Annotated in this window: 49 protein-coding genes and 6 pseudogenes (2 of these 55 only partly in view); 18 read left to right on the forward strand and 37 right to left on the reverse strand. The window is 72.5% G+C overall.

The window, feature by feature from the left end:
* The 15 genes from ABZ624_RS03795 to ABZ624_RS03865 all read right to left on the reverse strand — a co-directional run.
* Positions 1–298, reverse strand: the beginning of a protein-coding gene (locus tag ABZ624_RS03795; RefSeq protein ID WP_360082272.1) for a sirohydrochlorin chelatase. 509 nt of this gene lie to the left of the window's left edge; the window shows 298 of its 807 coding nt (coding positions 1–298); it begins with the start codon at positions 296–298; its stop codon lies beyond the left edge, outside the window.
* 8 nt (positions 299–306) lie between these two features.
* Positions 307–1,197, reverse strand: a complete 891-nt coding sequence (locus ABZ624_RS03800; protein WP_360082274.1) for an ABC transporter permease — start codon at positions 1,195–1,197, stop codon at positions 307–309.
* Entirely contained in the window at positions 1,184–1,987 is an 804-nt protein-coding gene (locus ABZ624_RS03805; protein WP_360082276.1) for an ABC transporter ATP-binding protein, read from the reverse strand. The genes ABZ624_RS03800 and ABZ624_RS03805 overlap by 14 nt, the downstream gene beginning before the upstream one ends.
* A gap of 12 nt (positions 1,988–1,999) precedes the next feature.
* Positions 2,000–3,103: an aliphatic sulfonate ABC transporter substrate-binding protein gene (locus ABZ624_RS03810; RefSeq protein ID WP_360082278.1), complete on the reverse strand. Its 1,104-nt coding sequence runs from the start codon at positions 3,101–3,103 to the stop codon at positions 2,000–2,002.
* Positions 3,104–3,326: 223 nt separating this feature from the next.
* Positions 3,327–4,661 (reverse strand): GTP-binding protein, encoded by a 1,335-nt coding sequence (locus ABZ624_RS03815; RefSeq protein WP_360082280.1) that lies wholly within the window; start codon positions 4,659–4,661, stop codon positions 3,327–3,329.
* A gap of 2 nt (positions 4,662–4,663) precedes the next feature.
* Positions 4,664–5,608 carry a sulfate adenylyltransferase subunit CysD gene (gene cysD, locus ABZ624_RS03820; RefSeq protein ID WP_360082282.1) on the reverse strand — a complete coding sequence of 315 codons (945 nt, stop codon included), beginning with the start codon at positions 5,606–5,608 and terminating at the stop codon, positions 4,664–4,666.
* A complete protein-coding gene (gene cysC, locus ABZ624_RS03825; RefSeq protein WP_360082284.1) occupies positions 5,605–6,141 on the reverse strand; it encodes an adenylyl-sulfate kinase in 537 nt (178 codons plus the stop codon). Before cysC ends, cysD begins: the two co-directional genes overlap by 4 nt.
* 35 nt (positions 6,142–6,176) lie before the next feature.
* Complete coding sequence (locus ABZ624_RS03830; protein WP_360082286.1) at positions 6,177–6,899, reverse strand: phosphoadenylyl-sulfate reductase; 723 nt, start codon at positions 6,897–6,899, stop codon at positions 6,177–6,179.
* The gene (locus ABZ624_RS03835; RefSeq protein ID WP_360082289.1) at positions 6,896–7,087 is read right to left on the reverse strand and encodes a hypothetical protein; all 192 of its coding nucleotides are present in this window, start codon (positions 7,085–7,087) and stop codon (positions 6,896–6,898) included. Before ABZ624_RS03835 ends, ABZ624_RS03830 begins: the two co-directional genes overlap by 4 nt.
* Positions 7,084–8,784 (reverse strand): nitrite/sulfite reductase, encoded by a 1,701-nt coding sequence (locus tag ABZ624_RS03840; protein WP_360082291.1) that lies wholly within the window; start codon positions 8,782–8,784, stop codon positions 7,084–7,086. Before ABZ624_RS03840 ends, ABZ624_RS03835 begins: the two co-directional genes overlap by 4 nt.
* A gap of 125 nt (positions 8,785–8,909) precedes the next feature.
* Complete coding sequence (locus tag ABZ624_RS03845) at positions 8,910–8,993, reverse strand: putative leader peptide (RefSeq protein WP_310739661.1); 84 nt, start codon at positions 8,991–8,993, stop codon at positions 8,910–8,912.
* Between the two features lie 223 nt (positions 8,994–9,216).
* A complete protein-coding gene (locus ABZ624_RS03850) occupies positions 9,217–9,789 on the reverse strand; it encodes a GNAT family N-acetyltransferase (RefSeq protein ID WP_360082293.1) in 573 nt (190 codons plus the stop codon).
* A gap of 86 nt (positions 9,790–9,875) precedes the next feature.
* Entirely contained in the window at positions 9,876–11,207 is a 1,332-nt protein-coding gene (locus tag ABZ624_RS03855; protein WP_360082295.1) for a hypothetical protein, read from the reverse strand.
* A gap of 174 nt (positions 11,208–11,381) precedes the next feature.
* Positions 11,382–12,668 (reverse strand): GAF domain-containing protein, encoded by a 1,287-nt coding sequence (locus ABZ624_RS03860; protein WP_360083171.1) that lies wholly within the window; start codon positions 12,666–12,668, stop codon positions 11,382–11,384.
* Positions 12,669–13,057: 389 nt separating this feature from the next.
* Positions 13,058–14,695, reverse strand: a complete 1,638-nt coding sequence (locus ABZ624_RS03865) for an acyl-CoA dehydrogenase family protein (RefSeq protein WP_360082297.1) — start codon at positions 14,693–14,695, stop codon at positions 13,058–13,060.
* A 131-nt stretch (positions 14,696–14,826) separates the two neighbouring features.
* On the opposite strand from ABZ624_RS03865, the gene ABZ624_RS03870 reads away from it, so the two are divergent.
* Positions 14,827–16,029: a YihY/virulence factor BrkB family protein gene (locus tag ABZ624_RS03870; RefSeq protein WP_360082299.1), complete on the forward strand. Its 1,203-nt coding sequence runs from the start codon at positions 14,827–14,829 to the stop codon at positions 16,027–16,029.
* A 60-nt stretch (positions 16,030–16,089) separates the two neighbouring features.
* On the opposite strand, the gene ABZ624_RS03875 is transcribed toward ABZ624_RS03870, so the two are convergent.
* Positions 16,090–16,497 (reverse strand): hypothetical protein, encoded by a 408-nt coding sequence (locus ABZ624_RS03875; protein WP_360082301.1) that lies wholly within the window; start codon positions 16,495–16,497, stop codon positions 16,090–16,092.
* Between the two features lie 96 nt (positions 16,498–16,593).
* Here ABZ624_RS03875 and ABZ624_RS03880 point away from each other — a divergent pair, with 96 nt between their 5' ends.
* Both ABZ624_RS03880 and ABZ624_RS03885 read left to right on the forward strand, forming a co-directional pair.
* The gene (locus ABZ624_RS03880; RefSeq protein WP_360082303.1) at positions 16,594–17,547 is read left to right on the forward strand and encodes a VC0807 family protein; all 954 of its coding nucleotides are present in this window, start codon (positions 16,594–16,596) and stop codon (positions 17,545–17,547) included.
* Positions 17,520–18,206, forward strand: coding sequence for an AraC family transcriptional regulator (locus ABZ624_RS03885; protein ID WP_360082305.1), 687 nt, complete (start codon positions 17,520–17,522; stop codon positions 18,204–18,206). The genes ABZ624_RS03880 and ABZ624_RS03885 overlap by 28 nt, the downstream gene beginning before the upstream one ends.
* On the opposite strand, the gene ABZ624_RS03890 is transcribed toward ABZ624_RS03885, so the two are convergent.
* Together ABZ624_RS03890 and ABZ624_RS03895 are read right to left on the reverse strand one after the other, a co-directional pair.
* Positions 18,189–18,590 (reverse strand): VOC family protein, encoded by a 402-nt coding sequence (locus ABZ624_RS03890; RefSeq protein WP_360082307.1) that lies wholly within the window; start codon positions 18,588–18,590, stop codon positions 18,189–18,191. The two genes, ABZ624_RS03885 and ABZ624_RS03890, sit on opposite strands and share 18 nt — an antisense overlap.
* A 288-nt stretch (positions 18,591–18,878) precedes the next feature.
* A complete protein-coding gene (locus ABZ624_RS03895; protein WP_360082309.1) occupies positions 18,879–19,511 on the reverse strand; it encodes a VOC family protein in 633 nt (210 codons plus the stop codon).
* A 241-nt stretch (positions 19,512–19,752) separates the two neighbouring features.
* Between ABZ624_RS03895 and ABZ624_RS03900 the strand changes: the two genes are divergently transcribed.
* Positions 19,753–20,616 carry an isocitrate lyase/PEP mutase family protein gene (locus ABZ624_RS03900; protein ID WP_360082311.1) on the forward strand — a complete coding sequence of 288 codons (864 nt, stop codon included), beginning with the start codon at positions 19,753–19,755 and terminating at the stop codon, positions 20,614–20,616.
* Positions 20,613–20,876 (forward strand): hypothetical protein, encoded by a 264-nt coding sequence (locus ABZ624_RS03905; RefSeq protein WP_360082313.1) that lies wholly within the window; start codon positions 20,613–20,615, stop codon positions 20,874–20,876. Before ABZ624_RS03900 ends, ABZ624_RS03905 begins: the two co-directional genes overlap by 4 nt.
* 230 nt (positions 20,877–21,106) lie before the next feature.
* Here ABZ624_RS03905 and ABZ624_RS03910 read toward each other — a convergent pair.
* Positions 21,107–21,486, reverse strand: a pseudogene (locus tag ABZ624_RS03910) (LacI family DNA-binding transcriptional regulator); the annotation flags it as partial.
* Positions 21,487–21,628: 142 nt separating this feature from the next.
* Positions 21,629–22,642: a hydroxyacid dehydrogenase gene (locus ABZ624_RS03915; RefSeq protein WP_360082315.1), complete on the reverse strand. Its 1,014-nt coding sequence runs from the start codon at positions 22,640–22,642 to the stop codon at positions 21,629–21,631.
* Positions 22,643–23,114: 472 nt separating this feature from the next.
* Here ABZ624_RS03915 and ABZ624_RS03920 point away from each other — a divergent pair, with 472 nt between their 5' ends.
* Entirely contained in the window at positions 23,115–24,710 is a 1,596-nt protein-coding gene (locus ABZ624_RS03920) for a carboxylesterase family protein (RefSeq protein WP_360082317.1), read from the forward strand.
* A gap of 41 nt (positions 24,711–24,751) precedes the next feature.
* Here ABZ624_RS03920 and mmuM read toward each other — a convergent pair whose 3' ends face one another.
* From mmuM to ABZ624_RS03940, 4 genes and pseudogenes are all read right to left on the reverse strand, one after another.
* Positions 24,752–25,678: a homocysteine S-methyltransferase gene (gene mmuM / locus ABZ624_RS03925; RefSeq protein ID WP_360082319.1), complete on the reverse strand. Its 927-nt coding sequence runs from the start codon at positions 25,676–25,678 to the stop codon at positions 24,752–24,754.
* Positions 25,679–25,757: 79 nt separating this feature from the next.
* A pseudogene (locus ABZ624_RS03930) lies at positions 25,758–25,973 on the reverse strand (histidine phosphatase family protein); the annotation flags it as partial.
* 239 nt (positions 25,974–26,212) lie between these two features.
* Entirely contained in the window at positions 26,213–26,716 is a 504-nt protein-coding gene (locus ABZ624_RS03935) for a nucleoside deaminase (RefSeq protein WP_360082321.1), read from the reverse strand.
* A 136-nt stretch (positions 26,717–26,852) separates the two neighbouring features.
* Positions 26,853–27,068, reverse strand: a pseudogene (locus tag ABZ624_RS03940) (hypothetical protein); the annotation flags it as partial.
* Between the two features lie 634 nt (positions 27,069–27,702).
* Here ABZ624_RS03940 and ABZ624_RS03945 point away from each other — a divergent pair.
* Complete coding sequence (locus tag ABZ624_RS03945; protein WP_360083233.1) at positions 27,703–28,575, forward strand: hypothetical protein; 873 nt, start codon at positions 27,703–27,705, stop codon at positions 28,573–28,575.
* A gap of 157 nt (positions 28,576–28,732) precedes the next feature.
* Positions 28,733–30,478, forward strand: a complete 1,746-nt coding sequence (locus ABZ624_RS03950; protein ID WP_360083173.1) for a DUF2264 domain-containing protein — start codon at positions 28,733–28,735, stop codon at positions 30,476–30,478.
* Positions 30,479–30,914: 436 nt separating this feature from the next.
* Here ABZ624_RS03950 and ABZ624_RS03955 read toward each other — a convergent pair whose 3' ends face one another.
* From ABZ624_RS03955 to ABZ624_RS03995, 9 genes and pseudogenes are all read right to left on the reverse strand, one after another.
* Positions 30,915–31,742 (reverse strand): alpha/beta hydrolase, encoded by an 828-nt coding sequence (locus tag ABZ624_RS03955; RefSeq protein WP_360082323.1) that lies wholly within the window; start codon positions 31,740–31,742, stop codon positions 30,915–30,917.
* On the reverse strand, positions 31,739–32,332 hold the full coding sequence (locus tag ABZ624_RS03960) for a TetR-like C-terminal domain-containing protein (RefSeq protein ID WP_360082325.1): 594 nt from the start codon (positions 32,330–32,332) through the stop codon (positions 31,739–31,741). Before ABZ624_RS03960 ends, ABZ624_RS03955 begins: the two co-directional genes overlap by 4 nt.
* Positions 32,333–32,683: 351 nt before the next feature.
* A complete protein-coding gene (locus ABZ624_RS03965) occupies positions 32,684–33,046 on the reverse strand; it encodes a hypothetical protein (RefSeq protein ID WP_360082327.1) in 363 nt (120 codons plus the stop codon).
* Positions 33,043–35,919, reverse strand: coding sequence for a glycoside hydrolase family 2 TIM barrel-domain containing protein (locus tag ABZ624_RS03970; protein ID WP_360082329.1), 2,877 nt, complete (start codon positions 35,917–35,919; stop codon positions 33,043–33,045). The genes ABZ624_RS03965 and ABZ624_RS03970 overlap by 4 nt, the downstream gene beginning before the upstream one ends.
* Positions 35,920–35,931: 12 nt before the next feature.
* Positions 35,932–36,266, reverse strand: a pseudogene (locus ABZ624_RS03975) (ABC transporter permease subunit); the annotation flags it as partial.
* A gap of 2 nt (positions 36,267–36,268) precedes the next feature.
* Positions 36,269–36,676: pseudogene (locus ABZ624_RS03980) on the reverse strand (sugar ABC transporter substrate-binding protein); the annotation flags it as partial.
* A gap of 101 nt (positions 36,677–36,777) precedes the next feature.
* Positions 36,778–37,350 carry an RICIN domain-containing protein gene (locus ABZ624_RS03985; protein WP_360083175.1) on the reverse strand — a complete coding sequence of 191 codons (573 nt, stop codon included), beginning with the start codon at positions 37,348–37,350 and terminating at the stop codon, positions 36,778–36,780.
* Between the two features lie 66 nt (positions 37,351–37,416).
* Positions 37,417–38,691: an ROK family transcriptional regulator gene (locus tag ABZ624_RS03990; protein ID WP_360082331.1), complete on the reverse strand. Its 1,275-nt coding sequence runs from the start codon at positions 38,689–38,691 to the stop codon at positions 37,417–37,419.
* Positions 38,692–38,832: 141 nt separating this feature from the next.
* A complete protein-coding gene (locus ABZ624_RS03995; RefSeq protein ID WP_360082333.1) occupies positions 38,833–40,104 on the reverse strand; it encodes an FAD-binding protein in 1,272 nt (423 codons plus the stop codon).
* Between the two features lie 158 nt (positions 40,105–40,262).
* Between ABZ624_RS03995 and ABZ624_RS04000 the strand changes: the two genes are divergently transcribed.
* From ABZ624_RS04000 to ABZ624_RS04030, 7 genes are all read left to right on the forward strand, one after another.
* Positions 40,263–40,937, forward strand: a complete 675-nt coding sequence (locus ABZ624_RS04000; RefSeq protein ID WP_360082335.1) for a pyridoxamine 5'-phosphate oxidase family protein — start codon at positions 40,263–40,265, stop codon at positions 40,935–40,937.
* 58 nt (positions 40,938–40,995) lie between these two features.
* Positions 40,996–42,327 (forward strand): radical SAM protein, encoded by a 1,332-nt coding sequence (locus tag ABZ624_RS04005; protein ID WP_360082337.1) that lies wholly within the window; start codon positions 40,996–40,998, stop codon positions 42,325–42,327.
* Positions 42,328–42,588: 261 nt separating this feature from the next.
* Complete coding sequence (locus ABZ624_RS04010; protein ID WP_360082339.1) at positions 42,589–44,070, forward strand: cellulose-binding domain-containing protein; 1,482 nt, start codon at positions 42,589–42,591, stop codon at positions 44,068–44,070.
* A gap of 524 nt (positions 44,071–44,594) precedes the next feature.
* A complete protein-coding gene (gene rsgA, locus ABZ624_RS04015; protein ID WP_360082341.1) occupies positions 44,595–45,704 on the forward strand; it encodes a ribosome small subunit-dependent GTPase A in 1,110 nt (369 codons plus the stop codon).
* A gap of 111 nt (positions 45,705–45,815) precedes the next feature.
* Positions 45,816–47,228, forward strand: a complete 1,413-nt coding sequence (locus tag ABZ624_RS04020; RefSeq protein WP_360083177.1) for an AlkA N-terminal domain-containing protein — start codon at positions 45,816–45,818, stop codon at positions 47,226–47,228.
* Positions 47,225–47,725, forward strand: coding sequence for a methylated-DNA--[protein]-cysteine S-methyltransferase (locus ABZ624_RS04025; RefSeq protein ID WP_360082343.1), 501 nt, complete (start codon positions 47,225–47,227; stop codon positions 47,723–47,725). Before ABZ624_RS04020 ends, ABZ624_RS04025 begins: the two co-directional genes overlap by 4 nt.
* A 490-nt stretch (positions 47,726–48,215) precedes the next feature.
* On the forward strand, positions 48,216–49,403 hold the full coding sequence (locus ABZ624_RS04030; RefSeq protein ID WP_360082345.1) for an SGNH/GDSL hydrolase family protein: 1,188 nt from the start codon (positions 48,216–48,218) through the stop codon (positions 49,401–49,403).
* An 11-nt stretch (positions 49,404–49,414) separates the two neighbouring features.
* Here the strand turns inward: ABZ624_RS04030 and ABZ624_RS04035 are convergent.
* Positions 49,415–49,598 (reverse strand): annotated as a pseudogene (locus ABZ624_RS04035) (DUF456 domain-containing protein); the annotation flags it as partial.
* A 152-nt stretch (positions 49,599–49,750) separates the two neighbouring features.
* Here ABZ624_RS04035 and ABZ624_RS04040 point away from each other — a divergent pair.
* Both ABZ624_RS04040 and ABZ624_RS04045 read left to right on the forward strand, forming a co-directional pair.
* Positions 49,751–51,274 (forward strand): protein phosphatase 2C domain-containing protein, encoded by a 1,524-nt coding sequence (locus tag ABZ624_RS04040; protein WP_360082347.1) that lies wholly within the window; start codon positions 49,751–49,753, stop codon positions 51,272–51,274.
* Between the two features lie 364 nt (positions 51,275–51,638).
* Positions 51,639–52,112, forward strand: coding sequence for an ATP-binding protein (locus ABZ624_RS04045; RefSeq protein WP_360082349.1), 474 nt, complete (start codon positions 51,639–51,641; stop codon positions 52,110–52,112).
* 69 nt (positions 52,113–52,181) lie between these two features.
* Here the strand turns inward: ABZ624_RS04045 and ABZ624_RS04050 are convergent, their stop codons facing one another.
* Positions 52,182–53,225, reverse strand: a complete 1,044-nt coding sequence (locus ABZ624_RS04050) for a DUF2637 domain-containing protein (protein WP_360082351.1) — start codon at positions 53,223–53,225, stop codon at positions 52,182–52,184.
* Positions 53,226–53,603: 378 nt separating this feature from the next.
* On the opposite strand from ABZ624_RS04050, the gene ABZ624_RS04055 reads away from it, so the two are divergent.
* On the forward strand, positions 53,604–54,416 hold the full coding sequence (locus tag ABZ624_RS04055; RefSeq protein ID WP_360082353.1) for a GntR family transcriptional regulator: 813 nt from the start codon (positions 53,604–53,606) through the stop codon (positions 54,414–54,416).
* Between the two features lie 67 nt (positions 54,417–54,483).
* On the opposite strand, the gene ABZ624_RS04060 is transcribed toward ABZ624_RS04055, so the two are convergent.
* Positions 54,484–55,251, reverse strand: coding sequence for a hypothetical protein (locus tag ABZ624_RS04060; protein ID WP_360082355.1), 768 nt, complete (start codon positions 55,249–55,251; stop codon positions 54,484–54,486).
* 176 nt (positions 55,252–55,427) lie between these two features.
* On the reverse strand, positions 55,428–56,594 hold the 3' portion of the coding sequence (locus tag ABZ624_RS04065; RefSeq protein WP_360082357.1) for a PucR family transcriptional regulator ligand-binding domain-containing protein. The gene runs 507 nt beyond the window's last position; the window shows 1,167 of its 1,674 coding nt (coding positions 508–1,674); the start codon falls outside the window, past its right edge; the stop codon is at positions 55,428–55,430.

Below are 56,594 nucleotides of genomic sequence, written 5' to 3' on the forward strand. Positions count from 1 at the left end.
CCGCCTTGGCGTGGAAGGCGCGGGTCAGCAGGAGGGGGAGGGCCACGACGTCACGTACTCCCTCGCGTCGCCCGCCACCACCCCCGCGACGAGGCGCTTCGCGCCGCACCTCTTCTGCCAGGGACTCCAGCACCCCCTGCACGGACGGGACGTTGAAGTCCAGGAAGCCGGTCTCCACGCGCAGCCCCGGCCGCAGCGACCGTACCCGCTCCACGAGGGCGTGCACGGTCGCGGCGTGCCGTGGGTCACGGCTGCCGTGGGCGACGACCACGAGGACGGGGCGGAGCGGACGGTGCACGGTGTGCCTCAGCCCTTCACCAGCAGGCCGCGGCTGCGCAGCACCCACCGCTCCAGCGGGCTGAAGATCAGCAGGTCGATGGCGATGCCGACGAACAGGATCAGGAAGATCGCCTCGAACACCATGGACATGGAGCTGGCGTTGCGGCCGTTCTCCAGCAGCGCGCCCAGACCGATGCCCAGATCGGGCGAGGAGGCGATGATCTCCGCGGCCATCAGCGAACGCCAGGAGAAGGCCCAGCCCTGCTTGAGACCCGCCAGATAGCCGGGCAGCGCGGCCGGCAGGACGATGTGCCAGGCGCCCTTCAGCCCCGTCGCCCCCATGGTGCGGCCCGCCCGCAGGAACAGCGGCGGCACCTGGTCGATGCCGGACACCAGGCCGTTGGCGATGGAGGGGACGGCGCCGAGCAGGATCACCGCGTACATCATCGAGTTGTTCAGGCCCAGCCAGATCACGGCCGGCGGCACCCACGCCACCGAAGGCAGCGACTGCAGACCGGACAGCACCGGGCCGATCGCGGCGCGCACGAACTTCACCCGGGCCACCAGCAGCCCCAGCGGAGTGCCGATGGCCAGTGCGAACAGGAAGCCCAGCAGGCCCCGGGAGACGCTGGTCCAGATGTAGCCGAGCAGCTTGCCCTGCAGCCAGGCGTCCTTGAACTCGCCTCCCACGTCGGCAGGGGAGGGCAGCTTCGCCGGATCGGCGACGATCTTGAAGGAGATCAGCGCCTGCCACACCACCAGCACCACCAGGGCGGCGACGAGGGGAGGCAGGATCTTGTTGCCGAACGTCTGCCGGAACGGGGTCCGGCCGACGACACCGGCCTCCAGGGCGTCCAGGCCCGCCTCGACGCTCGCGGCGTCCTGCAGGGCGGCCTTGGTCGTGTCAGTGCTGGCCATGGCGGCGGATCTCCCCACGCAGGACTTCGGTGATCTCGAGGGACAGTTCGGCGACCGGCGCGTCCTCGATGCGCCGCGGCTGCGGAATGTCCACCTGCCACTCCCGTGCCACCCGGCCCGGACGGGAGGACAGCAGTACGACCCGCTGCGCGAGCCGCACCGCCTCGCGGACGTTGTGCGTCACGAACAGGACGGACAGGCCCGTCTCCTCCCAGATCCGGGTCAGTTCGTCGTGCAGCAGGTCACGGGTGATCGCGTCCAGCGCGGCGAACGGCTCGTCCATCAGCAGCAGCCGGCTGTCCTGGGCGAGCGCGCGGGCCATCGCGACCCGCTGGCGCATACCGCCGGACAGCTCGTGCACCCGCTTGCCGTACGCGCCCTGGAGCCGGACGAGTTCGAGCAGTTGCTCGGCCCGGCCGCGCCGCTCGTTCTTCGCGACGCCGCCGAGCTTCAGGGCGAGTTCGATGTTCTTGCCCGCGGTCAGCCACGGGAACAGGGCGTGCTCCTGGAACATCAGGGCCGGACGCCCGCCGGTCGTGATGCTGCCGGCGGAGGGCTGGTCCAGCCCGGCCACCAGGTTCAGCAGCGTCGACTTGCCGCAGCCCGAGGCCCCCAGGAGGGTGACGAACTCGCCCGGAGCGACATCGAGGCTGATGTCGTCCAGGACGAGCTGCTGCCCACCGGGTCCCGCGAAGGACTTCGAGACATGCTCGATGCGTGCCGCGTGCTCGACCGACTCGGCGGCCTTGGCGAAGGTCGTGGCCATGGTCGTCACCTCCTGGGAACTCATCGGCTACGGGGGTTACTTGACGCCGAGCCCGGCGTCGCCGACGGCGCTGTCACCCTCGGCCCTGAGGACCTTGTTCAGGAGGGTGAGGTCGTAGATCCCGTCCAGCTTCGGGTTCTCCAGCAGACCGGCCCTCACGGCGTGCTGCGCCTCGGTGTCGAGGGTGGCCGCCAGCGGGTCGTCGGTGAACCGGATGGACTTCCACGCCGGATCCAGGACCTTCGCCGGCAGCGCCTTGCCGGTGTCGGACTCCAGCTGCTTGTTGGCCGCCGCCTTCGCCTGGTCCGGGTTGGCGTTGATCCACTTGTTGGCCTCGACCGAGGCCTTCAGCACGGCCTCGACCGCCTTCGGGTGCTCCTTGAGGAAGGCCTGCCGCACGATGATGTTCGTGATCACGAACTTCTTGTCCGGCCACAGCGCCGACTCGTCCAGCAGCACCCTGCCGCCCTCGGCGACCAGCTTGGACGCGGTCGGCTCCGGCACCCAGGCGCCGTCGACGGAACCGGACCTGAAGGCGTCCGGGGTCACCTTGTTGTCCGTGCGGACGACCGACACGTCGCCCTTGCCGCTCTGCGCGTCGACCTTCCAGCCCTGCGAAGCCACCCAGTTGAGGAACGCCACGTCCTGCGTGTTGCCGAGCTGCGGGGTGGCGATCTTCTTCCCCTTGACGTCCTTCAGGGACTTGATCTTCTTCGGGTCGACGACCAGCTTCACCCCACCGGATGCCGAACCGCCGATGATGCGCAGGCTCTTGCCGTCCGACTTGGTGTAGCCGTTGATCGCCGGGGAGGGGCCGATCCAGCCGATGTCGATGGAGCCCGAGTTCAGGGCCTCGATCTCGGACGGCCCCGCGTTGAAGATCTGGTACTTGGCCTCGGTGGCGCCCAGCTCCTTCTGGAAGAAGCCCTTCTGGTTGCCGACCAGGGCGGTGGCGTGCGTCAGGTTCCCGAAGTAACCGATCTTGACGGTGTCGAGCCCGTCGATCTTCTTGGCCCCGGCGGCGATCTTGGCGGTGTCGCCGTTCTTGGCCTGGGAACCGTAACCGCAGGCGGCGAGCGTGAGCAGGGGGAGTGCGGCGGTCACCGCGAGTATGCGGCGCAGGGCTTTGCTGGCAGGCACGGGAGGGTTTCCTCTCGTTGGCCCGGCGGTCACGGCCTTTCAGGCCGTGGCCGGGAAGTCGGCAGGTCTTCGTCTACGGCGGTGGGGGGTGAGGGCGCGCGAGCGGTGCGCGTACGTCACCGCGCACATCGCGCCACTCCGCCCTGCCCGCTGCCGAGGAAGCCGCTGCCGATGCGGCCGCCCTCCTTGGCGAACGTCGAGTAGACGTCGGTCGTCTTCATGCTCAGAAGTCCCAGCCGCCGTCTTCGGACGCGTCCGTGACCGGTTCGGGGGCGGCGAACGACTCGCCGACCATGCCCGCGGTCAGCGTGGTGCCGTCCGACGGGTCGATCAGGATGAAGGAGCCGGTGCGACGCGAGTCGGCGTAGGAGTCGACCGGGAGCGGTTCGGCGGTGCGGATCTTCACGCGGCCGATGTCGTTGGCGACGAGCCGGCCCGGGTGCGGGTGCAGGGACAGGTCGTCCAGCGTCAGCCGGGACGGGATGTCCTTCACGATCGCCTTGACCGTGCGGGTGCCGTGCTTGAGCAGCACCCGGTGGCCGACGGTCAGCGGTTCGTCGGCCACATGGCAGACGGTGGCCTCCACGTCCTGCGTGGTGGCCGGCGCGTCCTTCGACGGCACGATCAGGTCGCCGCGCGAGATGTCGATGTCGTCTTCGAGCAGCAGCGTCACCGACTGCGTCGTCCACGCCACGTCCACCGGCTCGCCCAGCAGGTCGATGCCGGAGATCCGGGTGGTCCGCCCGGACGGCAGGACCGTGACCTCGTCGCCGACCCGGAAGGTACCGGCCGCGATCTGTCCCGCGTAGCCCCGGTAGTCGGGGTGTTCGGCGCTCTGCGGCCGGATCACGTACTGCACGGGCAGCCGGGCGTGGCAGTGCGCCAGGTCATGGCTGACGGGCACGGTTTCCAGGTGTTCCAGGACGGTCGGGCCGCCGTACCAGTCCATGTTCGCGGACGGCTCCACCACGTTGTCACCGGCCAGCGCCGAGATCGGGATCGCGGTGACCTCGGGCACGCCCAGCTCGGTCGCGTACGCCGTGAACTCCTCGGCGATCGCGGCGAACACGCTCTCCTCGTACCCGACGAGGTCCATCTTGTTGACCGCGAGCACGGCGTGCGGGACGCGCAGCAGGGCCGCGATCGCCGCGTGCCGGCGGGTCTGCTCGACCACGCCGTTGCGGGCGTCCACCAGGATCACGGTCAGCTCGGCCGTGGAGGCACCGGTGACCATGTTGCGGGTGTACTGCACATGGCCCGGCGTGTCCGCGAGGATGAACCGGCGCCGGGGCGTGGCGAAGTAGCGGTAGGCCACGTCGATGGTGATGCCCTGCTCCCGCTCGGCGCGCAGGCCGTCGGTGAGCAGCGCGAGGTCCGGGCCGTCCTGGCCGCGGCTCGCGGAGGCCCGCTCCACGGCCTCCAGCTGGTCGGTGAGGACCGACTTGGAGTCGTGCAGGAGGCGTCCGACGAGCGTGGACTTGCCGTCGTCGACGGAGCCGGCGGTGGCGAACCGCAGCAGCGTGGTGGCCGAGAGCGCCTCGGTCGTGGTCGTGCTCATGCTTAGAAGTACCCCTCGCGCTTGCGGTCTTCCATCGCGGCCTCGGAGAGCTTGTCGTCGGCGCGGGTCGCGCCGCGCTCGGTGAGCCGGGAGGCGGCGATCTCGGCGATCACGGCGTCTAGCGTGGTGGCGTCGGAGTCGACGGCACCCGTGCAGGACATGTCACCGACGGTCCGGTAGCGCACCAGGCGCTTCTCCACGACCTCGTTCTCGCGAGGGCCGCCCCACTCGCCGGCCGTCAGCCACATGCCGCCCCGCTGGAACACCTCACGCTCGTGCGCGAAGTAGATCCGCGGCAGCTCGATGCCCTCACGGTCGATGTACTGCCACACATCCAGCTCGGTCCAGTTCGACAGCGGGAAGACCCGGACGTGCTCCCCGGGGGCGTGCCGGCCGTTGTACAGGTTCCACAGCTCCGGGCGCTGACGGCGCGGGTCCCACTGGGAGAACTCGTCCCGCAGCGAGAACACCCGCTCCTTGGCACGGGCCTTCTCCTCGTCCCGGCGCCCGCCGCCGAAGACCGCGTCGAACCGCTCGCCCTGGATCCTCTCCGTCAAGGGGAGGGTCTGCAACGGGTTACGGGTGCCGTCGGCACGTTCCTTGAGCACACCCCGGTCGATGTAGTCCTGGACGGACGCCACATGGAGGCGCAGCCCATGGGCTGCGACCACACGGTCCCGGTACTCAAGGACCTCCGGGAAGTTGTGTCCCGTGTCCACATGCAGCAACGAGAACGGCACGGACGCCGGCGCGAACGCCTTCAGCGCCAGGTGCAGCATGACGATGGAGTCCTTGCCACCGGAGAACAGGATCACCGGGTTCTCGAACTCGCCCGCCACCTCACGGAAGATGTGCACCGCCTCGGACTCCAGCGCGTCCAGGTGCGACAGGGCGTACGGGCTCTCCGTACCCTCGCCGCCCGTCGCGGCCTTGGCGACGGTCGTCATGCCAGTCCCCTCTCGCTCAGCAGGGCGTACACCGACGCCGCGGACTCCTGCACGGTCTGGTGCTGCGACTCGATCCGCAGGTCCGGCGTCTCCGGCTCCTCGTACGGGTCGTCGACCCCGGTGAGCCCCTTGAGGTCGCCCGCGGCCTGCTTGGCGTACAGCCCCTTCACATCGCGCACGCTGCACACCTCCACCGGGGTCGCCACATGGATCTCCAGGTACGACGTCCCGTTCTCCTCGTGCCGCTTGCGCACCGCGTCCCGGCTGTCCGCGTACGGCGCGATCACCGGCACCAGCGCCTTGACGCCGTTACGGGCCAGCAGTTCCGCGACGAAGCCGATGCGCTGCACGTTGGTGTGCCGGTCCTCGCGGGAAAAGCCGAGGCCCGCCGAGATGAACTCGCGGATCTCGTCACCGTCGAGCACCTCGACACGGTGGCCCTCGGCCCGCAGCCGGCCGGCCAGCTCGTACGCGATGGTGGTCTTGCCGGCGCTCGGCAGACCCGTGAGCCAGACGGTGGCTCCGGTGGTCACGTGGTTCTCCTGAGACTGTGAGGTCTGGGTGGTTGTCATCCGTGCAGCCCGCACTCGGTCTTGGCCCGCCCGGCCCAGCGGCCGGCGCGCGCGTCCTCGCCCTCCAGGACCCTGCGGGTGCAGGGGGCGCAGCCGATCGAGGCGTAGCCGTCCGTCAGCAACGGGTTGGTCAGCACGCCGTGTTCGGCGACGTAGGCGTCCACGTCGTCCTGCGTCCAGCGGGCGATCGGGGAGACCTTGACCTTCTGCCGCTTCTCGTCCCAGCCGACGACCGGGGTGTTCGCCCGGGTCGGGGACTCGTCGCGGCGCAGGCCGGTCGCCCACGCCTGGTAGCCCTTCAGCCCCTCTTCGAGCGGCTTGACCTTGCGCAGCGCGCAGCACAGGTCGGGGTCACGGTCGTGCAGCTTCGGACCGTACTCCGCGTCCTGCTCGGCGACCGTCTGCGCCGGCGTGAGGGTGATGACGTTGACGTCCATCACGGCCTCGACGGCGTCGCGGGTGCCGATGGTCTCCGGGAAGTGGTAGCCGGTGTCGAGGAAGACCACATCCACGGGGGCCTCGCCCTTCAGCACGCGCGAGGCGAGATGGGCGACGACGGCGTCCTCCATGGACGAGGTCACGCAGAACTTGGCGCCGAAGGTGTCGACCGCCCACTGGAGGATCTCCAGCGCGGAGGCGTCCTCCAGGTCACGGCCCGCCTGCTCGGCAAGCGCCTTCAACCCCTCGGTCGTACCCTGCTGTTCCTGAGCCGTCGTCATATCCCGTCGTCCCCTCCGTGGTCGGCTCGCTGAAGGCCCCGGGTGAGCAGCCCGAGGAACTTCAGCTGGAATGCGCGGTTGCATGCCGCGCATTCCCAGGCGCCGTGGCCGCCTTCCAGAGCTTCGCTCGGCCGAAGGTCCTCGTCGCCGCAGTAGGGGCAGTAGAAAGGTGCGGCCCGCTCGCTCACGACAGGGCCTCCTCGGAAGCGCGGGAAGCCCAGGTGGCGAACCGCTCGCCGGCCTCGCGCTCCGCCTGGAACCGCTTGAGCACCCGCTCGATGTAGTCGGGCAGTTCGTCCGCGGTGACCTTCAGACCGCGCACCTTGCGGCCGAAGCCCGGCTCCAGGCCCAGGGCGCCGCCGAGGTGCACCTGGTAGCCCTCGACCTGCTCGCCCTGGTCGTTGAGGACCAGCTGACCCTTGAGACCGATGTCCGCGACCTGGATACGGGCGCAGGCGTTGGGGCAGCCGTTGAGGTTGATGGTGATCGGCTCGTCGAAGTCCGGCAGCCGGCGCTCCAGTTCGTCGATGAGCGTGGAGCCGCGCTGCTTGGTCTCGACGATGGCGAGCTTGCAGAACTCGATGCCGGTGCAGGCCATGGTGCCGCGCCGGAAGGAGGACGGCCGGGCGGTGAGGTCCAGCGCCTCCAGCCCCTCGACCAGCGACTCGACCTTGTCCTGTGCGACGTCGAGGACGATCATCTTCTGCTCGACGGTGGTACGGACCCGGCCCGAGCCGTGCGCCTCCGCGAGGTCGGCGATCTTCGTCAGCGTGGCACCGTCGACGCGGCCGACGCGCGGCGCGAAACCGACGTAGAACCGGCCGTCCTTCTGCCGGTGCACACCGATGTGGTCGCGCCACTGCTGGACCGGCTGCTCGGGAGCGGGCCCGTCGACCAGCTTGCGCCCTCCCAGGTACTCGTCCTCCAGCACCTGCCGGAACTTCTCCGCGCCCCAGTCGGCGACGAGGAACTTCAGGCGGGCGCGGTTGCGCAGCCGGCGGTAGCCGTAGTCACGGAAGATCGAGATGACGCCCTCGTAGACGTCCGGGACCTCGTCGCTCGGCACCCAGGCGCCGAGCCGTACGCCCAGCTTGGGGTTGGTGGACAGGCCGCCGCCCACCCACACGTCGAAGCCGGGGCCGTGCTCGGGGTGCCGTACGCCGACGAACGCCACGTCGTTGATCTCGTGCACCACGTCCAGCACCGGCGACCCCGAGATGGCCGTCTTGAACTTCCGGGGCAGGTTCGAGTACGCCTTGTTGTTCAGCACGCGGCGCTTGATCTCCTCCAGCGCCGGCGTGCCGTCGATGATCTCGTCCTCGGCGATGCCCGCCACCGGGGAGCCGATCATCACACGCGGGGTGTCACCGCAGGCGGTGACGGTCGACAGGCCCACGCCCTCCAGCCGGTCCCAGATCTCGGGCACGTCCTCGATCCGGATCCAGTGGTACTGGACGTTCTGCCGGTCGGTGATGTCCGCGGTGCCCCGCGCGAACTCCTGTGAGATCTCGCCGATGACGCGCAGCTGCCGGGTGGTGAGCGCACCGCCGTCGATGCGGACCCGCAGCATGAAGTAGCGGTCGTCCAGCTCCTCCGGCTCCAGGATCGCGGTCTTGCCGCCGTCGATCCCGGGCTTGCGCTGGGTGTACAGCCCCCACCAGCGCATCCGGCCGCGCAGGTCGCCGGGGTCGATCGAGTCGAAGCCGCGCTTGGAGTAGATCGTCTCAATGCGTGTCCGCACATTGAGACCGTCGTCGTCCTTCTTGACCTGCTCGTTGCCGTTGAGCGGGGTGAAGTGACCCACGGCCCACTGACCCTCACCACGGTGACGGCTCACCTTGCGGCGGGGCGCGGAGGCAGCGGGGTTCGGTGGAGTGGCGGCCATGGTTCTACGTCCTTCGGGACCGGGGGGAATCAGCTCTGACCTGCACAGAAGCGCGCACGCGGGCAGGCGTGCGCGTCCTTGCGCAAGGAGAATCGGGTACGGGGGTTCGCGGCGGTGCTGGAGGCTCAGCTCGCCGGACAGATGGCGCTGGACATGCGGCCGAGGTCGACGTGCCGCCGACTCACCAAGGCAATTCCAGTTCCAGGCATGACGGAAGCGTGTCACGGCGATCTGGACACAGTCCAGCTTTATCCAACATGCGGACACCCTTGTCCCGAAATGTGGAACAAGGGTGTCATCGCTCACAAACGCTGCGGGAAGGCTTGTCCCGCCAGGTCGGACGGGCTATCAGGGACGGGCCGGTCAGGACGGGCTGTCAGGGAAGGTCTGTCAGGGAAGGGCCGTCAAGGAAGGACTGTCGGGGAAGGACTGTCAGGTGGGGTACGCCCCGGGCCACGGCCCCGGCGGCGCCACCTCCGGCTCCGGTTCGACCTTGGTGTCGAACAGTTTGAAGCCGCGCCGTGTGTAGTTGTCCATGGCGAACTCGCCGTCGAGACTGCAGGTGTGCAGCCACACCCGCTTGGTCGGTGTCCGCCGCGGCCACCGCTCGGCCAGGTCCCAGGCGCGGGCCGTACCGTACGACAGCAGATGCCCGCCGATGCGCCGGCCACGGAAGGCGGGCAGCAGACCGAAGTAGACGATCTCGACGACACCCTCGTCCTGCGGGTCCAGCTCCACATAGCCGGCCGGGGTGCCCCGGTCGTAGGCCACCCAGGTCTCCACGCCGGGCCGGTCCAGATGCTCCTGCCACCGGGCGTACGTCCAGTCCAGCCGGTCGGTCCAGTGGATGTCGCCGCCGACCGACGCGTACAGGAAGCGGCTGAACTCGGGGGAGGGCACCTCGGCACGGACGACCCGTACGTCGCCCTCGGGCGCGGCGGCGGCCAGAAGATCGGCCGGCGAGGTCTGCTCCAGGGACCAGGTGGTGACGGGGACGCTGCTCATGGGGGCCAGGGAACCATCCCGGCACCCGGTCTGTCGATCGGCCGGCTCCGCCCGGGACGACCGGGACAGGCCCGGCGGCGGCCGGGTCAGCCCAGGGTACGGTCCAGGTCGGGCAGAGGGAGGGCGAAGAGCATGCGGTCGGACATGGACCACACCTCCCCCGTCTCCTGCCAGTAGGACAGCGACCCCGCCGACTGTGCCCAGCAGCGGTGCGAGGCGTCCGCGCCGCAGTGCGCGGCCTTCGCTCCCGTGGAGTCCTGCCGCCACAGGCCGCCGTGTCCGTCTCCCGAACCGGGCAGATGTCCCACATACCAGGACGGCTGTTCCGCCCCGGGCTGCCGGTACGACAGCACGCCCCGGATCCCGGCCGCCCGCGTCCGGTACGCCTCCACCGCCGTCACCCGCCCCGCGCCATCCGTGGCGAGCAGCCCGCCGCGCGCGGGATCCGTACTGAACGCATACCGCCACAGCCGCGCGTTCCGGTCCCCGTCCGGCGCGGTCCACTCCGCGGCGACCAGGCTGTCGGGGACCGTGCCCCGGTCGAGTGCGAGCGCGCCGGGACAGGGCGGCCCGGAGCGGGCGCAGCGGCCCGCGGTGAAGCGGTACGAGCCGACCGCGGGCATCACATACCGGTAGCCGTCGGCGGACCAGCCGCCGGGCACCCGGCCGATCGCGGGCCCGTCGACGCCGGCGCGCTGGATCCGGTCGAGGTCGTAGACATACAGCGCGTCGGCGCTGCCGGTCCTGGCCGTGACCAGCAGCTTGTCCTGGTACCAGACCATCCCGGATATCCCGGAGCCGAGCCCCCGGTAGTCACGGCCGCCGTCGACCGGCACCACCAGCAGCACCCAGCGGTAGGCGAGCCGGGCGGGGTCGTCGGCGTTCACGAAGGCGACCCTGGCCAGACCCCGCTCGTCGGCCCGGCCGGTGGCGGCGCTGTGGGTCCAGCCGGCGAGGACGACCCGGTGGGCGCCCCAGACACCGTCGTCGTCCGCGTCCCCGGAGGTGGTAACCGACGCCGGCCGCCAAGCCGTGCCCGCGGAGTCGGCCGGGTCCCAGCAGTAGGCGCGCGTGGCGGCCGGGGCGACGGGCAGGGACGCGCGGTCGGCGGAGGAGCAGTCGGCGGACGCACGCATCCCGCGGTCGGCGCTCGCCAGCACGGCGTCCACCCCGACCGGACGGCCCATCGCGGCGGAGAGCCGGTTCAGCGCACCCGTGGGCACCAGGTGCTCCTGGAGCCGCAGCCGGCCGGTCTCCGCCGAGGAGAGCGGCCTCAGCGCGCCGGGGCTGTCGGTGACACCCGCCTGGGAGACGCTGATCAGGGTGGCGGCCGCGGTGAGCGCCAGCGCGGTCCCGGTCAGGACCGCGCGCAGTGCAGCACCCCGCCTGCGCCGGCGATGTCTGCCGCGATGCTTCATCTCGTCCCCTCTTCCAGGGCTCCTCCGCCGCCGGTGCGCGCCGGCGCCGACGGTCCAACTGCGCCTGATGATCCGTACGTTGGAGCAGTGGTCAACCGGGGCGCCCCCTAGGGGATGCTACGGCAGTAACGGCCCGCGCAGGGTGAAGACGCCGCACATCCGCGGAAGACACGCTCACCGAGTCACGGGCCCGCCGCCCCGCGCGGCCGTCCGGCTCCGCGTGATCGCCGGCGCCGTAGACGAAGGCAGCAGGTCACGAGGGTCGTCGGGGAGCAGCACCTCGATCTCCGCGTCCTCACGGAAGCGATACGGCCGGTGCTGGAGAAGTTCCCCGAAGTACCGCCGGACCCGGGACATCTCAGCCCGTACCGTCACCGTGCGTGAGGGATCCCCGAACAGGTCCCCGGCCAGCTCCGCGGCACCGCGGCCGGACCGGTGGGCCGCGAGCAGATACAGCAACTCGGCGTGCCGGGGACTGAGTTGACGCGACCAGGAACCCGCGGACCCGGAAACCGTCAGGGTGCTGCGGCGCGGCCTGGCCAGGTCCAGCACGATCCGCGTGGCGGTGCCGAGCGGTTCCTCGGCCGCCCGCAGCAACCAGCCCCCGGCCAGCGGCTCCACCACGCACGAACCCAGCGACGGCAGCCACCGGCAGCCCGGCACCAGCGACTTGGGCAGCGCGACGCGCCGCACGTACGGCATCCCCGACACGGCCGCCGTCCAGCCGTCCCGGTCCACCACCAGCGCCCGCCCGTCCAGCCGGGCCAGCACCGGAGCCGCCACCGACCGCAGCCGCTCCAGCGCGTTCAGATGCAGCTCCCGCAGCCGGGCCTCGGCCAGCTTGGCCACCGAGTCGACCCAGGCGAGGGTCGCCGGATGCATCGTCTCCAGCGGGCCGCTGACGTCCACGACACCGATCAGCCGCCCGTCCCTGGGGTCGGTGATCGGCGCGCCCGTGCAGGTCCACGAGGTGTGCGAGCGGACGAAGTGCTCGGCGGCGAAGACCTGGACGGGCCGTCGTACGACCGCCGGAGTGCCCACCCCGTTGGTGCCGACGACGTCCTCCCGCCAGTCCGCGCCGAGTTCAAAACCGAGACCGTCCGCCTTGCGCAGCACCGGCGGGGCCCCCTCCCGCCACAGCACCCGCCCGTCGGCGTCCGCGACGACCATGATGTGCTGGGCCACATCGGCGACCGAAAGCAGACCCTCACGCAGCACCGGCAGGACATGCCTGAGCGGTGACTCCTCGCGCCGCCGCCGTACTTCCTCGAAGGACAGCAGTCCGGACCTGAAGTCGCGGTCGGGATCGACACCGCTGCGCAGCATCCGGTCCCAGGACTGCTCGATCACCGGCCGGGGTGCGATCCTCGCACGCCGACCGGCAAGCGTGGCGTCACGTGCCTCGCTCAGCAGCCGCGCCGCCTGTGCCGCGTCCACGGCGGCCAGGCGCGCCACGTTCATCGGCGGGTTCACCACGGGGGTCCTCCCGGAAGAGCGTCGAACAGAGTTGTCAAGCCGTCCGGGCGGCGGTTTCCGGTCCGGCTGTGCCTCTCATACTGCCGCTCCGGACAGACCGGAGGCACGCATCCAGCAGCACGTGCCCCGACAAGTTGCAACCCCTTGCAACCCTGGTGGACGGTCCAAGGGTGGCCGAGACTTGTCGCGTCCGCGGGCTCAACGGGCCCAGGTGGGCGGGGTGGTGCCGTGTCGGCGCAGCACCACCCCCTCCGGGAATCCGGCCGACTTCGCGGCAGCGGCTGCGTGGTGGGGGCGCGTCGGCGGCTGCGGGTTGCGGGTGGCCCCTCGCGCAGTTCCCCGCGCCCCTTGAGGCAGGACAGCGCGGCCCGTGCTCAAGAAATCGGGCGTGCTCGTTCCACAACGGCTTCCAGGTCCAAGCTCGTCGGCAAGGTTCCGAACGACGCGCCGTGGTCACCGCCCAACCGTGAGGCGCAGAAAGCGTCTGCTACCTCCGGTGGGGCGAAGCGGACCAGCAGGGAGCCCTGGAGGACCAGGGCGAGGCGCTCCACCAGGCGGCGGGCGCGGCCCTCGATGTCGCTCAGGTCGGCGAGTTCGGTGAAGAGGTCCTTCACGGCGCGGTCCAGGCGGTGGTCGGCGCCGTGTGCCCGGCCGATCTCGGTCAGGCAGGCGTCCAGCGCGCCCGGCTCCCGTTGCAGCGCCCGCAGCGCGTCCAGCGCCTGCACGTTTCCGGCCCCCTCCCAGACGGAGTTCAGCGGCGACTCCCGTACGAGCCGGGGCAGACCCGACTCCTCGACGTAACCGTTTCCGCCCAGGCACTCCGCGGCCTCGACCGCGACGGGCGCACATCGCTTGGTGATCCAGTACTTGGCGGCCGGCACCGCCAGCCGCAGGAAGGCACGCTCCTGCTCGCCGCCGTCGTCGTACGCGGCCGCGAGCCGGAGGGCGAGCGTGGTCGCCGCCTCGGACTCCAGCGCGAGGTCGGCGAGGACGTTGCGCATCAGCGGCTTGTCGAGCAGCCGCCCGCCGAAGGCCTCCCGGTGGGTGCAGTGGTGGATCGCCTGCGCCACCGCCTGCCGCATCAGGCCCGCCGAGCCCACAGCGCAGTCCAGCCTCGTCGCCGCGACCATCTCGATGATCGTCCGCACCCCGCGCCCCTCCTCACCGACCCGGCGGGCCCAGGTGCCGGCGAACTCCACCTCGGCGGAGGCGTTGGAACGGTTGCCCAGCTTGTCCTTCAGCCGCTGCACGAGGAAGACGTTGCGGCTGCCGTCGGGCAGGACACGCGGCACCAGGAAACAGGTGAGGCCGCCGGGGGCCTGGGCGAGCACGAGGAATGCGTCCGACATCGGCGCCGAGCAGAACCACTTGTGCCCGGTCAGTGTGTACGCGCCGGCCTCGCCGAGCGGCCGGGCCTCGGTGGTGTTCGCGCGGACGTCGCTGCCGCCCTGCTTCTCGGTCATGCCCATACCGAAGAGCACGCCGGCCTTCCGCCCGGCGGGCCGCAGCTCCCGGTCGTAGACCGTGGACGTCAGCCGCGGCTCCCACTCGGCGGCGAGCGCCGGGTCGGTGCGCAGCGCCGGCACGGCCGCGTGCGTCATCGACAGCGGACAGCAGTTGCCCGCCTCGGCCTGCGTCCAGACCAGGAACCCGGCGGCCCGGCGAACGTGCCCCGACGGCCGGATCCAGGCCCCGGTCAGGCCCGCCGACACACCCTTGCCGAGCAGCCGGTGCCAGGACGGATGGAAGTCGACCTCGTCGATCCGGTGGCCGTACCGGTCGTGGGTGCGCAGCCGCGGCGGGTGCTCGTTCGCCTGCGCCCCCCACTCCTGCACCTGCGCCGAACCGGCGGCGCGGCCCAGCGCGGATAGCTCCGCGCGCACCTCGTCGAGCACGTCCGGGCCGGTGTGCCGCTCGACGGCCGCCACGAGGGCCCGGTCGGCGGTGAAGAGGTCGTAGCCGACCAGCGGGGGCGGCTGGTTCGTCACGGTGTGGGTGGAAAGGCCTGCCATGATTGCGAACCTACCCGGGACGGCGGCGGTGATGACCTCCAGAGTGGCACAGCGGCACCGCCGGGCGCGCCGGATGCGGTCACCCGCCCCGGAAGATGAGGGCGGTCCCGTGCTGCGGATACCTTTGGGTCGTGCAGCCAGCAAGTGAACCCCCCGAGCCGCCCGCCGGTCGCCTTCACCGGGCCAGGGCCCTCTACCGGAACGTCTCCAAGCGCAGGACCGCCTGGCTGCTGCTCAAGGACACCGTCAACTCCTGCATGGAGTACCGCATCCTGGGCCTGGCGGCCGAGGCGGCCTTCTTCACGCTGCTGTCCGTGCCGCCGCTGCTGCTCTGCCTCATCGGGCTGCTCGCCTACGTCGACACCTGGACGGGCGCCCACACCATCCGCAGCCTGGAGACCAACATCCTCGACGCCTCGCGGACGGTCCTGTCCGACAAGGGCGTGAAGGAGATCACCCAGCCGATCCTGCACGACGTGATGAAGGGCGGCCGGCCCGACGTCATCTCCATCGGCTTCGTCTTCGCCCTGTGGTCCGGCTCCCGCGCCGTGAACGTCTTCATCGACACCATCACCGTCATGTACGGCCTCGACGGCGTCCGGGGCATCGTCAAGACCCGGATGATGTCGTTCCTGCTGTTCATCGTGGCGCTGCTGATCGGCTCGGTGGCACTGCCGCTGATGGTGGCGGGCCCCGACGCGGTGGTGCGGGTGGTGCCCTGGTCGGAGACGGTCGTGCAGGTCCTGTACTGGCCGGTCGTCATCGTCCTGTCCATCGCCTTCCTGACGACCCTGTACCACGTCTCCGTGCCGGTCCGCTCCCCCTGGATCGAGGACGTCCCCGGCGCCCTCGTCGCCCTGGCCATGTGGGTCCTCGGCAGCTTCCTGCTGCGGATCTACCTCGTGCACACCATCGAGGGCGCCACCATCTACGGCTCCCTCGCCGCGTCCGTCGCCGTCCTCCTGTGGATCGGTGTGGCGGCCTTCGCCGTCCTCGTCGGCGCGGCCGTGAACGCCGCCATCGACCGGGTCTGGCCCGCCGCCGCCACGGCCGCCGCCCGTGCGGCCAACGAACGGATCCGCGAGACCCAGGTCGCCGAGTACGTCGCCCGGGCCACGTCGGCCCGCGACACCGACCCCGACGACCCCGACATGCCCTCCGAGTTCCCCGAGCGCTGGTCCCGCTTCCTGCCCCCCGAGGACGTCACGTCCCGCCTGCGCACCCACCCCAAGCACCCCCACCACCCCCACCACGCCCACAAGGCCAACGGCCGGCATCCGCACGAGCCGGGCGGGGACGGGGGGACGGAGGGGACGACAGAGCCGGAGAAGTGAGGGACGCGCCGCGGCTCTCACGGGCGCTGTACAGCCTCGGTGAACGGCCCCGTGTCGATGTCAGACTGCCCAGAGCTCGGTGAACGGCTCCGCGTCGACGTCAGACGGCCCAGGGCTCGGTGAAAGGTTCCGGGTCGGTGCCAGAGCGTCCGGGTCCCCCGGCTGCCGGCGCGTCGGCAAGGCCTGCTCCTCGCCGCAGGCCGACAGCAGCACCAGCCGCCGTACCCGAGCGCCCACGGCTGCACGGGCGAGCCGGCCGACCGTCTCCGGCGCGTCCGGCGCGTCCGGCGCGCCCACGTCGAGCGGATGGACGAGGTAGGCGGCACGGACCGTCAGACGGCCGAGATCGTCCGCGACGAACCAGGCCAGGAACGGGAACGTGAGCCCGAAGGAACACCGGGTCGGCCGAAGCGGGGGCCGGGCCTGAGGGGGACGGGTCTCCACCCGGTGAGTGATGCGGTGTTCCACCCATCTTCCACCCGTCTCTCCACCCGTGCTCCGATCCGCCCCGCACTGCCCCTCACCTAGCGTTTTTCCGCAGGCCGGTGCTGTCCGGCAGCGGGCATGGCGCGGGGCGAGGAGGCGGACGACATGGTGGACGTGGCGGACATGACGGGCCGGGAGCGGCGGGCGCGCACGGGAGCGAACGCGGGGGCCAACGCGGATGAGAGGAAGGGGGCGAGTACGGGGGCGAGTACGGGCGGGTCCGTCCACGGCCCGCTGCTGTCGATCGCCGTCGACCTCGTCCTGCCGCTCCTCGTCTACTACGCGGCCCGCGCCCTCGGCGCCGGACAGGGCCCGGCCTTGCTGCTCAGCGGCGCGCCACCCGCCCTGCGCCTGGTGACCGGCGCGGTCCGGCAGCGCCGCATCGACGGCGTGGACCTGTTCTTCACCGTGCTGCTGGCCGCCGCCGCGCTGACCACCCTGATCGGTGGCAGCACGCGGATCCTGCTGTTCAAGGACGCGGCGCTGTCCCTGGTGGTCGGCGGCTGGGTGCTCGGCACCGGCTTCACCGGCAGGCCGCTGGCCTTCCAGCTGGGACAGCGCCTGCACCGAGGTCCGGCGGCCCGGATACGGGCGGGGATGTGGCAGGACTTTGCCGAGTTCCGCCGGGGCCTGCGCGTCCTGACCGTGGTGTGGGGCGCCGAGCAGCTGCTCGACGGGGGCATCGGCGCACTCGCCGCCGCCACGCTGCCGACCGACGTGGTGCCGCTGCTCGGCCGCGTCCTCTCGTTCCTGCTGCTCGCCCTGGCCGCCGCGGTCACCGCCGCCTACGCCCGCCGTTTCCGCACCCGGCACGGTCTTCCGCTGTTCGGAGCCCCCGGCACCGGGGGCGGTGCCGGAGATCCGAGCGAGGGACGGCAGGCGGCGCCGAACGGCGCGATACGCACCCCGGCGTCTCCGGCGTCCCCGGACCGGCGCCCGAGTCGAGCCGGCGGTCGCGCCGCACGCCCGGCGGCGGGCACCGTCGGCGACGTAGGCTGGTCCCCGTGTACACGGAGCGGGCGTCCCGGCTGACCGGCGCTGTCGTGTGGACGAACACCCCGGAGGGAGCCGGTGGCGGCCCCGTGCTGCCCGACGGCTGCATGGACCTGCTGTGGAGCGAGGGCCGGCTGCTGGTCGCGGGCCCTGACACCGGCCCCTACGTCCCCGAGGGCCCGTCCCGCTTCTGGGCGGATGTCCGCTTCTTCCCCGGTACCGCTCCTGCCCTGCTCGGCGTACCGGCGCACGAACTGCGCGACCTGCGAGCCGAGTTGGCCGACCTCTGGCCCGCCGCCCGCGTCCGGCGGCTGCGCGACCGCGTCGAGGCGGCACCCGATCCGGCGACGGCGCTGGAGGACATCGCCCTGGAGCAGGCCGAGCGCACCGCCGCCCCCGACCCGCTGATGCACCGGCTGGTGGAGCGCCTGGACGAGGGCCGCCCGGTGTCCGCCACGGCCGCCGAACTCGGCATCGGCACCCGCACGTTGCACCGCCGCTGCCTGGGCGCGTTCGGCTACGGCCCCAAGACCCTGGCCCGCATCCTGCGTCTGCAGCGGGCGCTGGCGCTGGCCCGCTCCGGGACGCCGTACGCCGAGACGGCCGTCCGCGCGGGGTACGCGGACCAGCCCCACCTCGCCCGTGAGGTCCGGGAGTTGACGGGTATACCGCTCGGGAAGCTACTCGGCGGCGGGTAGCGGAGCGAACAGGTCGACGCCGTTGCCGTCGGGGTCGTGCACGGTGGCGTACCGCTGTCCCCAGAATGCGTCCCACGGCTTCAGCTCCCCGTGGTACCCGGCGGCCACCAGGTCCTCGTACAGGGCGTCGACCTCGGCGGGCGAGCCGCACCGGAAGGCGAGCCCCATGCGGCCGCCGCCCTCGGGCGGACGCCAGCCGGGGGAGAAGGAACGGACGGTCTCCTCGGTGTCCAGGGCGAAGATCAGTCCCCCGGGCAGTTCCGCATCGACGTGCGGCTGCTCCTCGGATCCCTCGGGGAAGACGAGGCCGAGGCGACGGTAGAAGGCGAGCGAGGCTGCCATGTCGGAAGTCACCACGCCGATCAGGGCGAATTGTGCAGTCATGCGGCCACCGTAGGCAGGCCCGGACCGTCCGGTCTTGAAGGAATCGGACACCGCGGGCTTCCGGGAAAGCGCGAGCCCGGGAGAACCGCAGGCCCGGGAAAAGGCGTTGCCCCGCGGCCGTTCCGGTCAGGCGTACCCCGCTGGTCGGCGCGGGGGCGGGGGGAGTGGCACACCGGCGCCCAGACCTCCGAAGCGCCTCCGCCCCCCGGTCTTCAGCCAAAGTTGACCGGCTCAGCCAAAGTTGACCGGCTCAGCCAGAGTTGACCGGCTCAGCGGAAGGTGACCGGCTCAGTCGAAGGTGACGGGTCCGTTGGGGGTGTCCACGGTGAAGGAGAGCGTGGCCGGTCCCGCGGCGAGCGCCAGCCCGGTGCCGAGGGCCGCCAGCGCGCCGCGCACCTCCTGCGGGTCCGGCGCCGTGGCGGACACCCCCAGCAGCGGGGTGACCGGCAGCCCCGTGGCCGCCGGGTGCCGGGAGTCGCCCCAGTCGATCAGGAACGGGACCAGACCGGAGGGATGCGCGTGGCCGCCGTCGGTCAGCCGCCACCGCAGCACGGTGCCGTCCGGCGTACGGCGGCTCATCGGGCGCACCGGACCGGGATCGTGACCCCGCACGCGGGCCGCCGTGATCGCCGTGTCCAGGTCGGGCGGGCTGATCGCCCAGGTAAGGGTGCGCGGCCCGGCCAGCCGGTCGACACCGAAGGGCCGCGGCCCGGCGGGCTCGGGCTGCCCAGGGTCGGGGCCGAGGATCTCCAGATAGCTCCGGCCGCCCAGGCCCACCAGATGGTTGCGCGTGCCGAGGCCAGGATGCACACCGCCGGGCACGGGCGTCACCCCGGTCCGCCGCGCGAAGTCGGCGACCGTCGCCGCCACGTCGGGCGTGGCGAGCACGAGATGGTCCAGGAGCGGGGGAACGGCGCTCATGCCGGGCGAGGCTACGGCCACCGCATCTGTGCTACAAGGGAGTTGGAACGAGCGGCAGCTGATCCGTACGGCTTCCTCCGTGACGTTTCTGCGGTGAACCGGTTCCGCCATTGGAGTGAGTAAAGCTCGCTTATGTGGATGGTCATGTGAGTATCTAGAGATGCTCTTGTCTTGGCAAAGGGCTTCGAGGCGCGGTGGTCCATCCGGCCCCGCGTCACCCACCCACAGGAGGAGCCGGACCTTGACTTACGGTAAGAAGCTGCGCGAGCGCATCGCCGGGCCCGGGACCACACCGCTGATCGGCGTGTACGACATGTACTCGGCGTCGATCGCGGCCAAGCACTACGACGGGATGTTCGTCTCGGGCTTCGGGTTCGCGGCCTCGTACTACGGGCTGCCGGACATCGGTTTCATCGCCTGGCCCGACATGGTGGCCTTCGTCCAGCGGCTGCGGGGCGCGTTCCCGCACCATCACCTGCTGGTCGACATCGACGACGGGTACGTCGACCCCGAGGTCGCCTGTCACGTCGTCGAGGGGCTGGAGCGCATCGGCGCCTCCGGAGTGATCCTGGAGGACCAGAAACGGCCCCGCCGCTGCGGCCACGCCGACGGCAAACAGGTGCTGCCCCTGGAGGAGTACCTGGAGAAGCTGCACAAGGTCCTCGAAACCCGGAGCGACCTGGTCGTCGTCGCCCGTACGGACGCCACAGACGAGCACGACATCCTGCACCGCGCCGAGCGCCTGGCCGCCACCGACGCCGACGTGGTCCTGGTGGACGGGGTGCGCAGCGTCGAGTGGATCAAGCGCATCCGCGAGGTCGTCGGAACCAAGCCGCTGCTGTTCAACCAGATCGCCGGCGGCAAGTCGCCCCGCCTCTCCCTCGGCGAACTGTCCGACCTCGGCGTCGATGTCGCGATCTACAGCACCCCGTGCCTGTTCGCCGCACACCAGGCGATGGACTCCGCGCTCACCGGACTGAAGGCGGCCGACGGCCGGCTGCCGGAGGTGGACCCGGCGAGCGGGATCGGTGTGAAGGCATCCACCAGCCTGCTCGAGCGCAACATCGCCCGCGAGCGGCTCACCCCCGAGGGCGTGGGCGCATGACCGGCGCCGTACCCCGGCTCGGGATGGCGGCGGCGGTCGCCGTCGCGGTGCTCGCGGCCGGTGCGGCACCGGCGGTCGCGTCCGGCAGCCTGATCACCGTGGTCGACAACTCCCACGCCGACTCCTGGCTGGAGGTCGACCGCACGGCCAACGTCCAGACCGGCAAGGGCACCGCCGGCAGTGACCACGACGGCAGCGCCGTGGACGCGATCGAGGCCCTCGCCGGAGGCGGCCACCAGCACCGGGAGGTCTGGGACTGAGCGGCCGGGAGACAACCGGTCACCGGACGACGACCGGTCACCGGACGACGACCGGTCACCGGACGACGACCGGTCACCGGACGACGACCGGTCACCGGACGACGACCGGTCACCGGACGACAACCGATCGTCGGACGGCAACCGGTCACCGCACGACAACCGATCGCTGACGCACGGCCGTCGACGACGGCGGCCGGGCACCCCGTGGAGGAGGCGCCCGGCCGTTGCCCGAACGGCACGCCGTACGCCTCGAAGGCCCGCTGCGCGCCTCTCAACCTGCCCTGCGCCGTGCTGAGTCCGGCGGGCCACGACGCGTCCTCGTGCTGCCGTAGGCGCCGCCCTCGTTGTCGTAGACCTTGGCCACATGGGCGAACGCGGCGCCGGTGATGCTGTTGATGAGGATCGCCACCGTCGGCGTGCCGCCACCGGCCAGGGAGCGGGCGTGCGCGTTGGTCACGTAGTCCAGGTCCCGGACGACCTCCATCACCCGCCCGCGCAGCGCGTCCGACACCGGGTAGTTGCCCGACAGCACCCGCGAGACGCTCGCCACGGACACACCAGCGCGCTCCGCGACGTTACGGGTGGTCGCCCGGCCGGCGTCACTGGGCACCTTGCGGTGACTCGCCGTTGCGGCTCCTTCGACGTCGTCGCGCGATCGCACCGGTCCGGGCCCCACCGGCACCGGTGCGCAGACCGTATCCCATCGTCACTCCAGGCCGACGGGCCTGTGGACAACGGTCCCGGCGCGCACATCAGGCGACCCGGGCCAGATCCGCGTGCCGCACCTCGTGCCGCAGCGGCACGTCCTCGGCCAGCCGCTCCAGCTCCTCGACGACGATCGCGCCCAGCCGCTCCAGCTCGTTGCCGAGAGAGCCCGCGATGTGCGGGGTGAGGAAGACGTTGGGAAGCTCGTACAGCGGGGAGCCGGCGGGCAGCGGCTCGGGGTCGGTGACGTCGAGGACCGCGCGCAGGCGCCCCGAGACCAGCTCCTCCGTCAGCGCGTCCTGGTCGACCAGCGCACCGCGCGCCGTGTTGATCAGCACGCCCCCGTCCGGGATGAGCGCGAGCCGGGCCCGGTCGAGCATGTGGTGGGTCTCGGGCATATCGGGGGCGTGCAGGCTGACGATGTCGCTGTGCCGCAGCAACTCCTCCAGCGGCAGCGGTCGCGCGCCCAGGGCGGCGGCCTCGGCCGGGCTCACATAGGGGTCGTGCAACAGGACCGTGAGGTCGAACGGCCGTAGCAGCTCCATGAGCCGGCGGCCCACACGCGAGGCCCCGACGACCCCGACGCGGCGGCCGAGGTTGCCGGTGGCCGCGGTCTCGGCGGGGGTCGGCACGGCGTGGGTGCGGCGGTAGCGCTCACGGTGCCCGAAGGCGTCCTTGCCGAGGAGCAGGATCATCGCGAGCGTGTACTCCGCCACCGGAAGGGCGTTGCCGGTGACCGCGCTGGACACGGTGACACCCTGTTTCCACAGGGCCTCGCCGACCAGGGAACGGACCGAGCCCGCGGCATGCAGGACGGCACGCAGCCCCGGGGCGGCGGCGAGGACACCGGCGTCCAGGTGCGGGCAGCCCCAGCCGGTGATCAGGACCTCGGCCGCGGCCAGGGCGTCGGCCACCGCCGGATCACCGAAGTCCCGTACGGCGAGCGCCGGGTCGAGGTCGGCCGTCCGCCTCAGCCGGGCCATGAGCGGCGGGGGGAAGAGCAACGGGAGGTGCACCGGATCCATCGCGAACACGGCCCGTGGCGGCTGGGGGCTGGGCATGACTCTCCTGACGAAACGGCGGCAGTAACGTTTCCAGAAAGCGCCTTCTACCGTAGGTCTGCCGGGAATGGCCGGTCAATCGGCGGGAGCGGAGCCGGACCCGGCGGGGCGGGGGGTGATTCCCGCTCCGGCGGGACGGCCGGGACCGTCGCGGCGCGGCCCGGCGCCGTAATCGGCACCTCGACGACACGCACACCTCCGCGAAGCACCACTCGATTACCACCAAATACCCCCAAAGGGCGGCGGCGGGGATTACGGCTCCACCAGCGGCGGCCACGACCAGCTCGGCTTAGGCACCCTCATGTACGCCAAGTGACCGACCCCGCACCCACCGCCCCGCCGTAACCCGAACGGCCCTCCCGCCTGCCCGAGCGCCGGAATACCGGACGCTCTTGTGGTGCTCTGTTGTTGCACAGTGCACGAGTGCGCCGGTGCACGAGTGCACGAGTGCGCGGCGAAGGGCTGGTGGGCGATGACGGCGGACCAGGCGAACCCCGCGGCCGGAACAGACCGGGAGGGCCCCGTGGTCCGGACGCCGTACGGGGCCGTACGCGGCCGGTACGAGCAGGGCGTCGCCGTGTTCCGGGGCATCCCGTACGCCGCCCCGCCCTTCGGGCCCCGCCGGTTCCGCCCGCCCGAGCCGCCCGAGCCCTGGGACGGCGTGCGCGACGCCGGGACCTTCGGGCCGACCGCCCCGAAACCGCCGTACTCCGAGGCGTTCGCGCAGTACCTCTCCGACCCGGAGATCCCCGGCGACGACTGCCTCAACCTCAACGTATGGACCCCGGACCCCAGCCACGGAGCCCGCCTCCCGGTCCTCGTCTGGCTGCACGGCGGCGCCCTGACCAGAGGATCCTCGGCCGTACCCGTCTACGACGGCGCCACCTTCGCCCGGGACGGCGTCGTCTGCGTCTCCGTCAACTACCGCCTCGGCATCGAGGGCTATGGACTGTTCCCTGACGCACCCACCAACCCCGGCCTGCGCGACCAGCTCACCGCCCTGCGCTGGGTGCACGACGCCATCGCGGCCTTCGGCGGCGACCCGGACCAGATCACCCTGTCCGGCCAGTCGGCCGGCGCCATCAGCGCCGGCGTCCTGCTCGCCGCCCCCCACACCCGCGGCCTGATCCGCCGGGCGGTGCTGCAGAGCGGCCCGCCCGAGGTCTCCGAACGCGACAAGGTACGGCGCATGGTGCGCCGCATGGCCACCCGGCTGAAGATCCCCGCCACCGCGGCGGCCTTCGCCGCCGTCGACCGCGACCTGCTGCTGCGCACCCAGGCCGAGGCCGGCCGGCTCAGCAGCCCCGTCCTGGGCGGACCCCAGTTCGGCATCGTCGTGGACGGCGACCTCGTGCCCCGCGACCCGCTCAAGGCCCTGATCGACGGTGACGCCGCCCCGGGCGTCCAACTGCTCCTTGGCTGGACCCGCGACGAGTACCGGCTCTGGTTCGTACCCGGCGGGCTGCTCGAACGCGTCGACCGGCTCGGCCCCGTCGCCCTCGCCGGGGCCATGGCCCGCTGCCACGCCGGCCACGAAATACCGCGCGCCTACCGCACCCTGCACCCCGACGCCGGCACCGCCGAGATCGTCGGCCAGATGGTCACCGACCACCTGCTGCGCGTCCCGCTGCACCGCCTCGCCGACGCCCGCCCCGGCACCTCCTACCTCTACGAGTTCGCCTGGCCCTCCCGGCTTCCCGGCCTCGGCGCCTGCCACGCCCTGGAACTGGGATTCGTCTTCGACAGCGGTGACATACCCGAATCGAAGAAACTGGCCGGCGAGGGCGCCCCACACGAACTGTGCGACGCGATGCACGGGGCCTGGGTCCGATTCGCGACGACCGGGAACCCCGGCTGGCAGGCCTGGGACGCATCCCATCCGGTGCGGATCTTCGGCGACGGTGAACCGCATATCGCATACGGTCCACGAGATGCGGAATACACCCTCTGGCAGACCTCCTCCACGGCCCCGACCCCCGACCCCGCCACCGACATCAGAGCCCCCGGAGCGGAACTGGCGGCAGCGGTACGGCGGTTACGACGGTCGGTCGGAGGCAGACGCCACTGACAGTCGGGGGGGGACCTGCGGGCCACTGCCGGACGAGCGGCTCAGGTCCTGCCCAGCGCCCGCGCGATCGAAGCGATCGCCTCCGGCCCCACCCGGCAGCACCCCCCGATGAGCCGTGCGCCGGCGTCCCGCCATGCCCCGACCTGCCCGGCGCCGAACCGCGTACGCCCCGTCCAGGCGCGCGCCTCGGCGTCCCAGGTCTCCCCGCTGTTCGGATAGACCACGACCGGCTTGCCGGTGACCCGCGCCGCGATCTCCACCGCGGGTTCCACGTCGTTCGGCGCGCAGCAGTTCACTCCGACCGCGATCACCTCGTCCACGTCGGCGGCGAGGCTGAACGCCTCCTCCAGGGGCTGCCCGGCACGCGTCCGCCGACCGTCGACGGTGTACGAAAGCCAGGCCGGCACGCCGAGTCCGCGCACCGCTCCCATCAGCGCGGCACCCTCGTCGGTGTCCGGCACGGTCTCCAGCGCGAGGACGTCCGGTGCGGCGGCGGCCAGCACCTCCATGCGCGGCCGGTGGAACCGCTCCAGCTCGGCGACGCTCAGCCCGTACCGGCCCCGGTACTCGGACCCGTCCGCGAGCATCGCGCCGTACGGGCCGACCGAGGCCGCGACCCACAGCGGCCGTTCGACGCCCTCGTCCCTGGCCTGGCGGGCGGCGTCCCGCGCGAGGTCCACGCTCAGCGTGAGCAGGCGCACGGCGTCGTCATGACCGATACCGCGCCGTGCGAAGCCCTCGAAGGTGGCCTGGTAGCCGGCGGTGATGGCCACGTCGGCGCCCGCGCGGAAGTACGCGAGATGGGCCTCCGTGACCGCTTCGGGCCGCTCGGCGAGCAGCCGCGCCGACCACAGTTCGTCGCTCAGGTCATGCCCGGCGGACTCCAGCTGGTTGGACATGCCGCCGTCGAGCACGACCGTCCCGGCGGCGAGCGCGTCGGCGAGGCCGGGGGAGGTGTCGCTGATCATGTCATGACGCTAAGGACTTGTTCCGCGATGCACCAGGGGGTGAGGGCCGCTGGGGACCGGAGCGATCCGGCGCCCCCTGCCGAAGGTGGCCCGTGCCGTTGAGCAGCTGCACCGACGCCTCCCCGTCCGCGTGGTACGCCGCCGCCGACAGCGACGCGACCCGACGTGCCACCGCGCCCCGACGGGCCGCCGCGTCGAGCGACTCGCCGCCGCCCGGGGGTGCCGTCGCCGGGGACTTCAGCCACGCCGACAGGTCATCCGCGTAGGCCTCGCGCACCTCCGCGAAGGTCAGCCCCCCGCTGGACCAGGCCTCCGTTGAACACCAGCGTGAAGTCGTACCGTGCCGGCACCGTTCCAGCGCGCCGCCCTCGGCCCATCCCGCGTCCTTTACCGCAGGTCCGGACACGATCTTCCCCAGCTTCATGGGGTCGCGGACCTCGGCCCAGAGGGTGTCCGGATCGGCGTCGACGATCGTCGAGTGGTGGTGCATCGTGCGCTTCTGCGTGGCCGTCACGAGACACCTCGTCAGTGACGTCAGTAGGCGATGCGGTCGGCCTTGGCCAGCCAGGCGTCGAACGGCGCCGTGCGGTTCGGCAGGTCCAGGTGCTCGACCGACATCGGCCACATCGACTGGGGCCTCTTCTCGAACAGATCGTAGAAGGTGCGGTCGTCGAAGCCGGCAACGGCGGCGTCGTGCCGGTCGGCGGAGTAGACGAGCCGGTCGACGCGCGCCCACAGTGCGGCGGCCAGACACATCGGGCACGGCTCACAGGACGTGATCAGGACACACCCCTCCAGCGAGAACGTGTTCAGCTTCTTGCAGGCGGCGCGCATCGCGCTCACCTCGGCGTGCGCCACCGGGTCCAGGGTCGAGGTCACCTGGTTGTGCCCGGTCGCGACGACCTCGCCGTCCTTGGCGACCAGTGCGCCGAACGGACCGCCGCCGTTCGTCACGCTGTCGGTGGCCAACGTGATCGCCTCGTGCATCCAGGCGCGCTCGAACTCGCGGACGCTGGTTTCCTGGGTGTGCGTGGTCATGATGACTCCTTCGTGGAGAGAGTGGAGAGGGTGGAGAGAGTGGAGAGGGTGGAGAGGGTGGAGAGGGTGGATAGGGCGGAGCGGGTGAAGAGGGTGGATGCGGGCCGGCCCGGGCGGGCGGCCGTCGCGGCTGGACGCCGCCCAGCTGCCCCGGCGTGGCCGGGGTGTGGGTGAGGTTCAGCCCCGTCGCGTCGCGGAACTCGTTCGCGATCGCCGGGGTGGCTGAGAGGATGGGCGGTTCGCCGACGCCGCGCACGCCGTAAGGCGCGTTGGGGCCGGCCCTTTCGATCACGTCCACCGTCATCGGCGGCGTGTCCAGGACAGCCGGGAACAGGCAGCCGGTGAACGACGGTAACGGTGACTCCGAGATCGGGCCAGGCGATCTCGACATGCCGGCCGGACAACGTTTCCGTCAAGGCTTCCCCCCAGTTCGGCAAGATGCCAGGATGGTCGAGCGGGGCAGGAAGCCCACGGCACTCATCCCTCGCTTCGTCGCAACTCGCCGTGCCCGTTGCAACTTCTGTGAGGAGTACACAGCCAACCGAGCGAGGTCAGCCAGGAGCGGAAGACATGAAAGCTCCCGCAGGTCGAGACCGGGTCTTTGTAGATTCCTACATGAACTAGTCGGGTCGTGGCTGTGGGGAAACTCCCAATACTCCAGCGGTACAGCTGGATTGGGCGGGCGGCAGGGATCCGGCTGGCCTGAGGGGATGACCACCCGACTCCCCGGCCCGCTCCACGGCGAACTCCGCGCCGTTCTCGGCCCCGTCAGCCGAGGCTCCGGTCTGTACCTCGCTCGCTCGCAAACCCCCGCAACTCCCGCAACGGTGTCATGCCCGGCGTCTGGCGGGTCCGGACTGGGCACCGCTCCGCCGCCCTGAAGGTGCTGACGCGGCCGGAGGCGACGGACGCCGCGTGCCCAGCACGGCGGCTGGGCGGCGTCGGGGGATCCGCGTCACTGGAACTACTGGCACCGCGAGGCCGAGGTGTACGCGTCCGGGCTCGCCGGGGTGTGGTGGGCGTCCGGCCTGCGCGAACCCCGGCTGCCGGCCGCGGCCGAACGAGCCGACGGCGACGTGGCGTTGTGGCTGAAGGACGCGCCGGGCGAGCCGGCCACCGCCTGGCCGCCGGACCGGCACGTGGAGCCGGCCCGCCGCCTCGGCGCCGCCCAGCGCGCATCGCGCGTCGCCGACCGGCCGTGGCTCTCGCGGCACTTCCTGCACGGCTGCACCGGCGGGCAGACGCTCGGCGCGGAGCTGCTCGACGACGACGCGACCTGGCGGCAGCCCCTCGTCCGCGACCACTTCCCGGCCGGTCCTCGCGAGGAGGTGGTCCGGCTGCGGCACGACCGGGAGTCGTTCCCCGATGTACTGGAAGCCCTTCCGTGCGCTTTCTGCCGCCTGGACCTGTGGCCGGCGAACGTCGTCGGGAGCGGCCCGGACGCGCTCCTGTCCGACTGGCGCTTCGCCAGTGACGGCGGCGCCCCCGGTGAAGACCTCGGAAACTGCGTTCCCGACTCGGTCTCCGACCTCTTCGTCCCGGCCCCCCGGCCCCCCGGCTGCCCGGCTGCCCCGACACGGTGCGGCGGGGGCCGTGCGTGCCCCGACGGTCACGCACGACTGGCTCACCCGGCGATGCCGGCCGCGCAGGCGAGGAGCAGCTCGACCACGGCGGCGGGCGCACCGTCTCCGGCGAACTGCTCTGTCAACACGCGCACTCCGTGCACGGCGCCACCGTCTACGCGGCTCTGGTCCGCGACGAACTCCTCGCCCTGCATCTGGTGCCCGAGGGCGCCGTGCGGGTGGGATGAAGCCCTGGGGCGCCCCGACCGGAACCGGGCGCCTCAGGCCCTGTCGTGAAACTCCCGCCTGCCCCGCGACGCCATGCACGCTCCCCCGGCCTTCGGCCGGCAGGATCCCCGGAGCACGCACCTGACGCCGCGAGGCCCGCCCCACCGGCGGACGACGGGACTTTGACGACAGGCCCGACCCGCCAGGAAGGAAAGCCACCGCCGTGATCGAACTGCCCGCCGACGACCGCGCGTCCAGCCCGTACACCGGATACACCCGCGCCCACTGGGAGGCCGCCGCCGACGCCCTGCTGGCCGCCGTCGAGCCCTACGCCACCCCCGACCGCGCCCTCTACCACCTCCCCGGCGACCATGTCAGCCACGCGGGCCACCTCTCCGACGGCCTGGAGGGATACGCCCGTACGCTGCTGCTGGCCGCCTTCCGCCGCGACGAGACCGCGCTCGGCCGCTACGCCGACGGACTCGCGGCCGGTCCCGGCGGGGTCTGGCCGCGCATCGAGGACCGCAGCCAGCCACTCGTCGAGGCCGCGTCCGTCGCCCTCGCCCTGCGGCTGACCCGGCCGCTGCTGTGGGACCGCCTGGACGACGCCGTGCGGCAGCGCACCGCCGACTGGCTGGCGGACGCGCTCACCGCCGAACCCTGGCCGTGCAACTGGGAGCTGTTCCCGGTCACCGTCGGCGGCTTCCTGCAGGAGATCGGCCACCGGCCGGAGGCGGCCCGCAAGGCGATCGACCGGGGCCTGGAGCGGATCGAGGGCTGGTACCTCGGCGACGGCTGGTACACCGACGGCGACGGCCGGAAGTTCGACTACTACAACGGCTGGGCCATGCACCTGTATACGGTCTTCCACGCATGGTTGGCGGACGACAGTGAACTGCTTTCTGTATACGGTCGACGGTTGTCGCGCCACCTCGCCGACTACGCCCGCCTCTTCGGCGGCGACGGCGCCCCTCTGCACCAGGGCCGCTCCCTCACCTACCGCTTCGCGACGACGGCCCCGCTCTGGCTCGGCGCCCTGACCGGCCAGACCCCCCTGGCACCCGGCGAGACGCGGCGCCTGGCCTCCGGCACCCTGCGGTACTTCCTCGACGGCGGCGCGGTCGACGAGCGTGGTCTGCTCCCGCTGGGCTGGCTCGGCCCCGACACCTCGCTCGTGCAGAGCTATTCGGGTCCGGCCTCCCCCTACTGGGCCAGCAAAGGCTTTCTCGGACTGCTCCTGCCCCCCGAGCACGAGGTGTGGACGGCACCCGAGGAACCCGCCCCGGCGGACCGCACGGACGAGGTGCGCCCCCTCGCCGTCCCCAACTGGCTCCTGCAGTCCACCCGTTCGGACGGACTGGTCCGGCTGCACAACCACGGCAGCGAGGACGTCCGCTACGACCCCTACTACACCCGGCTCGCCTACTCGACCGCGACCGTGCCCGCGCCGTCGTACGACAACAGCGTGATCGTCGGCGGTGAACCGAGCCGCACCCGGATCGAGCCGCTCGGCACCGGCGAGGGGTGGATCGCCTCCCGGCACACCGTGCGCGACGGGATCACCGTCACCAGCCTCGTGCTCGCCGAGGGAGCGGTGGAGGTGCGCGCCCACCTCGTGGCCGGCGCCGAGCCCGGCACACCCGTGCGGGTCACCGGATGGTCCGCGCCGGACGGACTCCGGGCCGACCTTCTGCCCGTGTCAGGGCTGTCGGCGGAGCCGCAGGGGCTGACAGGGAGGACCGGGACGGGCGGGGCCACGCTGTTCGTGGCGCTCGCCCGGCTCACCGGCGAGCCGGACCCCCGGCCCCTCACGGACCTGGTGTCCGTGAAGGTGGCGGAGGAACACGAGGCGGATCACGAAGTGCGCGTCCGCTGGGCGTCCGGCGCACGCGGTGTCTTCGTTCTCACCGCTTCCGACGGGCAGGTCTCACGGCTTCCGACGGGCGATCCTGAGGCTCGTCGTGGTCGGTGACGCCCCGGTGAGAGGGGTGGCGTAGGCCGGCGTGACGTACGACAGCTTGTCGCCGTAGTGCCCGCCGGCAAGCCGCCCGCGCCGTGCACCACGAAGCAGGCGCCGTACGCCGTGCCGTTCCAGGTGAGTCGCCCGTCCAGCAAGGGGAGCGGTGCCAGGGAGGAGGTGCCGGTCAGCCTGGTGGTCCAGGTCCGCTGCCGCCGGTGTCGCGGCCGGTCGCCGTGGCCGTCTCCGTCCACTTGTCGCTGTCGGGGCCCGGCACCTGCCCGCGACCGGAAGCCGGAGGCGGCTCCACTTCTCCAGGAGATCACAGGCTGGGGTCAGGGCGTTGGGAACTTGGCAACGTACTCGTCGAAGGGCTCGATGCCGACGTCCGCACGCCGTTCGTCCATACGCCCGGGATCCTCGCAGGGCCACGGAACGGGCGCTCCGTCCTTCACGCCGGCGATCTGCGTGCCGTCGACTGCGACGCGGCGGGCAGGGTGTCCACGAGGCACCGCGCGAACTCCTCCGGATGCTCCAGGACGCCGAGGTGGCCGCCGGGGTACTCGGTGAAACCGGCGCCGGCCGACTCGGCCGCCACCCCGGCCGTACGGTGCAGCAGCCGACCACGGGAGCCGCTGCCCGCGACCAGGGTGAGACGCGCGGAGACGGACCGCAGGGCGGCCGTGTCCGGCACATACGCGGTGAACGGGAGCAGGACGCGGGTGAGGAAGACGCCCATGGGCGTGGTCAACTCCTCGCCAGGTGCGGGCGGTTGCGCATCGGTGTGCTCGGCGGCGGGCGCGGGTGTGCCGTCGAGCACGGCGGCCAGCCCGGCCCCGGCCGCCCGCAACCCGGCGGCCCGAAACGCGCCGGCCACCTCCGCGAACCTCGCCCGCTGCCGGGCCGCGTCCGCGAGGACCTCCACGACGGGCGGTTCGTGCGCGACCACGTGCGCGAGCCGCCCGGGGTGCCGGGCGAGCAGGTCCAGGGCGGCGATACCGCCGGAGCTCATCCCGAACACGTACGCGGATTCGCCCGCCGGGAGCACCGCCTCCAGCACCCGGTGCGCACCCTCGCTCCAGTCCGTCACCCGCTGCTCGGCCACCGGCCGGCCCAGCCGCCCATGCGCGAGGCCGAGCGGGTCGTACGTGACCACGGTGAAGCGTGCGGCCAGCCGTTCGGTCAGCGGCCCGAGCCTCATCGGGTGCCCGGCCCCGCCCGGCACGACGAGCAGCACGGGACCGCTGCCCGTCACGTCGTAGTGAAGTTCCTCGGTCATGAACGGCGTTCTCCTGTCCGGGTCTCGCGCGGCCAGTGCTCCAGTGCGAGGTGCAGGGCTTCGACCGCCTTGTCCCAGGACGCCTGTACGTCCCGGCCGGCACCGAAGCCGCCGGCGGACTCCAGGGCGCAGTAGCCGTGGAAGGTGCTGCGCAGCAGGCGTACGGCGTCGGTCAGGTCGGGCTCGTCCAGGCCGTAGGCGCGCAGCATGCCGTAGGTGATCTCGGCGGTGCGGCGCATCGCGGGGGAGTCGGCGACCAGGGACTGGTCGATGCGGATCTGGGTGGCCGCGTACCGGCCGGGGTGCTCCAGGGCGTAGGCCCGGTAGGCGCCGGCGAAGGCGGCCAGCGCCTCCTTGCCCGCGCGGCCCGCCACGGCCGGCGCGATCCGGTCGATCAGCTCGCCGCCGGCGTACAGCGCGAGCCGGGTGCGCAGGTCCCCCAGGCCCCGGACATGCGAGTACAGGCTCGCGTCCTTCACACCGAAGCGGCGGGCCAGCGCGGACAGGGTGACGTTCGCGAAGCCCGCCTCGTCGGCGAGTTCGGCGGCGGCCGCGACGACGCGGTCGACGGTGAGACCTGCCCGAGCCATCCGACACCTCCTCCTTGGGGACCTAGGAGTAATCCTAGGGCACATAGGTTCGGGAGGTCCCGCCCGTACAGAACTCAGCCGATCGGCGTGAGCCCTTCCGGCAGACCGGCCATGTTGTACGTCAGCACGAGGAAACGGCCCGCCGTCATCATCAGCCAGTACACGGACGTCGCCGACGCCGCCACCGCCGTGCCGTAGCCGACGGTCTCCAGATGCGTCGGCTCCCAGCCGCCGACCCCGCCTCCACGGCCACGTTGAGGACGTACAGGTCGAGGAACCCGAGCAGGATCCGCGGCAGACCGAGCGCCGGGGGCGGGGCCGGGTGCCCGTCCGTGTCGGCAGGCCGCGTGCCTACGCCCCTGGTGCCCACGAGCGAGGTACACGCCGCGCGAGCGGCCAGCCGGGCGCCGGCGCGAACCCGGCCGCGCCCCCTGCCATCAGCCCGTAACCCGCCGCCGGCAGGACCCTGTTGGTGATCCGGGTGTGCACGGCGTTGAAGGCGAGCACACCCGCGACCCTGCCGGTGAAGTGCAGGCTCAGGCCCAGCCCCGCGCTGGACGGGGACGGGCCGGACGCGGCGCCCAGGCCCGGGACCGCCGGACCGTACAGCGCCTGGAGCATGCCGATGAGGACGAAACCCACGCAGGACGCGACCGCGGCCGGCCGCGTGAAGAGCCGGCCGGCCGCGGTGGGACTCAGGACCGTGGCGGTCAACTGGTCTCCGGGACAGGGGTGGTGGAGAACACGAAGGAGAACTCCGCGGGCTCGGCCCTGAGGTGATACCGGGGGAGCGGGCCGGGACCGCAGGACTGGGAGCCGAGGCCGTGCTGGCCGTGGTCGAGGTTGACCCACACACTGTCACCGGGGGTGAGATCGGTACGGTGCGCGGCCGCGTCCAGCTGTTCGGTGGTCCAGCGGCGGGCGGTGAGGAAGAACTCCGGGGCGCCCTCGATGCGCAGGCCGCCGAGCTCCGCCCAGCGGACGTCGGCGCGGGCGCCGTTCTCCTGCGGACGGACATACGGCGTCTGTAGATCGTCTACAGTCGACCGCCAACGGCCGACTGCAGACGCCATACTGCTGTCGGGATACGCCTCACCCGGGCCGCCGCCGTACCACTGCACACGGTCGGCTGCAGACAATCCGAAGCGGACGCCGAGCCGGGGCAGCGGTACGGTCCAGTCGCCCTCCGGTGTCACGGATACCGTCAGCTGTAGACGATCTCCGTCCGACGTCCAGCGGTATACGGTCGACAGGCCCACCTCCCAGGCCGCCGGCGCCACTCGTGTACGAACCGTCAGCGCGTCGTCGCCCAGCTCCACCGCGTCCAGCCGGTGCCGCATGCGGTGCAGGCCGAGCTTGCGCCAGAACAGGCCGTAGCGGGTGTCGGTCTGCCAGGCGGCGCCGTCGTCGTTGTCGGTGGTGGCCCGCCACACGTCCAGGCGCAGCCCGGTGACCTCCACCCCGCCGACCGTCTTCAGGGCACCGGTGCGGGCGTCGAAGGTGGCCGGGCCGAGGGTGATCCGGCCGTCGCCGATCGACGGTCCGGCGGTTGCCGCGACCGACGGCATCTGGCGTGCGGACACGGCGAACTGGCCCCAGGCGACGACGTGGTCCTTCGCAGCCCACTGGGTACCGGCGGCGAGCAGGGCCCGCACCGTCCAGTGGGCCTCGCCGGCAGCCGTGGCGACCGGCGGCTCCGGCAGCTTCACCTCGGCCGACTCACCGGGCGCCAGCGCCGGCACCGACAGGGTGCCGGACTCCACCGTCTCGCCGTTCACCTGGTAAGCCCAGGTGAACACCAGCGCCGACAGGCCCGCGAAGTCGTACTTGTTGGTGATGCGGACGGTGCCGTCGGCGGCATCCCCGTCGATGGCGACCGGCTCGATCACCTTCTTGTACTCGATCAGCCCGGGCGAGGGCTCCCGGTCCGGGAAGAGCAGGCCGTCGCAGACGAAGTTGCCGTCGTGCAGTTCCTCGCCGAAGTCGCCGCCGTAGGCGTAGCCCAGCTCCGGGTGGGCGATGCCGTGGTCGATCCACTCCCAGACGAACCCGCCCTGGAGCCGGTCGTACGACTCGAACAGCCTTTGGTAGTCGGCGAGTCCGCCGGGACCGTTGCCCATGGCGTGGGCGTACTCGCACAGGAGGAAGGGCAGTCGGCGCCGCTTGTGGGCGCCGCCGTCCAGACCGCGTCCGATGCGCTCGACCTCGGCGTGGCCGGCGTACATCCGGGAGTACACGTCCGTGTCCCGGCAGGTGAGGTCGCCCTCGTAGTGCACGAGCCGGGAGGCGTCCCGGCCCTTGATCCACTCGGCCATCGCGGTCAGGCCGCGGCCGGTGCCGGCCTCGTTGCCGAGAGACCAGATCACGACCGAGGGATGGTTCTTGTCCCGTTCGACCATGCGGGCCGCGCGGTCCAGCAGGGCCGGGGTCCAGCGGTCGTCGTCGACGGGGTTGTCCCGCCAGGCCTGCTCGGTGAAGCCGTGCGTTTCGAGGTCGCACTCGTCGATCACCCAGAGCCCGTACTCGTCGCACAGATCCAGGAAGGCCGGGTGCGGCGGGTAGTGGGAGGTGCGGACGGCGTTGATGTTGTGCCGCTTCATCAGCAGGACGTCCTCGCGCATGGTGGCGAGGTCCAGTGCGCGGCCCTTCTCCGGGTGCCACTCGTGCCGGTTGACGCCCTTGAACAGCACCGGTCTGCCGTTGACCTTGATCAGACCGTCCGACAGTTCCACCGTGCGGAAACCGATGCGCAGCGGGATCCGCTCGCCCTCGGTGGCCAGCTCGCCCGCGTACAGCCGCGGTGTCTCCGCCGACCACGGCTCGACCGGCACGGTCACGCTGTCGCCGGTCGCGATGTCGACGCCGAGTTCGGAAACGGTTACCCGGCCGTCCACGTCGGAGTCGACGCGCAGGGTGCCGGTGCCGGCGCGGTGGTCGTAGGAGGCGTGCACGAAGAAGTCGACTGCGGCGCCGGCCGGTCGGTGCAGCAGGGTGACGTCACGGAAGATTCCCGGCAGCCACCACTGGTCCTGGTCCTCCAGATAGGAGCCGGCCGACCACTGGTGGACCCGGACCGCCAGTACATTGTCTACAGTCTTCAGTAGATGGCCGACCGTGAACTCGTGCGGCAGCCGGGATCCCTTGAACTCGCCGAGGTCCGTGCCGTTCAGCCATACCCGGGCGCAGGACTCCACGCCGTCGAAGCGCAGCACCGCACCCCCGTCCGACGGCCAGTCCTCAGGCAGGTCGAAGACCCGCAGATGGTCGCCGGTGGGGTTCTCGGTCGGCACGCGCGGCGGGTCTACCGGGAACGGGTAGAGGTGGTTGGTGTAGATCGGGGCGCCGTGACCCTGGAGGACCCAGTGGCCGGGGACGGCGATCTCCGCCCAGTCACCGGCGTCGTACCCCTCCTCGGCGAAGGAGTCGTCCTCGGCGCCGGCCGTCGGCGACAGCCGGAACCGCCAACTACCGTTCAGGGAAAGGGATGTGGCGTCCGAGGACGCGTACCAGGCGCGGGGTGGCAGCGCCCCTGAGCCCGGTGAGACGTCCTCGACGTAATCGGTGACGGTGCGGATGCTCACAGACATCGGTCTCCTAGCTCAGCCCTTGATGCCGGTCTGCGCGATTCCCTGTACCAGCCTGCGCTGGAGGAAGAGGAACACGAACACCAGGGGCAGCCGTTGATGAAGGTGATGGTGGCCATCGCGGCGAAGAAGTTGAGCGAGTTCGGTACGACGATCCGCCAGTAGGCGCCCCAGTAGCCGAGCCCGTCCACCTGTGCCGCCTCCTCCAGCTCCCTGGGGAACCCCAGGAAGTACTGCCGGAACAGGAAGCAGGTGAAACCACTGAACAGGCCGGACATGATCAGACCCCGGTAGCTGTCCACCCAGCCGAGCGACGACACGAGGACGAAGCTGGGCACGAAGGTGACGGCGAGTCGTCGATCATCCGGACGCCGTAGATCTTCCCGTCGAACGTGTGCGAGGCGATGTCGGCCGCGTTGAAGTCGTCCTTGACCGGGGTGATGAGGTCCGTCAGGTCCGCCACCTGGCCGCTCTTGACGAGCTGCATCTGCGGGTGGCACTCGAAGACGTCGGGCGCCTGCTGGGTGAGCAGGGAGGCGAAGAGCTTCGTCTCGTAGTCGTTGCTGGTGATCCACTGCGTGGACACGTCGGCTTTCGCGCACGCCTTCGCGTCCCACTTCACGGCCTGTTCGACCCCGGCCTCGCCGTACGCGTGGAAGAACTGGGTCAGCTGCTTGCCCGACCCGCTGCTCCCGCCCCGGCCGGCGGCGGCCCGGGGTATCGAACGGCGGTCCCAGTTGCTGTTGCTCAGTGCCGGCATGCTGACGTCCTTGTCTGTATGAAATGCCGCTGCGGCTCCCTGCCCGGCGGCCGGGCCGGATGGGTCGGATGCAGGGTGTGGTGCGGGACGCTAACCTTCGACTAAGGCTTCGGCAAGGGGTTGGACGAAGCCTGTTCGAAGCGTTGTGAAACGTTCGACGTCACGAACGAACAGGGCGGGGAGGCAGGGAGTTGGGGGCCCGCTGGGCCACGGGTGTGGCCGGCGGGTCCCCGGCCGGTGGGTCCCCGGCCGGTGGGGAACGGGGCCTGCTGCCCGGCCCAGGCCTCGCTGCTCCCGCCGTTGCAGCTGCAGACGATCACCTCGCTGCCGACGGCGGTCGCCTGTCCGTCGACGTCGAGACACCTGCCCGACGCCTCGTTCACGATCTGCCCGTGGGAGTTCAGCGGCCAGCGCTGGGCTGTGTCGCCGGGGGTCGCAGCGTGCCGGTCCGCCCCGAACTCCCCGCCCCCCAGACAGCCGTATCCGCTCTCGGAGAAGAGGAGTCGAACGACCCGGGCCTGGGCCTTCGGGTTGAATTGCTGGAGGTCGTTGACCCACCAGGCGCCGGACGCGTCGATGTCGTCAATGGTCTGGGCAGCGTGGGGGGCGACCTCGGCGGCGGCGGGGCGGTGGTGGCACGCGCGGGTGGGGAGGTCAGGAGGCTGCGGTGACAGCCAGTGCGGCGGGGGCTGTCAGCGGCAGGGATCTCTTGCGGGGTGAGACACGTGCATCCCTTCCGGTCATGAAGGCGGTGCGGTACGGCTCCTTGCGGGTGTGGTGCGCTTGGTGGTGACTTTGGCGGTGCCTTTGGGGGTGCCGGTCCTCTGTCCGACGGACTGCAGCGCCCCCTCCAGCGCGAACGTGGCCGCGCCGAGGGAGACCGGGTCGGTGGGGATCGGGGAGAGGACGATCTCGGTGACGGCCAGCGGCCGGCGCAGCGCGTGCCGGGCGACGGCCTGGCGGACCTCGCCGAGCAGCGGCTCGCCCAGCCGGGAGGCGACCCAGCTGCTGAGCACGACCACTTCGGGGTTGAGCAGATTGATCAGGTCGGATATGCCCGCGCCCAGATAACGGGCGGTGTCCCGGACCACCTTGAGCGCCACCGGGTCCTCGGCGGCGACCGCCCGGGCCAGCGCGTCGATGGTGGCCGTCTGGTCCTCGGGATGCAGCAGGGTGGACTGCGGGCTGAGTTCACGCAGGTTCTGCATGATGCCGGGCGCACCGACGTACGTCTCCACACACCCGTGGTTGCCGCAGTGGCACAGCCGGCCGTCCAGCACGAGCGTGGTGTGGCCCCACTCGCCGGCGCTGTTGCTCACGCCCCGGTGCAGCCCGCCGCCGAGGGCCAGACCGGCGCCGACCCCCGTGCCCAGGTTGACCACGACCGCGTCGCCGCGGCCCCGCGCGGCCCCGAACCACAGCTCGGCCACCGCGCACGCGCGCAGCGGATTGTCCAAGTGCAGCGGATATGCGATGTGTTCGGCGAGCAGATCGAGCAACGGCACGTCGTGCCAGTCCCAGTTGGGCGCGTACTCGGCGATGCCGGTTTCCCGGTCCACCTGCCCCGGCACGCTCACCCCGACCCCGAGTACCCGGGCCGCCTCGGTGCCGGCCTGCGCCACCACGGAGCCGACGGCTGCGGCCACATGGCCGACCACCTGCTCCGGGCGGCTCTCGCCGGGCCGCATGTCCTCGTCGGCGCGGGCCAGTACGTTCAGCGCCAGGTCGAACAGCTCGACATGGACGTACGTCTCCGCGATGTCGACGCCGATCAACGCGCCCCCCGACGCGTTGACGGCCACCAGGCCCCGGGGCCGGCCACCGGCCGAGTCCTCGAACCCGACCTCGGTGATCATGCGGAGGTCGAGCAGTTCGCCGACCAGCGTGGCCACCGTGGCCAGGCTCAGACCGGTGGCGGCGGCCAGCTCCTGCCGGGAGGCGGGAGACTCGGCGATGATCTGGCGCAACACCTCGTAGCGGTTCGCGGTGCGGATGTCACGTGATGTGCGCTTCACGCGGGTGCCCCTCCCCTCCCGTCCAGGCCGGGGCGGCATCGGCACCGGCGCAGGCGCCAGGCTATGGGCTGCGAGCGGCTTTCGACAAGGGGTTAGGAAAGGGGCTGGGGAAAGTCGCTGGAGAAAGGTCCGAGGCGGCTGTCAGTCGTCGAGGAGGCCGAGGAGGTCCCATACGAAGGCGTTGGCGAACGTGCCGGAAGGATCCACGGAGCGGACCAGGGCCCGGAAGTCGTGGAGCCGTGCATACCGTCCACGGAGTACGGCCGACGGGGTTTCGAAGACCTTCCCCCAGTGCGGGCGCGGGTCGAACGGGTCCAGCACCTCCTCCAGCCGGCGCAGCACCGGCAGCACGGCCGCCTCGTCCCGCACCCAGGTGAAGTGCAGCGCGACCGAATCCCGTCCGTGGGCCGGGCTCAGCCACTGCGTGTCGGCGGCGACCGTACGCACCTCGCAGGTCTGCAGAACACCGGCGACCGTCGACCGGATACCGTCGATTGCATACAGTGCATCGACGGCAGTCGACCGCGGCAGCAGATACTCCGACTGGATCTCCTCCCCGCTGCTCGGCGTGAACTCCGCCCGGAAGTGCGGCAGTCGCTCGTGCCACGGCCCGGGCACGCCCAGCTGTTCGGTGCAGTTCTGTGCGGGCATGCCCGGCACCGGGTGCAGCGGGCCCGCGGCGGGTGCGGCCCACGGGAAGTCCACCGCCGGCCGGTCCGTGCGCCGCTTGACCCACACCTGTCTGAAGCCCGGCTTCCGCCAGTCCGTGAACAGGCTCACGCTGTACCCCGCAGCCATCACGGCATCGAAGTCCAGCCCTTCCAGCGGGAGTTCGGTGTAGACCCGCTGCTCCACCTCGTACGCCGGCTCCAGGTCGAGCGTGAGCGCGGTGACGACGCCGAGTGCGCCGAGGGAGGTCACGGCACCGTCGAACCGCGGGTCGACCCGGCCGATCGTCGCGGGCATGCCATCCGCGACGACCATCTCCACCTCCCGGACCGCCGACGCCAGCGGGCCGTTGCCCACGCCCGAGCCGTGCGTGCCCGTCGCCACCGAACCGGCCACCGAAATATGCGGCAGGGAGGCCAGGTTGGGCAGGGCGAGACCGTGCGCGTGGACCGTGCGGGCCAGTTCGGCGTAGCGGACCCCGCCCGACACCCGGACCGTGCGCGCCGCCGTGTCGACGTCGATCACCCGCGGCAGCCCGGCGGTGGACAGCAGCACACCGTCCGGGCCCGGGTCGGCGATCCGGTTGAAGGAGTGCCCGCTGCCCAGCACCCGCACCCGCGCACTGTCCGCCACCAGCGCCGCGAGCGCGTCCAGCGAGCGCGGACGATGGAACTCCCGTGCGGTGTAGGTGATGGTGCGCGCCCAGTTGGTGACCGTCCCGGCGGTCTCGGCCGTCCCTGCCACAGTTGCGTCCCTCCCGGAGAGTGCGTCTGCGCCGACCCTCTCATCCGGCATGACACGGGAGGGAGACGTGATGCGGATTTCGTTGTCACACCTGCCCTTGATTGACGTATCCGAAATTCCGCTGGCCCGATGCATGCGATATCGATACCTTCTGCTCCATGGCCGAGGAACCGCTGCCCGCCCGTCTGCCCGTCACCGACCGCACCCGCCACCGCCGCCTGCGCGAGCAGGGCAGTCTGGAACGGGCTGAGCTGGAGGCGATCCTCGACGCCGGCTTCGTCTGTCATCTCGGGGTGCTGGTCGACGGGCGGCCGGTCGTCCTGCCCACCGTGTACGGGCGGGACCAGCGGTGGCTGTACCTGCACGGGTCCGTGGCCAGCCGCAGCCTCGCCGCGGACACCCCCGTGTGCGTGACCGTCACCCACGTGGACGGGCTCGTGCTCGCCCGGTCCGTCTTCGAGCATGGCGTCAACTACCGCAGCGCCATGATCCACGGCACGGCGCGTAAGGTCACCGACCCCGAGGAGAAGCTCGACGGCCTGCGCCGGCTCACCGAGCACTCGGCGCCGGGCCAGTGGTCGTACGCCCGCCGCCCCAGTCGCAAGGAGCTGGCCGCCACCACCCTCCTCGCGCTCTCCCTCCAGGAGGCCTCCGTCAAGATCCGCACCGGCGCCCCGGACGACGGCGAGGGACCCGACGCGGCCCTCGGCCTGTGGGCCGGCGTCCTGCCGCTGTCCGCGGTCTGGGGCACCCCGCAGCCCGATCCGGCGCTGCCGCCCGGGGCTGCCGTACCGGAACACATCCGGCGCCGTGCGGGGACCCGGCACGGCTGAGCCGCAGACGGGGGCATACGGTGTCGGATGTACGCCTGAACCGGGAGGAGACAGACGGATGGGCAGTCGTACCGCGCTGGTCGAGGATCTGATGGAGCGGTTTCCGCACGTACCGCGGGAAGCCGTCTTCAAGGAGGACCTGCTCCGCGGGGGCGTCGCCTTCGACCCGTCCGCCCTCAGCGACAACGAGAGCGGCGAGGTCAAGCCGAAGTCGTACTTCATCTTCTCCTTCGACCACGGCACCCTGCCCGAGCTCGGCGAGGCGGCCCTGCGGCGCCCGCCGGAGGAGATCATCCTCACCGGCGGCCCGTACGACCTGCGGCGTACGGTGGTCTCCGTACGGGTGAACCCGGCCTCGCCGTACCGGGTGGCCGCCGACGACGAGGGGCTGCTCGGGCTCTACCTCGACGGACGGCGGATCGCCGACGTCGGCGTGCCGCCCATGCCGGAGTACTACCGGCACACCCTCTCCAACGGAAAGTCCGTGATGGAGGTGGCCCCGACCATCCAGTGGGGCTACCTGATCTACCTCACCGTCTTCCGGGTCTGCCAGTACTTCGGCGCCAAGGAGGAGTGCCAGTACTGCGACATCAACCACAACTGGCGCCAGCACAAGGCCGCCGGTCGACCGTATACAGGAGTCAAGGACGTCGAGGAGGTCCTCGAGGCCCTCGAGATCATCGACCGGTACGACACCCAGAAGGCCTCCACCGCGTACACGCTGACCGGCGGAGCCATCACGAAAACGGTTGCCGGGCGGGACGAGGCCGACTTCTACGGCCACTACGCCAAGGCCATCGAGGAGCGCTTCCCGGGCCGCTGGATCGGCAAGGTCGTCGCCCAGGCGCTGCCCAAGGCGGACGTGCAGCGGTTCAAGGACTACGGTGTGCAGATCTACCACCCCAACTTCGAGGTGTGGGACCGCCGGCTGTTCGAGCTGTACTGCCCCGGCAAGGAGCGGTACGTCGGCCGTGACGAGTGGCACCGGCGGATCCTGGACTCCGCCGAGGTCTTCGGCGCGCGCAATGTGATCCCCAACTTCGTGGCGGGCGTGGAGATGGCCGGGCCGTCCGGCTTCACCACCGTCGACGAGGCGATCGCCTCCACCACCGAGGGGCTGCGCTTCTTCATGTCGCACGGCATCACGCCCCGCTTCACCACCTGGTGCCCCGAGCCCACCACCCCGCTCGGCAAGGCCAACCCGCAGGGCGCGCCGCTGGAGTACCACATCCGGCTGCTGCAGGCCTACCGCCAGACGATGGATGACTTCGGGCTCTCCTCCCCGCCCGGCTACGGCCCGCCCGGGCCCGGCCGCGCGGTCTTCTCCGTCAGCTCCTTCATGGACAGCCTGCCGGCGGACGAACCCGTGGAGGAGCCGGCCGAGGTGTGATCCGGCCCGGCGGCCCGGCGGGACTGTGAGCGCGGCGGCCCGGCGGGACTGTGAGCGCGGTGGCGTCCGCGTCCGTACCAGGGGCGGGAGTTGCGGTCCCGTCGCGTCACGCGTCCGTCCCGCCACCGTCGGTAACCGGATGTGAACAGGCAGCTTGTCAGTTGTGTCGAGGACGTGAAAGGCTCTGTGACTGCCGCGAGGTTTCCTGCAACTCCCTTTTGCCTATGGTGAGTTGACCTCGCTCGTGGATGCAGGAGTCCCATGCCCGACCTGCCGACCCCCCAGGACGCCACCGAGTCCGCGCTGTTCTCGGAGGGCTGGGACGCGGTGCTCAGTTACGCGGACCTGTGCACGTCCGGTTCCCTGACGGCTCATCAGCTGGCGACGGAGGCGTTCACGCTCGGCATGCGCGAGGTCCGCGCCGCCGCGCGCACCCATGTGCGCGGCGCGGGCCGCCGTACCGCGCGGCTGCCCGCGATCCCGGCCCTGCTCACCGCCGTACGCGACACGGCGGCCGCCTGGGAGGCCGACGGCCGGGGGCACACGCTCGACCCCGACCTGCGGCTGTGGCTCAACTCCCGGAAGGCCGCCCGCTTCTCGGGGCCGCCGCTGGAACGCCCGGTCGCGCTGCGCGGCCTCAGGGACCTGCAGGAGGCCGACGCCTCGCTGCTGTGGCTGGCCGAGGTGGAGGCGCTGCCCCTGCCCGCCGTCGCCCGCCGGCTCGGCCTGGACCCGGCCACCGTCGCCGCCGAACTCGACCAGGTTCGCACCCTGTTCCGGGACCGCTGCCACCGCGCCCATCTCGACGCCCCGATGGACGCGCGGTGCCGCTCCTACGCCCGCCTGCTGGACGCGGTCACGCGCTCGCCGTCCGCCGGCACCCCCGACGATCTCTCCCGGCACCTGGCGACCTGCGTGCGGTGCGCCGAGGCCGCCGCCTGTCTGCGGCTGCACGGCGGCGGACTGCCCGCCGCGCTGGCCGGCGGCGTCATCGGCTGGGGCGGCCTCGCCTACCTGGAACGCCGCCGCCGCGCCGCCGAGGTCCGCCTCGGCGCGGGTCGCCCCGGCGGCGCCGACCCCACAGGCGACGATCCGGAGGAGGGCACCGGCCGCAGCCGCGTCCTGCGCGGCGGCCTGCTCGTCGCCGCCGTGCTGCTGTCGGCGCTGGCACTCGGCGTGTCGATGATGCCGTTCGGCGGCTCCGGCGACGGTACCGCCGCCACCCGCGACGACCGGCAGCCGGTCGCCGACCCCAGCGTCTCCCGCGTCACCGCCCCGCCGGACCCGGCGGCGACGGCGCCCGCAGCCACCCCCTCCGCGCGGCGGACGACCGCCGGTTCGCACCGCACGCAGCCCGACCCCGAACCGCAGGGCGCCTCCTCCGCCACGCACCCGCCCGTACCCGGCCCCCGGTCCGCCGCACCCGCGACCACCTGCCGGGTCGCCTACGACCTCGTCAACCAGTGGTCCGACGGCTTCCAGGCCACCGTCACGTTCACCACCGACCGGCCCCTCGACGGCTGGAGCGTGTCCTGGGCCTTCCGCGACGGCCAGCAGGTCGGCCAGATGTGGGACGCCACCGCCCATCAGAACGGCTCCCGCGTCACCGCCACCGCCGCCGACTACGACAAGGCCGTCGCCGCGCACGGCACGCTGTCCTTCGGGTTCCTCGGCACCTGGCAGGACCGAAACCGGTCTCCGTACGGTTTCACGCTCAACGGGGCGGCCTGCAAGGGTGGCTGAGCAAGCGGGGCGAATCGTCCGACGCACCGTCAGGCGTTCGGTTCCCGTCTTGTGAAGCCGCGGCCCGGGGCACCTCTGCGCTGCGGTACGCGAATGTGTCCGTCGTACGGCCGGGTCGTCATCGCGGTACGGAGCGGGCGCGGATGTGGGCGCGTTCGCCTTGGCGGCCGAACAGGATGAGCACCTCGCCGTACACGGGTTCCTGTCCCGCGACGGCGGTGGAGGCGCGTCGTACCGACGACGGGTTAAAGGTGACTCTGGATCACGTCGGCACGGAACACATAAAAAGGGTTGGCAACGCGGCTCCCCTGCCCCGTAGGCTCTGCGCAAGCCGTTGAGCGTGTGTGCGTGTGTGAGCTCTTGCAGGAACAGGAGGTGAGGACCGTCATGACTGTCGCTGCGCTGGGCGTTGCCCAGATCCAGAAGTTCATCCATCCCACCCCTGTGGTCTCCGGCTGAGTTTTCCTGCATCGTGCGCGCCTGCGAGCGCGCAGGGCCGGGACCGCCCTTGTGAAGGGTTCCCCTTGAATCTCTCTTCTCCTTCGGCCTCTTCTGCTTCGCCGCACCCTCTCGCCCCGTACGGCTGGGACGAGGGGTGGGAGGCCGAGTTCGCTCCGTACGCCGAGCAGGGTCTCCTGCCCGGCCGTGTCCTGCGTGTCGACCGTGGCCGGTGCGACGTCGTCACCCCCGGCGGAGTCCTGCGCGCCGACACCGAGTTCGTCGTCCCGCGCGACCCGGCGAAGGTCGTGTGCACGGGGGACTGGGTCGCCGTCGACCCGGACGGCGATCCGCGGTACGTACGGGCGTATCTGCCGCGCCGCACCGCCTTCGTGCGCTCCACCTCCTCCAAGCGGTCCGACGGGCAGATCCTCGCCGCCAACGCCGACCACGCCGTCGTCGCCGTGTCGCTCGCTGTCGACCTCGACCTCGGCCGCATCGAACGCTTCCTCGCCCTCGCCTGGGAGTCCGGCGCCCAGCCCGTCGTCGTCCTCACCAAGGCCGATCTGGTGCCCGACCCGGTCACCTTGGCCCACTTGGTGCAGGACATCGAGACGAGCGCACCCGGCGTGCCGGTGCTCACCGTCAGCGCCCTGCACGGCGAAGGGCTCGACGTCCTCGTCGCGCTGGTCGGCTCCGGTACGTCCGTGCTGCTCGGCCAGTCCGGCGCGGGCAAGTCCACGCTGGCCAACGCGCTCGTCGGTGCGGACGTCATGGACGTGCGGGCGGCGCGGGACGTCGACGGCAAGGGCCGGCACACCACGACCACCCGCAACCTGCTCGCCCTGCCCTCCGGCGGGGTCCTCATCGACACGCCCGGACTGCGGGGCGTCGGCCTGTACGACGCCGAGAGCGGCGTCGGCCAGGTGTTCGCCGAGATCGAGGAACTGGCCGAGCGGTGCCGTTTCCACGACTGCGCGCACGACGGCGAGCCGGGCTGCGCGGTGCGCTCCGCCGTGGAGAGCGGGGAGCTCGCGGTGCGGCGGCTGGAGAGTTACCGGAAGCTCGTGCGGGAGAACCAGTGGATCGTGGCGAAGACGGATGCGCGGGTCCGTGCGGAGCTTCGGCGGGACTGGAAGAGGAAGGGGGCCGCCGGTAGGGCCGCGCTGCAGATCAAGCGAGGCCGTCTCCGGTAGGCGCCCTGCGCTGCGGCCGGCCGCGACCGCAGCGCAGCTCCCCGCGGCCCCATCGTGACGTCCGAATCCCGCTGGCCCCACCCCCCTCCCCGTCCCACACTGGAACACGTGATGGACGAGGACACCAGGTACGAGGCGGTGCGCAGCCGGGACGGGCGGTTCGACGGGGTCTTCTTCTTCGCCGTCGAGACGACCGGGATCTACTGCCGGCCCAGCTGCCCGGCGGTGACGCCGAAGCGGCGCAACGTGCGGTTCTTCCCCACGGCCGCCGCCGCGCAGGGCTCGGGGTTCCGGGCCTGCCGGCGGTGCCGGCCGGACGCCGTGCCGGGGTCGGCGGAGTGGAACGTGCGGGCGGACGTCGTGGGGCGGGCCGTGCGGCTGATCGCCGACGGTGTCGTCGACCGCGAGGGCGTCGCCGGACTCGCCGCGCGGCTCGGGTACAGCGCCCGGCAGGTCCAGCGGCAGCTCACGGCCGAGCTGGGCGCCGGGCCCGTGGCGCTCGCCCGGGCGCAGCGGGCGCACACCGCACGGGTGCTGCTGCAGACCACCGGACTACTGGTCACCGAGATCGCGTTCGCGGCCGGGTTCGCCAGCGTGCGGCAGTTCAACGACACCGTCCGGGAGGTGTACGCCTCGACGCCGACCGAGCTGAGGGCCGCCGCCCACCGCGGCCGGGGCGGTGCCCGGGGCCGTGGCGTGCGCCGGCCGGCGCCGGGCGCCGGGATACCGCTGCGGCTCGCCCACCGGGGCCCGTACCAGGCCGGCGCCGTCTTCGACCAGCTCGCCGAGGAGGCGGTGGCCGGCGTCGAGGAGGTCTCCGGCGTGCCGGGCGGCCGTACCTACCGGCGCACGCTGCGGCTGCCGTACGGCACCGGAATCGTCGCCGTCGAGGAGCGCACCCGGGCGCCGAGGACCGGTACCGGCACCCGTCCGGGCGGCTGGCTCGACGCGCGGCTGAATCTCACCGACCCCAGGGACCTCACCACCGCCGTGCAGCGCCTGCGGCGTCTGTTCGACCTCGACGCCGACCCGTACGCCGTCGACGAGCGGCTCGGCGCCGACCCCCGGCTGGGCCCGCTGGTCGCCGCCCGTCCCGGACTGCGCTCGCCCGGCAGCGTGGACCCGCTGGAGCCGGCCGTCCGCGCCTTGGCCGGGAGGGAGGGCGCACAGGAGCTGGTGCGCAGGTACGGCAAGGTGCTCGACGCGCCGTGCGGCAGCCTCACCCATCTCTTCCCCGAGCCCGCCGCCCTGGCCGGGGCCGAGCCCGGCGGCCCGCTGGGCGCGCTGGCCGGGGCCCTCGCCGACGGCACCGTACGGCTGGATCCGGGAGCCGACCGCGACGACGCGCAGGAGGCCCTGCTCGCCTTGCCCGGCATGGACCCGGAGACCGTCGCCGCCCTCCGCGTCCGCGCCCTCGGCGATCCGGACGTCGCACCACCCGGCGCGCAGGTGCCCGACGACTGGCGGCCCTGGCGCTCGTACGCCGTCCAGCATCTGCGCAGGGCAGGGGAGTGGAGCCGATGACCACCGTGTACTGGGACCGACTGGACGCTCCCGTGGGCCCGTTGCTGCTCACCGCCGACGCGGACGGGGCGCTCACCTCGCTGTCCGTGCCCGGACAGAAGGGCGGGCGGACGGTGCGGGACGGCTGGCGGCACGACACCGGTCCGTTCCGCGCCGCCACGGACCAGCTCGCCGCCTACTTCGCCGGCGAACTCAAGGAGTTCCGACTGCCGTTGAGCGCGCACGGCAGCGATTTCCGGCAGCGCGTGTGGGCGGCGCTGGACGAGGTGCCCTACGGCGCCACCCTCACCTACGGCGAGATCGCCGCGCGGATCGGCGCACCGCGCGCGGCGGTTCGCGCCGTCGGCGGCGCGATCGGCGCCAATCCCCTGCTGATCGTGCGCCCGTGCCACCGGGTCATCGGTGCGAACGGGGCGATGACCGGGTACGCGGGCGGTGTCGAACGCAAGGTGTGGCTGCTGACCCTGGAGGGCGCGCTCGCCGCCGGCACGCACTGACGCGGGTCCGTGGTCCGCAAGATCCGGTCCAGGCGGCAGGCGAGGACGGCGGTGGCGGCGTCCCGTTCCACGCCGTTGTGCCGGGTGCTCGGCAGGCGCAGCCTCCTGGCGCACCCGGACCGGCAGGCCGAACGCGGGCCTGATGCCGGGCCTCACGAACTCCGCCGGACGCGGCCGGCCGGCGGTGCGCCGGCTCTCCTCCAAGGCGGGCCTGCGGAAGGCGCCGTGCCGGTCGACGGTGGCTCTGCTGCCGAGCCGCTACGCCGCCGGACACGCGCTGTGCCGCGCTGAATACGGTCATGACGCGACGGTCGCCCGCCACGCCGCCCGCGCCCCGCGCCCCGCGCCCCGCGCATCGGCTCCGCGCCCGGGGGCAGCCGTCCGAATTCCGTTGCGCCGAGCGGGTGGACCGCCGTCGAAGGTGCGGCGGCGCGGCCCGGCCGTGTGGCACGGTCTGCTCCGACGAGCCACGGGAAGGACGGGTACGCAGATGGCCGAGGTCGGACGGGCCCTGGCGGTGCTGCTGTTGGCGATCCTGCCGGGCACGGCGGCACCGGCCGTCGCGGAGCCGGTGCCGCCGCCCTGGACCGGCAGCTGGGAGACCGCGCCGTCGGGCACCGCTTCCGCACTGCCCGGCGCCGCCGTCCGCAACGTCGTCCACCTGAGCGTCGGCGGCACGGCCGTGCGCATCCGGCTCAGCAACCGTTTCGGTACCGCGCCCCTGCGGCTCGGCGCGGTCACCGTCGCGCTGCGCGCGTCCGGCCCGAACGCCGTACCGGGCACCCTGCGCACCGCCACCTTCCAGGGCGCCCCGACCGTCACCGTCCCGTCCGGCCAGGACATGGTCACCGACCCGGTGCCGCTGCCCGTCCCGGCCGCCGCCGACCTCCTCGTCACGGTGTACACGCCCGGCGACAGCGGCCCCGCGACCTACCACCAGACGGCCCTGCAGACCAGCTACCTGGCCCCGGCCGGGGCGGGCCGGGCCACCGACGAGAACGGCGCCGCCTACACGACCGCCATCAGCCGCTGGTACTACGTCACCGGTGTCGACGTCCTCGGCGGCGCCGCGGGCAGCATCGTCGCGTTCGGCGACTCCCTCACCGACGGAAACGGTTCCACCCCCGACACCAACCACCGCTGGCCCGACCGGCTCGCCGAACAGGTGCGCGCGGGCCGGCTCGGCGTCCTCAACGCCGGAATCTCCGGAAACCGTCTGCTGCACGACGGCGCCGGCCCGAGTGCCCTCGCCCGTCTGGACGCCGACGCCCTGGACCGGGCCGGGGTACGGGTCCTGGTCGTCCTGGAGGGCATCAACGACATCAAGGGCACACCCACGGCCGACGACGTCAGCGCGTACGCCGGCGCCTACCGCACGCTCGTCGCCCGCGCCCACGCCCGGGGCGTCCGGGTCATCGGCGTCACCCTGACGCCGTACCGCGGCTTCCCGGCGTACACCGACGCCCGCGAGGCGGTACGGCAGCAGGTGAACGCGTTCATCCGCACCGGCGGCGCCTTCGACGCGGTCGCCGACGCCGACGCCGCCCTGCGCGACCCCGCCGACCCGACCCGCCTCCTGCCCGCCTACGACCCCGGCGACCACCTGCACTTCAACGACACCGGGATGGCAGCGATCGCCGGCACAGTCCGCCGGGCGCTCACCGGCATGCCGCGGTGACACCGGTTCCCGGCTCCGCGCAGGGAGGCCATCGCCTCGCCGTGCCCGCCCAGGCGCAGCCGCTCGTGCACATAGATCCCCGCGACGAAGCCCGGCAGCGCGCCCAGCACCGGCAGCAGGATGCAGCCGAGCAAGGACCCGGCGCGGCGGCAGCGCGGCGCGCACCGCCAGCGACAGCAGCAGCACCGCGGTGGCGCACCCCGGGGCCCGGCCGCCTGCTGTCGTCATCTGCCGCTTGCCGTACGGCTGTTCACCCCCTCACCCGACGCGCCGTACGACGCGGCCGGTACGCCGGATTTTCCCGATGACCCGTTTTCATACCGCCTGTGCGGTGGACAATGAGCGGCATGAGCCAGCAGGGGGGAAGGCCCGCCCGTCCCGAGGACGACTGGTGGGGACAGCTGTACGACGACTCCACCGAGGACACCGGACCCACGGCCGCGCCCGATACCCTGGACGACCGGTTCGCCTCCGCGAAGCGCACGGTGACGGGCCGGCCGGTCAACGCACCACCGAGGGACACCCCGGGGAGCACGCCGCCCGGCCGGACCACACTGCCGCCCCAGCGAACCCCCTGGGAACCATCCCCGACCCACCGGGAATCACCCCCGACCCACCGGGAACCGCCCCGACCAACCAACTCCCAACCCCGTGGGCCCCTCACGGAACCCCCGGCGCCCAACCCGTCGGCACCCGCCACGCCGCCCACCGGCCGGCCCGAGCGGGCCGCGTCCGCGCCCCCGTCGCCCCTGGAACCGCAGACGCCGTCGGCGCCCGCCGCGCCCGCCGCACCGCAGGATCTCCCAACGCCCCGCGAAGGCACCGCGCAGGACCGGCCTCACGCCGCCCCCGCAGTCACCGCTCCCACCCCGCCCGAGCCCACCCCGCCGGCCCCCTCGTCCGTGTCCTCGCCCGTCACCCCGCCCCCGCCCCCCTCCGTCCTCGACTACGTCGGCTCCGGGCCGCCCACCTACGACCCCGAGCCGACCGCGTTGCCGGCCGCCGATCCCGAGGGGCTGGGAGAGCTGGTGGCGGACACGGTGCTGGACGGGGCCCGGTACGGGGCGTGGGCGTTGCGGGCCGTGTCGTCGCGGGGGGACTCGGCGCGGTACCGGGGCGAGCCGCGGCGGGACTCGCTGCTGACCGCCCGGTTCGGGACGGGGGACCAGGCAGTGGTGCTGGTCGCGATGGCGACCGGGGCGCGGGGCACGCCGGGCGCGCATCTCGCGGCGGCCGAGGCGTGCCGGTGGATCGGGCGAGCCGTGGGCCGCAGCCACCACCGGCTCGTGGCAGACCTCCGGGCCGCCCGGCGCGGCGACCTGAAGGCGGGCCTGCACCGGCTGACCGACCGCAGCCTCGGCAAGCTCCGGGTGAGCGCGGCGGAACAGGGCCGCGACCCGACGCAGTACACGGCGAGCCTGCGCTGTCTGCTGCTGCCCGCCGACCCCGACTGCCGTACGCGCGTGTTCTTCGGCGTCGGCGACGGCGGCCTGTTCCGGCTGCGGGACGGGGAGTGGCAGGACATCGAGCCGCGGGTCACGCCCGACGACAGCAACGGTGGCGAGGGCGACCGGCTCACCATGGATCTGGGCATCCCGACCCCGCCGAGCCCGTACGAACCGGCGCCCGAGCCGCCCTCCGAGCCGTTCCGGTTCCGTGCCTCGGCGGCCCGCCCGGATGATGCACTGGTCATGTGCACCGCCGGCCTCGCCGACCCGCTGCGCGGCGAGGCCGCCCTCTGCGCCTATCTGGCCCGCCGCTGGTCCGGCGGCCGTACCCCGCCGGGCCTCGCCGCGTTCGTCGCCGACGCCCAGGTGCGGGTGAAGGGTTACGCCGACGACCGTACGGCTGCGGCCGTGTGGGAGGCGTAACCGCTTCCCCGGTGGCGTCTGCTCCGGATGGCCCGCGCCGACCTGTGGGACGTTCCCGGCCCTTGACCCGTCGGAAGAGGAGCGGGTTTCGGCCACTTTCACGGCGTGTGACGCTGTGCCGACGGCCGGTGCCGGACGCATCTGCCCGGCCGTCCCGGGGCGTCCGTGGCGCCCAGCGCCGTACGGGAGGCCGGCGAGGCGGGTGAGGTGCGGCTCGGCGGGCGGTCCGGAACCCGTAGGGCCGTGGCCGAACCTCCGGTCATCGGGGATCTGCCAGGACTGCCCGGGTTCGTGCTGGGCAAGCATCCTCCGTGAACGTGTTCGACCAGGAGGGGCAGGGTCCAGCGGCGTGCGGGCGGGGGTCATGAAGAGTCAGGCACGAGGGGGCGGTCCCGCGGTCGTCGGGGGCTCCTCGGCGACGACGGGGGAAGAGGCCGACACCAACACGGAACACGCGCACCGGCTCCGGCGCAGGCTGGGGCGGGCGGATCTGAGGGCGGTGCCCGAGGCCCGCCGGGAGCTGCGCGAGCTGCTGCGGCACTGGGGTAAACCGGGCCGCTCGGAGATCGCCGAACTGCTCACCAGCGAACTGGTCACCAACGCGCTCGTCCACACCGACGACGACGCGGTCCTCACGGCCGTGGTGGAGCCGGGCGGACTGCACGTGGAGGTACGGGACTTCGTGGCCCGCAGACCGGACCTGAGAGGCCCGGACACGGACGACGACACCCACGGGCGCGGCCTGCTGCTGGTGCAGTCCCTCGCGGACGCCTGGGGCGTACGGCCGCACGGGGTGGGCAAGTCGGTGTGGTTCGAACTGGGCGCCGAGGCGGCGTGACGCTCCGCGGGAAACGCGCCGGGGGCCTGACCCGTGCGGTCACGCCCCCGGCGGTTCGCAGTGACGGCGCTAGCCGAACTGCTGCTCCAGGTCCTTCAGCTTGCGCTCGAGGGAGTCCAGGCGTGGCAGGGCCATGGTGTCGTCCTCGGCGGTGAGGTCGACGGTCACCTGCTCAGCGGAGCCGCTGCGGACCGGCTGCAGGGAGGGACGGGGGCGTACGGGCAGTTGTTCCGCGGTGGATATGGCAGGCTCCGCGGTCGCCGGGGCGGGGCCACGCTCCACCGCCTGCACCTCGACCTGCCGTGCGCCGCGGCCGACGAAGCCGCGGTGGCCCCGGCTGATGGCCTTCAGCTGGGCCCGCTCGATCCGCTGCTGATCGCGTCGGCGCTGCCGCGTCTCCTCCTTCTGCCGCTTGTCCTCGCGGACCTCCTCCACGGCCTCGTCCAGGCTGCGCACGCCCTCCAGGAGCATCAGCGACCAGGCCCGGTAGGTCTCGCGGGGGGCCCGCAGCCAGCGGACGATACGGATCTGCGGCAGCGGACGCGGCACCAGGCCCTGCTCGCGCAGCGCGGCCCGTCGGGTCTGCTTCAGCGCGCGGTCGAACAGGACGGCCGCCGACAGCGACATACCGGAGAAGAACTGCGGGGCGCCCGCGTGCGCGGCGCCCCGGGGCGCGTGCACCCAGTTGAACCACGCCGCGGCGGCGGCGAACAGCCACACGAGGATCCGGGAGCCCAGGGCCGCGTCACCGTGGCTGGCCTCGCGCACCGCGAGGACGGAGCAGAACATCGCCGCACCGTCCAGGCCGAAGGGCACCAGGTACTGCCAGCCGTCGGTCAGCCCCAGGTTCTGTTCGCCGAAGCCGACGAGGCCGTGGAAGGACAGGGCGGCGGCGACCGCCGCACAGCAGAACAGGAGCACATACGACGCCGTGCCGTAGACGGCCTCCTTGCGTCTGCGGCGCTCCTCGCTGCGCTCCCACGAGTCGTCCGCGCTCGCGTTCTCCCCGGAGGAGCGCTTGCCGCGCGCGAGCACCGCCACCGCCGCCAGCATCCCCAGGAGCAGTACGGCGCCAGGAAGCAGCCAGTTCAGCGATATGTCGGTCAGTCTCATCACGGGTCCCTTGCCTTGGGATAGGGCGTAACGCCCGACATAGTGGCCCACTCCCGAGGGCGCTCAGGGGGGTTTCGGGGCAAGAGGCCGCCAACGAAGTGCAAGGGGATACCCAGGACGCCGTTCTGCTCGAACTGCCGTGTGGAGAGCGGGAGTTGAGTTCGAATAAGAGTACCTGCACGGGTGGTTCCGCGGAAAGTTTGAGTGACGGGTGGGGAAGGTGTGAGTCACCTCGTCCGTCGATCATATGAAGGTAAGCCTAGCCTCATTTATTTTTGGTGAATTGGAACTGTCGCCCCGGGCGCCTATGGTGCTTGACGGACAAGTGACAACTCACCGTCAATGACCCAAGTGCCGACAACCCCGCCAGGAGGACCCGTGAAGCACGGCGCACAGGGCTCCGCCGAGGCGGGGACACCGGAGTGGCGGGCGCCCGGCGCCGCCCGGGTGCCGGCGCAGGCGCGCGCGGGGGACGGCGCGGACGGCTGCCGCGAGCGGGACACCGCCCTGCTCGCCGTGCGCGGCGAGCACACGCACGGTGAGCGGCCGGTTCCGGGGCCGCGGCCGGCGGTGCAGCGGTCCTCGGTGCGCGGGCAGATCCTGGACGCGCTGCGGACGGCGCTGGTCACCGGGGAGCTGAAGCCGGGCGAGGTCCACTCGGCGCCGGTGCTCGGCGAACGGTTCGGTGTCTCGGCCACGCCCGTGCGCGAGGCCATGCAGCAGCTCGCCCTGGAGGGCGCCGTCGAGGTCGTGCCCAACCGTGGCTTCCGGGTCGTCGAGCGGGGGGCACGGGAGCTGGCCGAGCTGGCGGAGGTGCGGGCGCTCATCGAGGTGCCGGTGATGCTGCGGCTGGCCCGGACGGTGCCGGGCGAGCGGTGGGCCGAGCTGCGTCCGCTCGCGGAGGAGACGGTACGGGCGGCGGCCTCCGGCTGTCCGGCGACGTACGCGGAGTCCGACCGGGCCTTCCACCAGGCGCTGCTCGCCCTGTCCGGCAACGAGCAGCTGGTCCGTATCGCGTCGGACCTGCACCGGCGCTCGCAGTGGCCGTCGGCCGGGGGTCCGGTACGGCACGGGCGGGCGGACCTGGTGGCGGACGCGGCGCAGCACATGGCGTTGCTGGACGCGCTGGTCTCCCGGGATCTGGATGTCGTACGGGAGTTGGCGGAGGAACACTTCGCGGGCGCGTGCTGAGCGGGTGCCGGTGCGCGACCGGCCCCCGCCGGCCCGCACCCGGCGATGAGACGGTACCCGCCCGCCCCTACGCCGTGGCCACCCCCGGCGTCGGCGGGGACAACTGCCGCGCCAGCCACGTCGGCACGCCCCCGAGCAACCGGAACAGACGCCGGGCCTCCTCACGGAGGCGGGACGCCTCCGGCTCGGACTCCGCGTCGGCCAGAGAGGCCAGCGCCGGGGCCGTACCCACCAGGTAGCCCAGCTCCTCGCGGATCCGGAGGGATTCGGCGAAGCCGTGCCGGGCCTCGGCCAACTCGCCCTCGCGCAGGGCGAGTCCGGCGAGATGGCGCCAGGTGAAGGACAGCAGCAGCGGGTCCGCGTGCGCGGCGGCGCCCGCGTGCGCCCGGCGGTACGCGGCGCGCGCGGCCTGCGCGGAACGGGTCAGGTTCTCGGCGATCAGTCCCCGGCGGAAGTCCAGCAGAGCCCGGCCCGGCGCCCCCGGAGGGATCAGCGCCGCCGCCCGCCCCAGCGCGGCCCGCGCCTCGTCCGCACGGTCCCGCACCCCGTGCAGCGTTGCCGTGTAGGCGAGTTGACCCCGCTCGCACGCGGCGGCGCCCCGTTCCTCGTCGGTGTGCGCGACCGCCTCCGCCGTCCGCAGGGCGTCCTCCGCCTCCTCCCAGCCCCGCTCGGTGTACAGACACCGTTCGACCAGCAGCGCGGCCCGCTGCAAGGCCGTGGCGGGGGTGTCGGGCGGCAGCAGGGCCGCCGCGTCCGCCCAGCAGGCCCGCGAGCGCAGCCGCCATACCGCGGTCTGGAGCGGATCGTCACCTGGGGTCGTTCCGTTACCAGACATGGCGGTATGCGCCACGTTGCCCTCCCCGAGCACGCCATCGAGCTGTTGAGTGGTGGCGGCATTCCAGCACCAATCGCCGGGCCGGGCCAAGAGGGTGGGTGAAAGATTTCACAAAGTCGTGGGGTGCGGCGTGACGCGTCCCGGCCACCGCGGCCACCGCGCGCCCCCCGCTGACCTCAGCTCATCCGCAGCGCCAGGAAGAAGTCCAGCTTGTCCTCCAGCCGCGACAGGTCCCGTCCCGTCAACTGCTCGATCCGGCCGACCCGGTAGCGCAGCGTGTTGACGTGCAGGTGGAGTCGGGTGGCGCAGCGGGTCCAGGAGCCGTCGCAGTCCAGGAACGCCTCCAGGGTGGGGATCAGCTCGGCCCGGTGGCGGCGGTCGTAGTCCGTCAGCGGGTCCAGCAGGCGGGCCGTGAAGGCGCGGCGGACGTCGTCCGGGACGAACGGGAGCAGCAGGACGTGCGAGGCCAGCTCCTGGTGCCCGGCCGCGCAGACCCGGCCGGGGCGGGCCGCCGCGACCCGGCGGGCGTGCCGGGCCTCCTCCAGGGCGCCGCGCAGGCCCTCCGCCGAGTGCACGGCCGCGCTGACGCCGAGGGTGAGCCGCCCGTCGCCGTCCAGGCCCGCCGACAGCGTCTCGCGCACCGACTGCAGCAGGGAGTCGGCCTGCAGACCGGTCTCCGAGCCGTCGTGCTCGGCGGAGACCGCCGGGAGCGGGACGAGCGCGATGGCCTCGTCGCCCGTGTGCGCGACGGCGATCCGGTCCGAGGGCTCGGGGCCGGTGGCCAGCGGGTCGACCAGCACCTCCTCCAGCAGCGACTGGGCGACCGGGCCGCCCTCGACCTGATCGCCGTCCCACTCCACGCGGGCCACCACCACCTGCCAGTGCGGGGCCGCCCCGAGCCCGGGCAGCAGCACCGGCGCGGCCACCCGCAGGCGGGCCGCGATCTCGGCCGGCGCGGCACCCGTCTGCACCAGCTCCAGCACCTCCTGGGCGAGCCGGCGCCGCACCGTGCGCGCCGCGTCCCGGCGGTCGCGCTCGACCGCGATCAGCTGGGTCACGCCCTGCAGCAGGTCCAGGCGCTCCTCGGGCCAGTCCCCGGCGTCCGCGTCGACGGCCAGCAGCCAGTCCGACAGCACCGTCTCGCGCACATCGCGGGCGGCCTGCGGGGAGCGGCCCGAGGAGCGGATCGGGAACAGCGAGTACGTCGTACCGCCCAGCAGGACCCGGTGCGGGCCGCGGCGGCCGGTGCGGGTGGCCGCCAGATGCTCGGCGGCGAGCTTCGCGCAGATCTCCGCGGGCAGCGCCGGGCCCGCCACCTTGGAGCCGGCGATCAGCCGGCCGGT

This window comes from Streptomyces sp. NPDC007205, assembly GCF_040634095.1.
GTDB lineage: Bacteria > Actinomycetota > Actinomycetes > Streptomycetales > Streptomycetaceae > Streptomyces.

What these genes read in the sequence shown, in the direction of transcription:
- ABZ624_RS03800 (WP_360082274.1), bottom strand. Translation starts at nt 1,197, where the DNA reads ATGGCCAGCACTGACACGACCAAGGCCGCCCTGCAGGACGCCGCGAGC.
- ABZ624_RS03805 (WP_360082276.1), bottom strand. Translation starts at nt 1,987, where the DNA reads ATGAGTTCCCAGGAGGTGACGACCATGGCCACGACCTTCGCCAAGGCC.
- ABZ624_RS03815 (WP_360082280.1), bottom strand. Translation starts at nt 4,661, where the DNA reads ATGAGCACGACCACGACCGAGGCGCTCTCGGCCACCACGCTGCTGCGG.
- cysD (WP_360082282.1), bottom strand. Translation starts at nt 5,608, where the DNA reads ATGACGACCGTCGCCAAGGCCGCGACGGGCGGCGAGGGTACGGAGAGC.
- ABZ624_RS03830 (WP_360082286.1), bottom strand. Translation starts at nt 6,899, where the DNA reads ATGACGACGGCTCAGGAACAGCAGGGTACGACCGAGGGGTTGAAGGCG.
- ABZ624_RS03840 (WP_360082291.1), bottom strand. Translation starts at nt 8,784, where the DNA reads ATGGCCGCCACTCCACCGAACCCCGCTGCCTCCGCGCCCCGCCGCAAG.
- ABZ624_RS03845 (WP_310739661.1), bottom strand. Translation starts at nt 8,993, where the DNA reads ATGCCTGGAACTGGAATTGCCTTGGTGAGTCGGCGGCACGTCGACCTC.
- ABZ624_RS03850 (WP_360082293.1), bottom strand. Translation starts at nt 9,789, where the DNA reads ATGAGCAGCGTCCCCGTCACCACCTGGTCCCTGGAGCAGACCTCGCCG.
- ABZ624_RS03855 (WP_360082295.1), bottom strand. Translation starts at nt 11,207, where the DNA reads ATGAAGCATCGCGGCAGACATCGCCGGCGCAGGCGGGGTGCTGCACTG.
- ABZ624_RS03860 (WP_360083171.1), bottom strand. Translation starts at nt 12,668, where the DNA reads ATGAACGTGGCGCGCCTGGCCGCCGTGGACGCGGCACAGGCGGCGCGG.
- ABZ624_RS03865 (WP_360082297.1), bottom strand. Translation starts at nt 14,695, where the DNA reads ATGGCAGGCCTTTCCACCCACACCGTGACGAACCAGCCGCCCCCGCTG.
- ABZ624_RS03880 (WP_360082303.1), top strand. Translation starts at nt 16,594, where the DNA reads ATGGCGCGGGGCGAGGAGGCGGACGACATGGTGGACGTGGCGGACATG.
- ABZ624_RS03890 (WP_360082307.1), bottom strand. Translation starts at nt 18,590, where the DNA reads ATGACTGCACAATTCGCCCTGATCGGCGTGGTGACTTCCGACATGGCA.
- ABZ624_RS03895 (WP_360082309.1), bottom strand. Translation starts at nt 19,511, where the DNA reads ATGAGCGCCGTTCCCCCGCTCCTGGACCATCTCGTGCTCGCCACGCCC.
- ABZ624_RS03905 (WP_360082313.1), top strand. Translation starts at nt 20,613, where the DNA reads ATGACCGGCGCCGTACCCCGGCTCGGGATGGCGGCGGCGGTCGCCGTC.
- ABZ624_RS03915 (WP_360082315.1), bottom strand. Translation starts at nt 22,642, where the DNA reads ATGCCCAGCCCCCAGCCGCCACGGGCCGTGTTCGCGATGGATCCGGTG.
- ABZ624_RS03920 (WP_360082317.1), top strand. Translation starts at nt 23,115, where the DNA reads ATGACGGCGGACCAGGCGAACCCCGCGGCCGGAACAGACCGGGAGGGC.
- mmuM (WP_360082319.1), bottom strand. Translation starts at nt 25,678, where the DNA reads ATGATCAGCGACACCTCCCCCGGCCTCGCCGACGCGCTCGCCGCCGGG.
- ABZ624_RS03935 (WP_360082321.1), bottom strand. Translation starts at nt 26,716, where the DNA reads ATGACCACGCACACCCAGGAAACCAGCGTCCGCGAGTTCGAGCGCGCC.
- ABZ624_RS03955 (WP_360082323.1), bottom strand. Translation starts at nt 31,742, where the DNA reads ATGACCGAGGAACTTCACTACGACGTGACGGGCAGCGGTCCCGTGCTG.
- ABZ624_RS03960 (WP_360082325.1), bottom strand. Translation starts at nt 32,332, where the DNA reads ATGGCTCGGGCAGGTCTCACCGTCGACCGCGTCGTCGCGGCCGCCGCC.
- ABZ624_RS03970 (WP_360082329.1), bottom strand. Translation starts at nt 35,919, where the DNA reads ATGTCTGTGAGCATCCGCACCGTCACCGATTACGTCGAGGACGTCTCA.
- ABZ624_RS04000 (WP_360082335.1), top strand. Translation starts at nt 40,263, where the DNA reads ATGGCCGAGGAACCGCTGCCCGCCCGTCTGCCCGTCACCGACCGCACC.
- ABZ624_RS04005 (WP_360082337.1), top strand. Translation starts at nt 40,996, where the DNA reads ATGGGCAGTCGTACCGCGCTGGTCGAGGATCTGATGGAGCGGTTTCCG.
- ABZ624_RS04010 (WP_360082339.1), top strand. Translation starts at nt 42,589, where the DNA reads ATGCCCGACCTGCCGACCCCCCAGGACGCCACCGAGTCCGCGCTGTTC.
- ABZ624_RS04020 (WP_360083177.1), top strand. Translation starts at nt 45,816, where the DNA reads ATGGACGAGGACACCAGGTACGAGGCGGTGCGCAGCCGGGACGGGCGG.
- ABZ624_RS04025 (WP_360082343.1), top strand. Translation starts at nt 47,225, where the DNA reads ATGACCACCGTGTACTGGGACCGACTGGACGCTCCCGTGGGCCCGTTG.
- ABZ624_RS04030 (WP_360082345.1), top strand. Translation starts at nt 48,216, where the DNA reads ATGGCCGAGGTCGGACGGGCCCTGGCGGTGCTGCTGTTGGCGATCCTG.
- ABZ624_RS04040 (WP_360082347.1), top strand. Translation starts at nt 49,751, where the DNA reads ATGAGCCAGCAGGGGGGAAGGCCCGCCCGTCCCGAGGACGACTGGTGG.
- ABZ624_RS04045 (WP_360082349.1), top strand. Translation starts at nt 51,639, where the DNA reads ATGAAGAGTCAGGCACGAGGGGGCGGTCCCGCGGTCGTCGGGGGCTCC.
- ABZ624_RS04050 (WP_360082351.1), bottom strand. Translation starts at nt 53,225, where the DNA reads ATGAGACTGACCGACATATCGCTGAACTGGCTGCTTCCTGGCGCCGTA.
- ABZ624_RS04060 (WP_360082355.1), bottom strand. Translation starts at nt 55,251, where the DNA reads ATGTCTGGTAACGGAACGACCCCAGGTGACGATCCGCTCCAGACCGCG.